Raw genomic sequence first — 57,671 nt, forward strand, 5'->3', positions numbered from 1 at the left:
AGTTTTTGTATTTCATACCAATGCGCTTAATAAAGTGGTCTATTTTGAGGCAGCAAAACCTCGTTGATAACAAGGCAAAAATTTCGTTATTTAGTTGTGCTCGGCAATTGATCCTGCATTGCTCTACCTTCTGCATCCATGCCGTCGTAAATCAGAAATTTTTAACCCAGGTAGCGACAGGTTTAATCCCTCAAAATGATTAAGTATTATTGCGGATTGGTACTACTTAAAATCTACTCTTTAAAGAATGAGTCGTCATTTTTGGCGAGCATGGCTTCAATATCTTCAATCATATCTTGGCTAAGCTCATTAGCGTTGCTAATAGGTGTTGAAATTCGATTATTTTCGAATGACCACTCACCTAAATCAATAAGTTGACATCGTTTTGAACAGAATGGACGGAACGGACTTTGTTCTGACCACTCCACTTTTTCTTTACAAGTTGGACAATTTACAACAGTTGGCATTGCTGCTTCTCAATAATTCATTTAGGCTGATCTTACTGAACTGGAGTGAGAGAATCCAGTAACGAGTTAGAAACTCGTTACTCGGTTGATTTCTGCAAGTGAGGTGACACCCGCTGCGGCTTTTTTGAGTCCAGATAATCGTAAGTTATTGAATCCTGATCTTAATGCTACTTCTGCAATCTCTAAGGAATTACCACCCCGCATAATAATTTGCGCAATTTCAGGTGTGATCTGCATTACTTCATAGACACCAACACGTCCTTTATAACCCTCAGTGCAACTATCACAACCTTTAGGTGCAAATAGTTGTATTTCACTAAGCTTGTCTTTATCAAAACCTTGGCGAATCAGTTCTTCATCAGGTAGTGTTTCTGGTGTTTTACACTTAGGGCAAAGTCGTCTTGCTAGACGCTGTGCAATAATAAGACTAATTGAACTTGCTACGTTATAAGCAGGCACCCCCATATTTAAAAGACGAGTTAGGGTTTCTGGCGCTGAGTTTGTGTGTAGAGTTGATAAAACTAAGTGACCCGTTTGTGCTGCTTTAATCGCGATTTCAGCGGTTTCAAGATCACGGATCTCACCAACCATGACAACATCAGGATCTTGTCGCAAGAATGCTTTTAATGCGTTAGCAAAGGTCATTTCAGCTTTTGGATTAATTTGTACTTGGTTTATCCCTTCAAGGTTTATCTCTACAGGATCTTCGGCGGTACTAATATTACGCTCTGGCTGGTTGAGAATGTTTAAACCGGTATAAAGTGATACGGTTTTACCAGACCCTGTAGGACCTGTCACCAAGATCATCCCTTGTGGCTGCTCAAGTGCATCCATGTAAAGCTTCTTCTGCTCAGGCTCATAGCCAAGGACATCGATACCGAGCATGGCACTTGATGAGTCGAGAATACGCATTACGATTTTCTCGCCCCATAATGTAGGCAATGTACTTACACGAAAATCGATACTTTTACGTTCGGTTATTTTAAGCTTAATACGACCATCTTGAGGTTTACGTTTTTCTGCGATATCTAGTCGCGACATAACCTTGATACGTGCAGATAAGCGGCTAGCCAAGCTATTTGGCGGGCTTGCCATCTCATGCAAAATACCATCGATCCGAAAACGCACACGATATCGGTGTTCATAAGGTTCAAAGTGTAAATCCGACGCGCCTTTTTTAATTGCATCCATTAAAATTTTATTGATGTAGACAATAATCGGTGCATCGTCTTTGTCTTCATCTTTTGTTGTCAGATCTTTTGTTGGGTTACTGTCTAGGTCACCAAGTTCTTTAAATTCGTCTTCACTTAAATGCAAACCACTTGCTGCATCAAATAATTGCTCAATTTTCTTTTCGAGTTGATTGTAATCAACAACCACGACTTCGCATGAGAGACCTGTACTAAACTCAAAGTTTTCAAATGCGCCATAGTCGGTCGGATCCGATGCTGCTATATAAAGTTTACTGCCTTTTTTTACAAGTGGCAGAATGTGATGCTCGCGAATGAGTTTTTCTTTGATCAGTTCTTCAGATACTTTTGTGACATCAAAGTCTTTAATATCAAAATAGGGAACACGAAATAGATCGGTGCATTGCTCGGCAAGTTCATGGCCATTCATACCACAGCTTTTGGCGATAAGCTCTGCGGTAGAGCTATACTCTTTTTGTTTTAACTTTACTGTCTCGGCATCAATACGACCAAGAGTAATATACTTTCTAAGAAGCGGTGAGTTTATATTCATTGCGCACCTAAGTTGAGCCTATCTTTGCCACAATCTACCAGAAAAAATTAGGGTGTAACATCAGTCTTGTCTGATTTAGTCAAAATTGCAAAGTAAAATCATCATAAACTCATGTGTTTATATTTTTCGGTAATTCTTTTGTACTGGTTTTGGCGTGCTATTTAATATTAGCATTCTATTTTTAATTAGCTATTGTTGTGCAGATGCTAAATATGAGAGATGTAACTCTTTAACTGTTAGAAAAACCTCCCTAAGAGGGCGATTGTTATCTAAAATATCATCCGCTTTTAGTAGTTTATCGTCTCTAGACATTTGTGAGGCTATGATTTGCTCAGCTAATTCAGTGGAAACATCATCGCGTGCTGTGGTTCTCGTTATTTGCACCTCAACCGGAACGTCAACGAGCAAAGTGCGGTTACAAAATTTCTCTAAGCCATTTTCGAATAGTAGTGGTGCAACTAATATTACATAGGAGCTGGTGGCCTTTTGTAATTGCCTCAGCATTGATTCTCTAATAAGCGGGTGCAATAAGCTATTTAGCCATTGTTTTTTAGATTCATCAGCAAAGATTATTGTTCTTAGTTTTGCGCGATCGAGTGTGCTGCTACTCGTGAGTATTTCATCACCAAAATATTCAGTAATTTTTTTAAGACCCGTTGAGCCTGGCTCGACAACTTCTCTGGCAACAACATCAGCGTCGACTACTTTAATTCCAAGTTCTTCAAACATTGCGCTTACCGCGCTTTTTCCAGAGCCAATACCGCCAGTAATTCCTAAAATCCACTTTGCCACAATCAATAACCTAAAAAGTTAAAGTAATAGGCTTGAATTTGCTCACGCCATAGCAAAGTGACCCAACCAGCAATCGCCAGGTAGGGCCCAAATGGGATTGGCGTGGTTTTATCTTTACCTTGAATGATTATTTGTGTAATGCCAATGATGGCACCAACGACACTTGATAATAGCACGATAGTTAAAATATCTTGCCAGCCTAGTAGCGCACCAAACACGGCTAACAGTTTAAAGTCGCCATAACCCATGCCTTCTTTACCAGTAGCAAGCTTAAATAACCAGTAGACACTCCATAAGCTCAGGTAGCCAACTGCGGCGCCGATAATAGCATCGCTCGGCGCAATGGTAATATCCAAAGTTGCAGCAATTAATGCTAACCAAACCAATGGCAATGTGAGCTGATCAGGCAGTAACATATGATCTATATCTATGAAGGTTAAAGCGACCAAAACCCAAGTAATTAATATATAAAGTAGAGCTAATTTAGTTGGACCAAACACAGCTGCAACTATTAAACTTAAAACAGCTGTTAAAATTTCAACAATAGGATAACGCACCGAAATCGGTGTTTTGCAACTGGCACAACGACCTTTGAGTAATAACCAACTTATAACAGGAATATTCTGCCAAGCTTTTATCGCTGCTTTGCATGTAGGGCAAGTTGAATTAGGTTTTACTAAGTTAAAGGGGTCTTGTACTGTTTGCTGTTTTGAATTGAGCTCATCGGCCAATACAATACGGCATTCCGTTTGCCATTCTCGTTTCATCATCAGTGGCAAACGATAAATCACCACATTTAAAAAGCTACCAATACACAGGCTAACTAAGCCCACAGTCAAAAAATAAAACCACTGCTGACTTTGCATTGCAGTGGTTATATCAAGAAAAAAGTTTTCCATTAAATTACCTAACTTCTGGCCATTTATAGGCCGATTTTATTTCGCTGTGTTGAACCGTTTTTATTATTTATTTTTTTATTGCAAGCTATCTATTAAGGTTTAGTGTGTTGCTTACAGCTTACAGCTTACAGCTTACAGCTTACAGCTTACACTACAGACCCTAGTTGGAATATAGGTAAATACATTGCAACAATCAAACCGCCTACAAGTACACCTAAAACAACCATAATGAGAGGCTCAAGTAGGCTTGATAAGCCATCAACGGCATCATCCACTTCTTGCTCATAAATAGTTGCCACTTTTGCAAGCATACCATCTAGTGAACCTGACTCTTCACCAATAGCAACCATTTGCACTACCATATCAGGGAAAATTTTTGTGTTGCGCATTGCCCAGTTCATTTGATTACCTGAACTTACCTCGGCTTTTATTTCTAAAATCGCATAACGGTATACTGCATTACCAGAAGCCCCAGCAGCTGAATCGAGTGCATCCACTAAAGGTACACCTGCAGCAAAGGTTGTTGATAAGGTACGTGCATAACGCGCAACTGCGGCTTTATTTAAAATCATACCAACAACTGGGAGTTTTAAAATAGCTCTATCATTAGCATCTCTGAGCTTCTTACTTTTAAAAAGAGCTTCTTTATAAATAAAACCTATTGCTATAAGTGCAATCAAAATCACCCACCAATATTCTTGCATAAACTCCGAAATACCAATTACCATAAGAGTAAAGGCTGGTAGCTCTGCGCCAAAACCATTAAAAATATCTTGAAACTGCGGTACAACAAAAATTAATAGAATTGATGTTACGATAATAGCAACTACAAGGACCGCAACAGGATAAAACATGGCCTTTTTGATTTTTGATTTTAAGGCTTCTGCTTTTTCTTTATAAAGCGCAACACGGTCATAAATTTTATCAAGTGCGCCCGATTGTTCACCAGATGCGACTAAGTCACAATATAGATCATCAAAATAGCGAGGGTGCTTACGTAAAGCTTGCGATAAAGGCATACCTGCTTTTACATCATCGCCAATACTTTCCATTAATTTTGCGACGCTTTTGTTTTTTGAGCCACTGCCAATCATTTCAATAGATTGTATTAAAGGGACGCCAGCCATCAACATTGTTGCGATTTGTCTGGTCACAAGAGCAATATCTTTAGACGTTATTTTCTGCGTACTTTGAATGCCAAATAGGGGTTTAGGCTTACGCTTAACCTTTAAGGGAGTTATACCTTGTTTACGTAGTTGTGCTTTTATGAGTGCTACACTGCTACCTGAAAGTTCTCCTTCCAGTTTTTTCCCTCGAGCACTTACACCTGCCCATAAGAAAGTGTCATGGCTTTTATTATCAGTTTTTTGAGTCATATATTAACCATTGGGATTCTTCTACCCCGCAAACGAATGAACTAATAGCGAAAAAATAACTTTAACACTCTCTAGTTTAGCGTAAATGTTACACTTAATACCAAGTATATCAAAGATGCTGTAGTGGTTTTTATTTTATTATATTCTAATGTATTATTTTGCTCTTTACGAAATTTAGCATGGTTTTTAGTGAATGAAATTATAAATAATAACGCTATTTTATGAACTTTCTTTGTATATTTATTGTTTTAATTGAATGTGTTATGGAGGTTGGCGAGATATAAATTAATAAGCATGCCATATGTTTTTTAATATATTCTAGTTACTAAAAAATAATTTTTATTTCACTTTTTTATATTAGGATTTTATGATGGTAAGATGTTTTAAATTAAATTTAGTAGGTTAGAGTATATTGTTATTTAGTAATATTTTAAAAAATTAAAACACAAAAGGCAGCAATCGAGCTACCCTTTGTGTGATAGATATAAATATTAGCTACAGTTACCTGGCTTAAATTTATTCTCTAAACCATTACCAGAAGCACAAGACCATACTCCCTCAGCATTTCTATTTAAAGTAAGAGTTTTACCGTTAATCTTACCCGCATTACCATTTTTCATAGTACAAGTGATAGATGTAATGCCCGTTATAGCTAGTGTACAGTATGTACCGCCATTAACTGTCTGACCAATATAGCCTACATCAGTATTAGTTAAGGAAGGAGTTTTACCTTGGTTTACAGCAACTTCAAATTGAGTTTTTAAAGCTGAAACTTCAGCATAAGCTGAACCAGCTTGAGATTTAGCTGTGTAATCTTGATACTGTGGTAGTGCAATAGCTGCTAGAATACCGATGATTGCAACTACAATCATTAATTCAATTAGGGTGAAACCCTGTTGCTTTTGTTGTGTCATTTGTTCCTCTCCTAAAGGATATGATGATTTAGTAAGTTTAGCTATAACTTCAGCGTTGTAAAACCAAGGCTCAACTTACAGGTTAAATCTTACAGTTTTAATTTAAATGTCTTCAAATATAGCGTGATTGATAACAAAGTTTTCAAAAAACATCCCATGTTCAAAGCATATAAAATTACTTTAGCATTATTCAATGCATTTGAAAGCTATTTTACTGTAAGACAAGCAGTTTTTCTGAACTTTCCGGCCTTACTTTGAGACAGGTCAAGCCTCTAAAATAGGGGGAACCCATTAGTAAAGTCTATACGCCTGTTGTAAATCATTGAAATGTTTGTAGTTTAAATGTTAGTTATGAGTAGTTTAGTACAAAAGGTTGATCTGCATCAAACAAATGTATGTTTTTTGTTACTCACCTAAGCTTTTTACGTATTTAATGCTTTTTTTATTTTCTTGTCAATAAATTAGGTAAGTCACTAAATACGTATAAAGGGGAAGTTAGCCGTTAAATCGCATGGATAGATCGATTGATTGTAAATTTTTTGTAAGTGCACCGCTCGAGATAAAATCTATACCCGCTTGCGAGTAAGTTTTAAGAGTTTCGAGTGTCATATTGCCAGACACTTCAAGTTTTGCGCGCTTATCTGTTATTGTGACTGCTTGCTGAATTTGCTCAACGGTGAAGTTGTCGAGCATAATGATATCAGCACCCGCAGTGATTGCTTGCTCAAGCTCATTAAGTGATTCAACTTCTACTTCAACTGGCTTTGTAGGGTGGTTGCTTTTTGCTTGTGCTACTGCTTTATCAATACCGCCACATGCAGCGATGTGGTTTTCTTTAATAAGAAATGCATCAAATAGCCCGATGCGGTGATTCGCGCCACCACCACATTTAACTGCGTATTTTTGTAACGCCCGTAAGCCAGGAATTGTTTTGCGTGTATCGAGTAGCTGTGTGGTTGTACCTTCTAGCTCTTTTACATAACGAGCAGTTGTTGTTGCTGTGCCAGAAAGTGTTTGTACAAAGTTAAGGGCCGTGCGCTCTGCAGTTAAAATAGCGCGAGCTGAACCAGATGCTGTAAACAAAGTGGCATTCGCTGCGACTTTATCGCCATCATTTACCAGTACATCAACTTTCACTGTTGGATCGACTTGGTTAAATACTTCTAAAATAATCTCTTTTCCACAAAATACACAGTCTTCACGAGTTATTACCTTGGCATTCGCTTGCTCGTTTTCAGGTATCAGCTGTGCGGTGATATCACCGTCACCGGCGCTTTGGTAATTCAAATCTTCATCAAGGGCAAGTTTAACCAATTGGCTAATTAAAGAGTGAGGGACTGACATGTAGAAAGCTCATTGTTTATGAATAAATTGGCGAAATTTTACTATGTTTAACCCCTTATTAGAAGTTAAAGATCGACCGCCAGTAGAGGAGGCTTAATCGCATCCTCCTTAGCGAAAATGAATCTAACTAGACCCTAAGTTTTTAACCATTTACACTATTTAACTTTACTGTCATTGTTAGTTTTTAAAATGCATATAAATGAACTTGGTCAATTAAACAATGTGTTACAACGTCCATGTGCACATTATGATGAACGCCCTGATAATGAAGTCTCATTATTGGTCATTCATAATATTTCTTTGCCGGCAGGGCAGTTTGCAACACCTTATGTTGATGATTTATTTATGGGATGTATTGATTGTTCTGCGCATGAGAGCTTTGCTGATTTAGAGGGTTTGCGGGTTTCCGCCCATTGCTTTATTCGTCGTACAGGAGAGATAATTCAGTATGTTCCTTTTACCAAACGAGCTTGGCATGCAGGCGTATCAACATTTGAAGGCAGAGAACGCTGTAATGACTTTAGTATTGGTATTGAGCTTGAAGGCACCGACACGCAAGCGTATACCCAAGCACAATATAATGCATTACACTTGGTGACATCGGCATTAATCGAAAAGTACCCAGATATTAATCGTTCGCGTATCGTTGGTCATTGTGACATTGCACCGGGCCGAAAAACGGATCCAGGTAGAAGTTTCGATTGGCAATACTATTTTGATTTAGTGTTTTAGTTAAAGGATATAGGTAAAAGCATGATCTTAATTTCAATAATTATTGCTTTGGTGATTGAGCGTTTAGGGGCGCGGGCTGATTATTGGCAAATCGGTTTTTATGCCAACTCCTATCTTAAGCACTCGCAAAAACACCTTTCAGAAAAAGGCTTATTCAATTCCCCAATAGGCTTTTTGATTTGGTTAATGTTACCAGTGGTTGCCGTTGGACTAGTTTATCAATTCTCAGATTTTATAATTTGGCAGTTAGCTGTGAATGTTGCTGTACTGTTGGTTTGCTTTGGCTGTGCTAAGCAGCGTGCTTTATATAAGTCATACTTAAATGCATTAACACGTAACGATCAAGAAGCTGCTTCTTTATTTGCATTACAGATGGGGCAAAAGAAAACAGAAGATCAGCCCCATGGTGAGACATTTGGGCAAACGCTAGCATGGCTAAATTTTCGTTTTTATTGTGCAGTGATTTTTTGGTTTGTGGTTTTAGGTGTACCAGGCGCGGTGCTTTATGCACTAGTTCGAACCTTTGCAGACAAGGTAAGGGACGATCACAGTGTTGTCTATGCTAAACGTTTTAAACTGATTCATAGCTTACTGTTTTGGCTCGATTGGTTACCAGCACGTGTTGCTAGCTTTGGTTATTTAGTGATTGGTAACTTTAATAAAGGCACCAGTTGTTGGTTGAAGTATGTGCTCGACTTTTCAGTTAGTAACCGAAAAGTCGTTACGCAAACCGCACTTGCTGCTGAGCAAATAGAGCAACAACATTTTGGCTGTACTTACGAAGCCACCTGCATGATGAAACTTGTAAAAAGAAATGTATTGTTCTTTTTAGTGATTATTGCAGCACTTACTTTATTTGGTGGTTTGGCGTAGTAGATTGTAGGAATGACTTTATTCATAAATTGCTCTGTTAGTGCACTTCTATTGAGTTCTGATTTTTCAGCACTGAAGTGCATCCTACCTGTACTTGCTTCCAAGTCATTCAAATAGACTAACATCTACTATCTGATGACTAAATGCTTAGATGTAATACCTAGTGCTTACCTATCTGGTCTGACCATTTATTTTTTATTGTTTTTTCCTTCAGAAAAAGTCACTTTAATCCATACTGTTTAATCTTTAAGCGAATTGCGTTAGGGTGTTATTAGTCTTAAATCGCACTGAAATTGACAGAAATACGGGTTTTTGATAACGTATGCCTCAATTTGGTATGACCAATTTACCTTTTTGGTCAAGGCACAAAGTTAAGTACCCGATATTTATAGGGTTAATGCATAACAATGCGGACGTTAATAAATGTCTTTAAAGATTAAAGCAGCAAAATTATCTGATGTTATTTTACAGCAACTTGAGAATATGATTCTCGAGGGATCGTTAGCGCCAGGTGAAAAGCTGCCTCCGGAACGTGAGCTTGCGAAACAATTTGAAGTGTCGCGACCTTCACTGCGTGAGGCAATCCAAAAGCTAGAAGCAAAAGGCTTGGTGACACGTCGCCAAGGCGGCGGAACCTTTGTAAAAAATCAACTTGAAGAGGGGCTCACTGATCCGCTTTTTGATTTGATCAGTAAGCATCCAGAATCACAATTTGATTTACTTGAATTTCGTCATGCCCTTGAGGGGATCGCGGCTTATTACGCGGCTATGCGTGGTACCACCAATGACTTTAAAAAAGTAAAACAAAGCTTTGATAATATCGCGCTTGTTAACGATGACATTGTGCAAAAAGCAAAAGCCATTAATGCATTCCATTTTAGTGTGGCTGAAGCATCTCATAACGTGGTGTTACTACATCTAGTCAGAGGGATGCAGGCTTTACTAGAGCAAAATGTATTACAGAATTTAACTGTACTGTTAAAAAAACCACAGATCAGCCAACAGCTTGCAGAGCATAGGCGACTGTTGATGGATGCGGTTATTGAAGGAAACCCAGAGCAAGCACGTCTTGCTAGTAATGCTCATTTAGCCTTTATCGAAGAAGCCTTACTTGAGGCTGGCAAAGAGCATTCGCGGATTGAACGTAGTTTAAGACGCACCAAACAACATTAAGCAAGTGATTAGCTAAGTTTAGTTAACTACTTAATTTAAGATTTATTAAAATAATTAGTATTTTAAACATAAGGAAACCTCCATATGTCTGAAGTCAATAAAATTGACGTAGACGCGCTAGAAACACAAGAGTGGTTACAAGCCCTTGAATCTGTTGTGCGCGAAGAAGGTGTAGAACGAGCTCAATATTTACTTGAGCAAGTGTTAGAGCAAGCCCGTTTAGACGGTGTTGATATGCCTACTGGCACGACTACTAACTACGTTAATACCATTCCGGTAGATCAAGAGCCTGCTTACCCAGGTGACGTAAACATTGAACGTCGTATTCGTTCAATCATCCGTTGGAATGCGATCATGATCGTATTACGTGCGTCGAAAAAAGATCTAGACTTAGGCGGCCATATGGCGTCTTACCAGTCTTCTGCTGCATTCTATGAAGTGTGTTTTAACCACTTCTTCAAAGCACCAAACGATGTAGACGGCGGTGACTTAGTGTATTACCAAGGCCATATTTCTCCTGGTATCTATGCACGTGCATTTGTTGAAGGTCGTTTAACAGCTGAGCAGCTTGATAACTTCCGTCAAGAAGTTGATGGTAAAGGTCTTCCTTCATACCCACACCCTAAATTAATGCCTGAATTCTGGCAGTTCCCTACAGTATCTATGGGTCTTGGTCCGATTGCATCAATCTACCAAGCGCGTTTCCTAAAATACCTAGATGGTCGTGGTTTAAAAGACACTAAAAACCAACGTGTATACGCTTTCTTAGGCGATGGTGAGATGGATGAGCCAGAATCACGTGGTGCAATCTCATTTGCTGCGCGTGAGAAGCTAGATAACCTATGTTACCTAATCAACTGTAACTTACAGCGTTTAGATGGCCCAGTAATGGGTAACGGCAAGATCATTCAAGAGCTTGAAGGTCTATTCAAAGGCGCTGGCTGGAACGTGATTAAAGTTGTATGGGGTAGCGGTTGGGATATCCTACTAGCCAAAGATACAACAGGTAAATTACTGCAGTTAATGAACGAAACCATTGACGGTGATTACCAAACATATAAAGCGAAAGATGGTGCATACGTTCGTGAGCACTTCTTTGGTCGTTACCCAGAAACAGCAGCACTTGTTGCTGATATGACTGATGAAGAAATTTTCGCACTTAAGCGTGGTGGTCATGAGCCATCAAAACTTTACGCTGCATTCAAAAAAGCGGAAGAAACCAAAGATCGTCCAACAGTAATCCTAGCTAAAACTGTAAAAGGTTATGGCATGGGTGATGCAGCTGAAGGTAAAAACATCGCGCACCAAGTTAAGAAAATGGACATGACACACGTTGAGCACTTACGCTCACGTTTAGGTCTTCAAGATTTGGTTTCTGATGAAGAAATTAAAGACCTTCCATATCTTACACTTGAAGAAGGTTCTGAAGAGTACAAGTATCTTCACGCACGTCGTGAAGCACTGCAAGGTTACACGCCTAAGCGTATTGCTAAGTTCTCTGAAAAGTTAACATTACCTGAAGTTGACGCGTTCAAGCCGCTACTTGAAGAGCAAAAACGTGACATCTCAACAACAATGGGCTTTGTACGTGCACTTAACGTGTTACTAAAAGACAAAGGCATTGGTAAAAACATCGTTCCTATCATCGCTGATGAAGCGCGTACGTTTGGTATGGAAGGTTTATTCCGTCAAATCGGTATTTACAACCCGCATGGCCAAAACTATACGCCGCAAGACCGTGACATTGTTTCTTACTACAAAGAAGCGACATCAGGTCAGGTACTACAAGAAGGTATCAACGAGTTAGGTGCAATGTCATCATGGGTTGCTGCTGCAACATCTTACAGCACTAACGACTTACCGATGATCCCATTCTACATCTACTACTCAATGTTCGGTTTCCAACGTGTAGGTGATATGGCGTGGATGGCTGGTGACCAACAAGCACGTGGTTTCTTACTAGGTGCGACAGCTGGTCGTACTACACTTAACGGCGAAGGTTTACAGCACGAAGATGGTCATAGCCACATTCTTGCCAACACTGTACCTAACTGTATTTCTTATGATCCGACATTCGCATACGAAGTAGCAGTAATCATGCAAGACGGTATCCGTCGCATGTACGGTGAAGACCAAGAAAACGTGTTCTACTACCTAACGCTAATGAACGAAAACTACCATCAACCAGCAATGCCTGAAGGCGCTGAAGAAGGTATTCGTAAAGGTATCTACAAACTTGAAACTGTGGCTGGCGAGAAAGCAAAAGTACAGTTACTAGGTTCAGGTACAATCATGATGGAAGTGCGTAAAGCGGCACAAATCCTAAGCGAAGAATATGGCATTGGTTCAGATGTATTCTCTGTAACGTCATTCAACGAGTTAACACGTGATGGTCAAGATGTTGAGCGTTTCAACATGCTTAATCCTGAAGCAGAACAAAAGACTGCTTACATCACAAATGCATTAACAGATGCAGTAACTGTTGCAGCAACAGACTACATGAAGAACTACGCAGAACAAGTTCGTTCATTTGTTCCAAGCAGCAACTATAAAGTGTTGGGTACAGATGGTTACGGTCGTTCTGATAGCCGTGAAAACTTACGTCGTCACTTCGAAGTTAATGCGGGCTATGTTGTGGTTGCAACATTATCAGAGCTTGCTAAACGTGGTGAAGTTGAGAAGTCAGTGGTTGTTGAAGCAATCAAGAAGTTCGACATCGACACAAACAAAGTTAACCCGCTATACGCATAAGAGGTTCCAATGAGTATTGAAATTAAAGTACCAGATATCGGTGGCGATGAAGTTGAAGTAACCGAAATCCTTGTTAGCGTTGGTGATAAGGTTGAGGTTGATCAGTCGTTATTAACGGTTGAAGGCGACAAAGCATCAATGGAAGTACCTGCTGCACAAGCAGGTACGGTCAAAGAAATAAAAGTGGCTGAAGGTGATACGGTAACAACGGGTTCACTTATCATGATCTTCGAAGGTGAAGAACAAGCAGCTGCACCAGCACAAGCTAAAGAAGAAGCTAAAGAAGAGCCAACTAAACAATCTTCAGCTTCTGCAACGCAAGAAGTTAATGTACCAGATATCGGCGATGATGAAGTTGAAGTAACTGAAATCATGGTTGCGGTAGGTGACACGGTTGAAGAAGAGCAATCTTTATTAAGCGTTGAAGGCGATAAAGCATCAATGGAAGTACCTGCGCCATTTGCTGGTACTGTTAAAGAGATCAAAATCGCAACTGGCGATAAAGTAAAAACTGGCTCTTTAATCTTCGTTTTTGAAACGGCATCAAGCGGCTCTGAAGCACCTGCAGCAGAATCAACTCAAGCAGAATCAGCTTCAGCAGAAGCTGCTCCTGCTTCATCTGGCACTAAAGAAGTAAACGTGCCAGATATAGGTGGTGATGAAGTTGAAGTAACCGAAGTGATGGTTGCTGTTGGCGATAAGGTTGAAGAAGATCAATCAATCTTAAACGTTGAAGGCGATAAAGCATCAATGGAAGTACCAGCACCATTTGCCGGTACAGTTAAAGAAATCAAAGTAGCAGCTGGAGATAAAGTATCAACTGGCTCACTTATCTTTGTATTTGAAGTAGCCGGTAGTGCACCCGCTGCAGCTGAACCTGCTCCTGCAAAAGCTGAAGCCGCTCCTGCTGCAAAAGCACCAGCAGCTGAAAAGCCTGCATCAGCACCTGCAAGCAACGAAGGTTTTGCAGATAACAAAGCGTATGCACATGCATCACCAGTTGTTCGTCGTTTAGCGCGTGAGTTCGGTATTAACCTAGCAAACGTAAAAGGTACGGGTCGTAAGAATCGTGTTGTTAAAGAAGACGTACAAAACTACGTAAAAGACCTTGTGAAGAAAGTTGAGTCAGGTCAACTATCTGCAGGTAAAGGTAATGCGGGTGGCGGTGAGTTAGGTCTTATCCCTTGGCCTAAGGTTGATTTTGCTAAGTTTGGTGAAATCGAAGAGAAGAAACTTTCTCGTATTCAGAAGCTATCAGGTGCTAACTTACACCGTAACTGGGTGCAAATCCCGCATGTTACACAGTTTGACGAAGCGGATATCACAAGCCTTGAAGCATTCCGTAAAGAGCAAAACGCGCTTGCTGAGAAGAAAAAGCTGGGTGTTAAAATCACACCACTTGTGTTTGTGATGAAAGCGGCGGCGAAAGCACTTGCTGAATTCCCAACGTTTAACTCTTCACTGTCTGAAGACGGCGAAAGCTTAATCTTGAAGAAGTACATCAACATTGGTGTTGCGGTTGATACACCAAACGGCTTGGTTGTTCCAGTATTCAAAGATGTTGATAAAAAAGGCATCATTGAACTTTCTCGTGAATTAATGGAAATTTCAGCTAAAGCACGTGACGGCAAGCTAACTTCATCTGATATGCAAGGCGGTTGTTTCACAATCTCAAGCCTTGGTGGTATCGGTGGTACAGCGTTCACGCCAATTGTGAATGCGCCAGAAGTTGCTATCTTGGGTGTATCTAAGTCAGAAATGAAACCTAAGTGGAACGGCAAAGAGTTTGAACCTAAATTAATGGTTCCATTATCAATGTCATACGACCATAGGGTTATTGACGGTGCACTAGCAGCACGCTTTACTGTGACGCTAGCAAGCTACATGAGCGATATTCGTCAATTGGTGATGTAATCGTCTCATAATTTATAAGAATCAAATCCCAGCAAGGTGTTTTTTGCTGGGATTTTTACCATTGGCAATGATACAATCTTTGCCATAGAACAATCTTGGTATAGATATCTGCTCTCCCTTTCTGCCTTGCAGAAACATGGCAGTTAAACTTAGGGGCAGTGTCCCGTTCAAACATTTAAGGTAATAGCATGAGCAACGAATTAAAAACTCAAGTTGTTGTACTAGGCGGTGGTCCTGGTGGTTATTCTGCGGCTTTCCGTGCTGCTGACTTGGGCTTAGAAGTAACATTGGTAGAATCTCGCAACACATTAGGCGGTGTATGTCTAAATGTGGGTTGTATTCCTTCAAAAGCACTTTTACACGTAGCTAAAGTGATTGATGACGCTGCAGAAATGTCATCTCACGGCGTTACTTTTGGTAAGCCTGAAATCGACCTAGACAAAATCCGTGATTGGAAAGAGTCTGTAATCGGTCAATTAACTGGCGGCCTAGACGGCATGGCTAAAATGCGTAAAGTGAAAGTAGTTAATGGCTACGGTAAATTCACTGGTAGCAACACACTAGCTGTTGAAGGTGAAGACGGTACAACAACGATCACATTTGATAATGCTATTATCGCTGCAGGTTCTCAACCTGTTAATTTACCTTTCATCCCTGAAGATGACCGTGTAATTGACTCAACAGGTGCACTAGAGCTTAAAGACGTTCCTGAAAAACTACTAGTTTTAGGTGGTGGTATCATCGGTCTTGAGATGGGTACTGTATACCGTGCGCTAGGTTCTGAAATCGACGTAGTTGAATTTGCTGATCAATTAGTACCAGCAGCTGATAAAGACGTTATCAAGATCTACCAAAAATACGTTAAGAACAAGTTCAACGTAATGCTTTCTACTAAAGTAGTTGGCGTTGAAGCGAAAGAAGACGGTCTATACGTTTCATTCGAAGGCAAAAACGCACCAGCTGACGCAGTACGTTACGACAAAGTACTTGTAGCTGTAGGTCGTACACCTAACGGTAAATTACTTGACGCTGATAAAGCAGGCGTTAACGTTGATGAGCGTGGTTTCATCAATGTTGATAAGCAGCTTAAAACAAACGTTGATCACATCTTCGCTATCGGTGATATCGTTGGTCAGCCAATGCTTGCGCACAAAGCAGTTCACGAAGCTCACGTTGCTGCAGAAGTTATCTCAGGTCAGAAACACTTCTTCGATCCTAAGTGCATTCCTTCAATCGCATACACAGATCCAGAAATCGCATGGGTTGGTGTAACTGAGAAAGAAGCTAAAGAGCAAGGCTTAAACATCGAAACTGCGGTATTCCCATGGGCTGCTTCTGGCCGTGCAATCGCTTCAGCACGTACTGAAGGTCAAACTAAGCTAATCTTCGATAAAGACTCAGGTCGCGTTATCGGTGGTGCTATGGTTGGTATCAACGCAGGTGAAATGTTAGGTGAAATCGGCCTAGCAGTTGAAATGGGCGCAGACGGTGAAGACCTAGCGTTAACTATTCACGCTCACCCAACGCTAAACGAATCAATCGGTCTAGCTGCTGAAATCTTCGAAGGTTCAATCACTGACCTTCCAAACAAAAAAGCAGTTAAAAAGAAGTAAGTTCTTTTAATGAATAGCTTTAAAAAACCCAGCTTAGGCTGGGTTTTTTGTATTTAGATTGGAGCAACAAAAAACCGTGTTTGTTATTACAAGCACGGTTTTTGTTATTAAGAGCTCGGGTTACTTATGGTAGCTTAAGCAGGTTTCAACTTCATTTTTAGAGCCTAAGATCACCGCCACTCGCTGGTGGATGGCATCAGGTTGAATCTCCATGATGCGCTCAGTACCTGTAGAGGCAATACCGCCAGCTTGCTCAATTAGCATTGCCATTGGGTTTGCTTCGTATAATAAACGTAATTTGTTTGGTTTGTTTGGATCTTTCGTGTCTGTTGGGTACGTGAAGATACCACCACGGCATAATACACGATGAACATCCCCCACCATTGCAGCAATCCAGCGCATATTGAAGTTACGGTCGCGCGGGCCTGTGTCACCGGCTAGCAAATCGTTAATATAATTTTGCATCGCAGGTTGCCAATGGCGTTGATTTGAAGCATTGATAGCAAATTCGCTGGTCTCTTCTGGGATTTTTGCAAACTCTTGCGTTAATAAGAAGGTGCCGTGAGTTTTATCTAAAGTGAAAAAGCGCGTGCCTTTACCTGTGGTAAGAGCCAATACGGTTGATGGGCCATATAACACGTAACCTGCCGCAACTTGGTTCTTACCTGGTTGCATAAAGATACTAGGGTCAGCTGGATCAGAGCCTTCAGGCGCCGCCATAATTGAGAAAATCGTACCAACGAGCGAGTTGATATCAGTATTTGATGAACCGTCAAGTGGGTCGAATGCAACAATGTAGTTGGCATTTGGATTACCTGCAACAGTGAAGTCTTCTTCTTCAGAGGCAATGGCTTTTACGTAGCCCGATTCTAATAAAATATCTTTTAAAAGTTGGTTAGTTAGAACGTCGAGTTTTTTCTGTGTTTCACCCTGAATGTTTTCGTCTAGGGTTGAGCCTAATACGCCAGATAGGGCGCCTTGACCAACACGAAATGAAATCTCTTTACATGCCGCAAGTACCGTTCTGATCAATGAGATCAGTTCACGAGGGCAACCATCTTCTAACAATACCGGTGGGAGTCTACGCATTCTATTTTCCTGATAACGTTGTAGCCAGACATTTTTAGTGTGAGAGAGAATGTCTTAGCAAGCGCTGAATTTCGTCTTAAATAGCTGATTTTTATAAACGGTACTTTATACTGCTTAATACCTATACAGTATTTAAAACGCGAATAACAAAGATAAGATTATGCAAAAAATACCATTACTACGATATCTGCTCTTAACTGTGCTACTTACTATGATAACTCAAGCACACGCAGCAATTAAGTCTATAAATGATTTTACTGAAAAAATGACTCATTTTTCGGGCTATTTTTCATTTTATTACGATACAGAAAACGGCAAATTGTACCTTGAGGTGGATAAACTCGATCAGCAATTTTTATTACAACAAAGCCTACCTTACGGTGTTGGCTCAAACGATATTGGCTTAGATCGTGGTCAGTTAGGTGATACTCACTTGGTACAGTTTGAGCGTTTTGGTGATAAGGTGATGCTAAGAGCCATTAATACTTATTACCGCGCTAACACTAATAATCTTGCGGAACAACAAAGTATTAAAGAAGCATTCGCATCAAGTATTTTAGCGGGTTTTAGTGTTGTTGCTCAATCAGACACTGCTGTATTAGTTGATTATACACCTTACCTATTAAGCGATGTTCATGGTGTGAGCCGCCGTTTATCGGCAACCGGGCAAGGAAGTTTTAACTTAGATAGCAACCGCAGTGCAGTTTATTTAGCGCGTTCAAAAGCATTTGAAAAAAATACAGAATTAGAAGCCGTGCTTACTTTTCAAGGAAATAACCCGGGTAAGTATGTTCGCCAAGTGAGTGCCGACCCCTATGCGCTGACAGTGCATATGCATCATTCATTAATTGAGTTACCTGATGATAATTACACCCCGCGCAAATTCCATCCTCAAGCAGGTTTTTGGAGCATTGAGCATAAAGATTATGCGGCTGCGCTGGGTGAGTCTATGTATGTACGTTACATCCCACGTCATCGTTTAGCGAAAAAAGATCCGAGCTTACCAATCAGCGAACCCGTTGAACCGATTGTTTATTATTTAGATCCTGGCGTACCTGAGCCAGTTAAAACAGCGTTACTTGATGGTGCTAAATGGTGGAATGATGCATTTAGTGCAGCAGGCTACAAGAATGCTTTTATCGTTAAAGTATTACCTGATGATGCAGACCCTATGGATGTGCGCTATAACGTGATCCAATGGGTGCACCGTGCAACACGTGGCTGGTCGTATGGCAGCTCTGTGATTGACCCGCGAACAGGCGAAATTATCAAAGGTCATGTGACACTCGGGTCACTGCGTGTTCGTCAAGACATCCTAATTGCAGAAGCATTAGCTGCTCCATACTTTGAAGGCAATGAAGTGGCTAAGCGTTTACAAGCCATGGCACTTGATCGTATTCGTCAATTAAGCGCCCATGAAGTAGGGCATACTTTAGGTATTTCGCATAACTTTGCAGCGTCAGTGGCTGACAGAGCCTCTGTAATGGATTATCCACATCCGTTACTGAGCTTTAATGAGCAAGGTAAGTTAGATGTAAGCCGAGGCTATGCTGCTGGTATGGGCGTTTGGGATACTCAAGTGATTAAATACGGCTATAGTGATTTCACTAATCAAGATGAAGCACAGCAATTGGCCGCAATTTTAGCTGAAAACAAAAGTAAAGGGCTGGAGTTTATCTCAGACAGTGATGCCCGCGCTCAAGGTGGTGCTCACCCAACTGGCCATTTATGGGATAACGGTAGTTCACCGAGTGATGAGCTAATGCGTGTACTTGATGTTCGTAAACAAGCGCTGACGAGCTTTGGCATTGAGAACATCAAAACGGGCACTGCTTTATCGCAACTAGAAGAAATGCTGGTGCCACTTTATTTATTCCACCGTTACCAAGTAGAAGCTGCGGTTAAACTAATTGCTGGTGTGAATTACGAGTACGAAGTGCGCGATGGCTCACAGCCTAAAGGGGCGCAGGTTGTTGCAAAGCAAACACAACAAGCGGCAGCCGATGCAGTGCTTGCTACACTAAAAGCCGAGAACCTTGTTTTACCTGAGTCGGTATTAGCGCTTATTCCACCAAAAGCGTATGGTGAATCTAAGTCACGGGAGAGCATTGTTGGTCGCACAGGACTAACGCTTGATGCTATGGCACTGCCTGAGGTGGCTGCTGCACATAGTTTGAATCTACTTTTTAATAGCCAACGCATTAACCGCTTAGCGCAGCAGCAAGCAAGAAGCGATGCATTTTATGGTTTAGATGCGCTATTAGCGCAAACTTATCAGCAAGTTTTTGAGCAAAAAATTGCTTCAGGGATGGCAGGTAAAATTAGCCAGCGTGTGCAGCTTTTAACAGCGAAACAGTTTGCCGATTTAGTCGCAAGCAGCGAAGTCGCACCCGAGGTACAAGCCCAACTTCGTTACTACTTAGCTAAACTAGCAAAGAGTTATCAGCAAGAATCAATGCTAGGCAGCGCATCAGTTGGTAACAGTGCATTCAAGCAATATTTAAGCGAGCAAATCAGTCACTTTTTAGAAAGTGGTGAATGGCCTGCCAACTTTAAAGTGTTGCCAATGCCACCGGGTTCACCAATTTAACCCTCCTGTGTTTTAAGGCGCCTAGCACAGCTAGGCGTTTTACTTGCATAAAACTGGATATTTGCTAATCTAGCGGCCTTCCTTTTTTGTCTTATTGAGGTGTATATGGCGTTCTTTTCTCGCTCGTTGTTGGCAGCGGCCATTACATTCTCTAGTTTTTCCAGCTACGCTACCCTTGAAAAAAAACAATGTGATGTTGAGCTTAGTCATGGCTTAATTATTACTGACGATGTTATTCGTATCGTTGATAAAGGTCAGACACGGGTACAAATTAATAACGATAAGCAATTATTTATTCGTGGTTACTGGGTTGATTTGAGCCCCGAAGAAAGCAAAGTTGTTGAACAGTTTAGCCGTGGTATCAGACAAACCGTCCCAGAGCTAGTAGACCTTGCGACTGATGGTGTAAATCTCGGTTTAAGTGCGATTGAACAGGTCGTTGAAGGTATGTCAGATAAAGAGCCTGAAGTACTAAAAACTCAGCTGCAATATGTTGAACGTGCGCTGATGGATAAGTTTAAGCGTGGCGATGACTTTTTCTTTATTGCTCCGCAGTCGCTGTCGAAAATCGATGATTTCTTCACTAAGGAAATTAGCCAAAAAATTCACTCCGCAGTTCACGGTTCACTGGGGGCTATTTTAGTGTCGCTGGGGGATGCGTTTAAATCGCGCGAAGGGAATATCGAAGATCGTATCAACGATATGGGACAGCGAATGGATATCATCTCAAAAGAAATTGATAAATCACTGCAAAAAAAAGCAGAGCAGCTTGAGATGAAAGCTTCTGAGTACTGTGAATGTTTAAACTCTTTAGATGTAACTGAATCAAGGTTACAAAAAATAGTGCCTGGAATGGCAGATTTTGACTTAGTGCAAATTAAGTCATAGCCTTTTTTAAAGATAAAAAAACCGTGTTTTGAACACGGTTTTTTTGTTTGTGTTTATGCTTATTAAACTTTAAACGCATCGACCGATAATCGAAGCTCTTCTGCTAACTTAGCAACTTCTGAGCTTGAGATGTTAGTTTGGTTTGCGCCTTCAGCGGTTTGCTCTGCAATTGCCACGATAGACTCCAATCGTTCACTGATCTCTTGAGATACTTGTTGTTGCTCATGAGCCGCAGTGGAAATTTCTTCACTTACATTGTGCGCTTGAGCAACAGCTGCAGTAATTGAGTCTAGTGCAGTGTTGGCAAGATCTGATTGCTCAACGCATGATTCAGCTTGTTGTTTACCTTTAGACATTGCTGCTACAGCAGCTTCTGCGCCTACTTGCAGAGATTCAATCATTGCTTGAATTTCTTGGGTCGACTCTTGTGTTTTACTTGCTAGTGAACGTACTTCGTCTGCTACAACCGCAAAACCACGACCTTGTTCACCGGCACGTGCCGCTTCTATAGCCGCGTTGAGTGCAAGGAGGTTAGTTTGTTCAGCAATGCCACGAATTACATCTAAAATACCGCCAATTGACGCGCTGTCTTTGTGTAACTGATTAATAACGTGTGATGCATCATCAACTTCACGCGCAAGTTGTTCTATGGTTGCTTTGTTTTGCGAAGAAATACCTTTAACACGATCAGCTTCTTTATCCGCATTTTTTATTTCGCTAAGTGCTTGTTGTGCACTGCTGCTTACTGCTTGTGATGTGCTGCTCATTTCAGTGGTTGCAGTGGCTGCTTGTTCAACTTGTGCTTGCTGATTGCGAATTGCTTGGCTAGATTCCTCAGTGATCGCAGAAGTCTCTTCTGATGCGGCAGCAAGTTGCGTAGAACGAGAAATAATACCTTGAATAAGTGTTCGTAAACTTTCAATCAGGGTATTACAACTACGAGACAATTCACCGAATTCATCTTTTGCTGAATCATCTAAACGTTGCGTCATGTCGCCGCTGGCAACGATATCAAGAATACGATTCACCTCAAGCAGAGGTTTCGTGATACGGTTAACCGTAATGACTGCGACAACAATAGCAATTAAGGTCGCAATAGCCATCGCAATCCATGTCCAGATTGTCGCTGTCGATACATTACCACTCACATCTTGTTGTAGATCAAATGCTAAGACAGTTGCTTCGTTTACAAGATCTCTTAACTGCTTTAATGCTTCGGTGGTTGAGTTTTCCGCGTTAGCAAGTTCTGCTTGTGTTTGCGCTATGGCATCGATTAAGCGCTTTTTGTTGGCTGATAAACTGTTGTTACCACGCACATTGTTAGCCAAAGATTCAAAGTAATTATTTAAATCATTGTATAGTCCAGCGTTGTTATCAATAATTGCTGGGCGAATAAGACCAAGGCTTCGCTCAATCTCTTCTAGGTAATATACTTGCTCATTTTTAATGATATCGAGGGTATTTAGCGTTTTCACCGTAAGCATATCAGTGCTGTTTGTAACCACTGACTGGAAGTTGTTTTCCATGTTGTTGGCGGCTTGGTAGGCGCGAGAATGGTTTTCTTCAAGACCGTCAATATCAATGATATCAAGAACTACTGAGTTCGCATCTTCTGCGCTAATTTCTATATTCTCAAGCTGGCTTGCGAGTGTTTTGTTTAAATCGAGTTGTGTTTTCTTATCAGCAAATAAATTTTCGACAGATTTATTGAATCGCTTGTAGGTCTGCTCAACTTGTTGGCTGCTGCTTTTTAATTCAGGATCATCGCTGACAATGCGTTGTAACTCTTGATAAGAGCTATCATAACGTTTTTTCTGTTCATTAAAGCGATTACGTATTGTTGTTAGTTCTTCTTGTGATGATGTATAAAAACTGGCTTGTGCAGCTTTACTCATTAAAATAAATTCGACCTGCAGCTCGTAGCTTTTATCAAGCGCTGGTAGCGACAGCTGATTAACACGCTGCGTTGATTGATCAATATTGGTAATTCTGACCAACGAGTTACCACCAATAAAAAGCAGGAGCAAGGTAATGACAATAAAGCCACCCCAAATACGCTGTCTAACGGTCAAGTTCATATGTAATTCCACAAAATAGTACTAATCAACACTTATCGGCAAGGTTGCCAATTAGTTAAGTATTTAAATTTAAGTAGCTTTAATTTAAATTTACTTTAATTGTATAAATCTAACAGATGTTCAGTTATTTTTCAGTTTATTTAGATAAAAGAATGAGAACTTTCTGTGTGGTACTTATTTTTACTTAGTTCCATTAGTGTCATAGCACCTCCCCATACACAGCCTGTGTCGAGGGCATGAATATTTTTATATTCAACCTTTCCTTCTAGAGCAGCCCAGTGGCCAAATGTAATCTGTTGTTTTAATTTCAGAATATTTGGATGCTCAAACCAAGGAATAAATGAAGTATCGATACTTGTATTGGTTTTATTCTTTAAATCTAACTTGCCATCGTGGTCGACAAACCGCATCCGAGTAAAATAATTAACGATGTAGCGAAACTTTTCCTCATTGCTTAAAGATTTTAACCACTCAAGCGGGTGAGGATCATACATATGCGTAAAATAATGATGCGCATCGTCACCTTGGTAACAGGATTCGGCGAAGCGAGCACGTTTGAGGGCTTTTTTGACTGACCAGTTAGGGTTTAGCCCCGCATGACTGATAAACATATTATAGTTTTCAAGCCAAATAGCTAAAGGTTGTTGCTGTAAAAATTGAATATAATCAGCGCGTTTTGAGCTATTAAAAAGCGGTTCTAATTTATCTTTAGGATTGGCTGGCTTATTCAAATGGTGACAGGCAATCAGATGCAGATCATGATTGCCTAATGTAATGCTAACACTACCTTGCATGCTATATAGCCGCTCAAGACACGCAAGTGAATCAGGACCTCTTGCGACTATATCACCCACTAAATATAAATGATCTTGGCTAGGGTTGAAGTTAACACGTTTTAGTAACGCATCAAACTCAGTAAAACAGCCTTGTAGATCACCTATTGCGTAGTCAGCCATGCTTACCTAATGCAGTATATTTGGACGTGCTAAACGAAACACTTCGATAGGCGCTTCGAACTCAGTGCCAAACTCATTGCGCATTGTGTAGTGGCCCTGCATCGTGCCCACAGGAGTATCGAGAACTGCTCCGCTGGTGTATTTATAGCTTTCTCCAGGGGCAATTGTTGGCGTTTCACCAACAACCCCTTCACCTTGTACTTCGACTTCTTTGCCGTTGGCATCGGTAATTAACCAATAGCGACTTAAAAGTTTTGCACTGCATAAGCTGTGGTTTTTAATGGTGATTGAGTAAGCAAAAACGTATTTATCTTGTTCAGGCTCTGATTGGCCTTCAACATAGAAGGTCTCAACAGAGACCTTAATTGGCGAACCTAAATTACTGCTTGTTGTCATAAATCCAATTAGCTATATCAATAAATTGTTGTAAAGACAGGCTTTCTGCGCGAAGCGTAATATCAATACCTATGCCAGTTAACTCTTCAGCTGTAAGTAAGTTAGATAAACTATTACGCAGTGTTTTACGGCGTTGGTTAAACGCTTCTAAACAGACTGTATTTAAAAGTTTGGTACTCTTTGCTGTACGTTGCTCAGGTTTTTTAGGGATCAAGCGGATCACTGCTGAGTCAACTTTTGGTGCGGGCTTAAAGCACTCAGGTGGCACATCAATCACTGGCATCGCATGACAGTAATATTGTGTCATCACACTTAAACGGCCAAAAGCTTTGCTGCCCGGGCCTGCGACCATACGTTTGACCACTTCTTTTTGCAGCATAAAGTGCATGTGCTCAACGTTGTCTGCAAATTCAAATAAGTGGAATAACAACGGAGTTGAAACGTTGTAAGGTAAGTTACCAAATATTTTTAGTTTTTCATCCGCTTTGATTAAGGTACTAAAATCAAACTTCATTGCATCACCTTGATGCACTGTAAGTTTTGGACCTAAAAATGGATGGCTTGTTAAACGCTCTGCTAAGTCTTTGTCTAACTCAACAACAGTTAAATGGCCACTTAAATCTGCAACAGGCTCAGTGATTGCACCAAGACCCGGGCCGATTTCTACTAAATTGTCTTCAGGTTTAGGATCGATAGCCGTGACGATTTTATCGATAATCATGTCATCGTTTAAAAAGTTTTGACCAAAACGCTTACGGGCGCGGTGTCCTAAATGTACTTTATCTGTCATTGATTCTGTGCTTTTTCATGGGCGAGCTTAATTGCTTCGCGGATCGCTAATTCAAAACTACCCACATCAGCAGTGCCTGTACCGGCTAAATCAAGTGCTGTGCCATGATCTACTGATGTGCGAATAAATGGCAAGCCAAGAGTGATATTGACTGATTTGCCGAAACCCTTGTATTTTAGCACAGGTAAGCCCTGATCGTGATACATTGCCAGCACTGCATCTGCTTGCGATAAATACTTATCTTGGAAAAGAGTATCAGCTGGTAAAGGGCCAATTAAATTCATACCTTGGTTATTTAAAAGCTCAAGGGTAGGTGTAATTGTGTCAATCTCTTCAGTGCCTAAGTGACCGTCTTCACCTGCATGTGGGTTTAATCCGCACACTAAAATACGCGGCTTCTCGATACCAAACTTTGTCTGTAAGTCATGGTTTAATATCGAGATAACTTTACTTAATCGTTCAACTGTAATGGCACGTGATACATACGCCAGTGGAATATGCGTTGTAACAAGTGCAACGCGTAAGCCTTCGGTTGCAAGAAGCATGACGACATCGGCAGTATTTGATTGCTGAGCAAAATATTCGGTGTGACCACTGAATGAAATACCTGCTTTATTGATAATGCCTTTATGTACTGGACCCGTCACAACAGCAGCAAAGGTTCCATCCATATTCTTTTCACTGGCGATACGTAAGGTATCAAGTACATATTGGCCATTAGCGTCATTTAAAACGCCAACTTCAACGTCTTCACCTAAATCGACTTGATGAAGGTAAACACTTCCAGCTGGTGTGTCGGTGGGAGCTTGCGTTTCGTCAAACTTAATTAGATTTAATTCTAACCCTAATAATTTTGCGCGCTGCTTTAACAGCGCACCATCAGCAATCACAACAAGCTGGGCATCCCAGTGATGTTGAGCTAATTTTATTAGTAAATCAGGGCCTATACCGGCCGGCTCACCGGGTGTTATTGCAATTCGTATAGTCATGATCGTTATTCTGCTGGGAAAATATCAACATGGGCTTGTTCGCGCATTTCTTGCTGCCAGTTGAAACTTTCTTCTTTAAATTTACGATTAAACAGCAGTTGATGCGCGCGGTTACGTTTAGCTTGCTCTGTTTTGTCTGCTACACGCTTATCAAGTAACTGCACAATGTGCCAACCGAATTGCGTTCTGAAAGGCTCACTGATTTCATTTTTATCAAGTGAAAGCAGAGTATTTTTAAACTCAGGTACATAAGTACTTGGATCAGTCCAATCGTACTCACCGCCTTTTAATGCAGAACCCGGGTCTTCAGAGTATTCTTTTGCTAGTTCAGCAAAGTCTGCCTTTCCTTCACGTAAGTCTTTAGCAAAGCCTTTTAGCATGTCACGCGCTTTTTCTTCGCTTAAGATAATTGATGGCTTGATTAAAATGTGACGTGAGCGAACTTCTGTTGTTTCAACCACTTGACGACCACGAACATCCTGAACTTTGATGATGTGGAAACCAGCACCTGAACGAAGCGGGCCAACAATATCGTCTTTCTTATGACCTTTCACTGCTTCAGCAAACAACGATGGCATTTCATTGATGCTCATCCAACCTAGTTGACCACCTTCAAGGGCTTTTGAGCCACTTGATGATGAGATAGCAATACGTTTGAATTCTTTACCTTCATTTAAAAATTCGATTACTTTGTCTGCACGTGTTTTTGCACTTGCGATTTCATCAGCTGTTGCATCGCTTGGGATATCAATCAGGATGTGACCAATGTCATACTCTTCGGCATTTTTACCTTGAGTTTCCATGATTTTTAATAAGTTATCGATTTCTTGTGGGCTAATGTAAATTCGACGATCAACATTGGCGCGAGTCACTTGCTGAGTCGTTATTTCTTTACGGATCTCTTCACGATACGCGGTGTAACTTTCACCTGCAGCCTCAATCGTACGACGTAAATCTGCAATCGTACCGCCTTGCTCACGGGCCATGTTTTCAAGTGTTTGGTCTAATTGAGAATCTGAGATTTCTAGACCCATACGCTCTGCAAGTTGCATCATAAGCGTTTGGTTTACTAAACGTTCAATCGCTTGAATACGTAGCGTGTCATCAGAAGGCAGTTGCTGGCCTTGCTCCGCTGCTTGAGTTTTAACACGGTTAATGATGGTGTCAACTTCACTTTGTAAAATAACACCTTGGTTAACAACCCCGACGACTTTGTCGATTTCGACAGGTTTTGCGAAAACATTTTGGCATAGGCCAACTGTTAATAATGCTGATGCAAATAGTTTTTTTAAATTCATACTTTTTCTAATACTCTTGCTAATAGTACTGCGGTACTAGTTATTAAGAAAATACGGTCTACGATAGCCAAAAATACCTTGTTGTAATAATTTTTGTGCATCATAACGGCTTTTACTTCCAAGCCCTTTTAATACGATATTGAAACCAATACTGGTATCAAAAGTAGCTTGCTCTTGACCAATCGCTTGATTCAAATCAGTTTCGATTTGACGACGGCCTGTGATTTGAAACGCCCAGCAGCAAGATTCATACTGAAGACCACTGAAAACCTCAATGCTACGACCACTTTCTAAATCGCGGTGGTAGCTACCAACAAACTGCCAATCTTGTGTTAGCGGAATGCTGGTGAATAGACCAACTTGCTCGATTGTATTGCCTGAGACATCATTTGCATAGCGATGGTTCAATTGTACGAGCTGTTTATCGTCACCTTTATAATCTAAGGTTATGTTTGATTGAATAATTTCTTTACCGTCAGTGTCATATTGAATACCACCCGATAAATACCAGCGACGGTGCCAATGTAACATGGTTTGCGCTGCAAACAAGGCATTGTAGTTAGTATCTGACTGAAGCCCTTGTGATGTTGGTTTAGCATCATTACTTAAATAAAATATTTGGCCGGCACTAAAATTAAACACTTCTTCGTTTTCATTACTGAATAAGCGAGTTGTGGCACCCAATGTGAATTGGTTTGCAGTGGCAATACGGTCGATACTTGAGAAACGACGGTCTCTAAATAAACCAAAAAAATCATCTTGTAATTTAGCTGTATCGTAAAGGCCAATGTTCGACTGGTCTTTATTTGGCGTATACAAGTACTGAATTTGTGGCTCAAGCGTTTGAATGCCATCTTTAAAGAAAAAGGCAGTTTCTCGCTCGAAGTTTAACTGGCTGTACAAGCGTACTTTAGGCATAGTACGTGTCACTCTCTCGTCGAAGTCGGTGCCTGTTAAATCACCATGCTGGTTATACTCAGTGTGGAGTAAGCTGAATTCAGATAAAAACGACCAAGCATATTCTTGATAGCCAAAACTTGCTTTTGGTTCAATGTGTAGTCTACTCGCTTCATCAATGATGGCTTTATCATTGGTAAAATAACTGAGCTCACCGTCAAGCGTTAAATCGATACCGTAGAAATCATAGGCATCCATTTGTGAAAAAGTAATTTGTGGTAACGCTGCATAGGATTCTTTGTGATCACCAAGTACTTCAAAACTCTGTAGTTTAATGTTTGTATGCCAAGTATCTCCCAAGTAAGTCAGTGAACCAGTACGGTATAACTGAGTGTCTGTGCGAGTTGCATAATTAGAGTTTAAGTCTGTTAGGTAGTTATCATCACTAACGTTAGTAATATCGATATTGCCGCGCCAGCTCTCACCAAAGTAACTTTGCTGTTGCCAGTGAAATAAATAACGTGAGTCAACATTGGGTTCTTCGTCATCTTTATCAAGATACTCGACCGCAACGAGGCCATTGTTTTGCTCAGTTAAATAACGAAACTCCCCAATCATTTGTAAGCCTCGTTTAGACATATAACGCGGCGTGATGGTGGCATCGTAATTTGGTGCAATGTTCCAGTAGTATGGCGTGATTGTTTCAATACCGTAACGACCAGAACTTGAGAAGTTAGGCGTTAATAAACCTGATTTACGGCGGTCGTCTAACGGAAACGTAAAATAGGGAATATAAAGAACCGGTGTGTCAAATACACGTAATACAGTATTGTGGGTTTCGCCCCAGCCATCTTCACTTGATAAGTCAATTTCGTCAGCTTCGATTGCCCATACGGGTGTTTCGCCAGGGCAAGTAGTAAAGCTTGCGTTCATCAGGTTTAAGCCAGACTCGTTGACTGTTAGTTTTTCTGCGCCACCATGACCAAGTTGGTCGGTGAGCTTATAATCAGCACCAAGCAAGCTTAATTCAGAATTATTTAAATCCGCATTGAGCCCAGAACTGTTAATTTGGCTTACTTTATCGCGATACACGATAGGGCCGGTTGCATTAAGTAACCCACGTTGTTTGTCAATCAGTGCACTTTGTGCGGACAAATTCATCGTTAGGGTGTTAATATCTACATTACCGGTAAATTCTGCGCTTTGGGTACCCAATAGTTCAATATCATCGGATTTGATATCGATCATATTAAGTTCAAGGCCAGGGAGCGGTTGCCAAGCTCTGGTTTGCATTGAAGTGCCACAAAAATTGTGTGCCAGTTCAGTTTCGGCGAACGATGGTGCGCTAAGTACGCTTAGCATCATTATGCCCCAGGTTTTGCTCATTTAATGACCTTAATGCTCTTTGGTTGGATATAAGCTAGACATAATAAAGGAAAACAATGGCAAATACAGTAATTGACTTAGTGAAAAATAGATATCTTACTAAATGAATCGTTATAAAAGTTTACAGCAGTTTTTAAATCCTCACTTTAAAGAGGATGAATATCAATTAGCCGCCATCACTGGAGATGCGAGCTTTCGCCGTTATTTCCGCGTAAATACAAGTGATCAGAGCTATATTGTCATGGACTCAGACCCCAACAAATTAGACAACACGCCTTACATAGAGCTCAACAAGGTATTTTCTAAGCACGGTTTTAAATTACCTAAAATTCTTCAGGCTGATGAAAAACAAGGTTTCTTTTTACTTAGTGATTTAGGCAATACACACTTGGCTGATTTACTCGGCGATGAAGATCGCACTTTACACTACAAACACCTAATAAAGTTAAGTGCGCAGTGGGCACAAATACCGCCAGCTCAATACATGAAAGTATTTGATGGTGAGTTTTTACAGTTTGAACTGAGTATTTTTAAAGAGTGGTTAGTTGATAACTTTATTGGTGAGCAACTTTCTGTTGCTGAGCAGCACATGTGGCAACAAGCTTGTGAGTTATTAGTTAACAATGCGCTTGAGCAACCGATTGTGACGGTGCATCGAGACTTCCATAGCCGCAATATAATGCGCACAGGGCAGCAATGGGCGATCATTGATTATCAAGATGCCGTACAAGGGCCTGTGTGCTATGACCTTGTTTCGTTATTAAGAGATTGCTACTTCAAGTTACCTGAGCAAGAGCTCGACTATCTTTTGCATTACGCATATGACGAGTTTAATCAGCAACAGTTATTGCAAGACACCTCATTTGCCATGTTTAAACGTTGGTTTGATTTAACCGGTGTACAGCGTCATTTAAAAGCTGCAGGCATATTTTGCCGCTTAAAACTTCGTGACGATAAGTCTGGTTATTTGAATAATGTACTGCCAACCCTTAAATACATTAGTAATGTAAGCAAAGAATACCCAGAGTTAACAGCACTTGGTCAGTGGATAGAACACACTGTTATTCCACGTACCAAGCTGCGCTTAACAAAAGAGATGAAATGAAAGCAATGATCCTAGCGGCTGGGCGCGGTAAGCGCATGATGCCGCTAACAGAAACAATGCCAAAGCCGATGCTTAGGATTAATGGTAAGCCATTATTAGAGCATCATATTAATAATTTACGTCAAGCAGGTATTACCGACATTGTCATTAACCTTGCATGGCAGGGCGACAAAATAACAGAGTATTTTGCTGATGGCTCGCAGTTTGGTGTATCGATCACTTACAGCCAAGAACAGGCGGGGGGGCTTGAAACCGCAGGTGGTATTATTCAAGCATTGCCGTTATTGGGTGAGCAATTTATTGTCATAAATGGTGATGTGTATACTGATTACGATGTGACTTCGTTGATGCAGCTTCATTTGCAAGCGGGAGAGGCGCACATTGTACTTGTTGAAAATCCTGCTCATAATCCTGATGGTGATTTTGCCCTTAGTCATTTAAGTCCTGATAGCCAAAAGTATACTTTTTCAGGTATAAGTCGTTACCACGTTGATTTTTTTAATGGTTTAACCGAAGGTGTTCGTCCACTTGGACCAATTTTGCGTGAAAAGCTCAGTGCACATCAAGTATCAACGGAGCTTTACTTAGGTCAGTGGGATGACATTGGCACACCAGCCAGATTAGACGAAATCAATCAGCGTTTCGCTTTGCAATAACAACAGAGGTTTGCCAATTATGTGGGGAAAAGTACTTGGTTTTTGTTTTGGCTTTATGTTTGGCAAGTTTATCGGTGCCTTACTAGGCTTATACTTAGGCCATATGTTCGATCGCAGCTTAAAACAAGACTTTGATAAAGCCGGTGGGTTTTCTGGTTTGTTTAAAGGCGATGATATTAACGAACGTCAAGCGCTTTTCTTTTCTAGTTGTTTTGCGGTGATGGGGCATATTGCCAAATCAAATGGTCGTGTTAGTGAAACTCATATTCGAGCTGCCAGTGTCTTTATGGACGAAATGAGGCTGTCGGGTGATGAGCGTCGTGAAGCACAAGATGCCTTTCGTAGTGGTAAAGAAACAGATTTTTCATTAAAAGAAACCGTTCATGACTTTAAAGAGCGCTTTGCTCGACGCCATGATTTATTGCAATTATTCCTCGAAATCCAAATTCAAATGGCCTTTTCTGATGGCCACCTTGCAGAGCAAGAAAAGCAGCTATTGCAAGAGGTGAGCAAGCAGTTAGGTATTTCGCGCACCCAGTTCGCATTTTTGTTAAAGCGCTACCAAGCCGAGTTTGCATTTCGCCAGCAACAACAGCGCTTTTATGAGCAGCAACGCCAACAAGGCCAGCAAAGTCGCAGCAGTTATAGTGAACAAAGAGGGCACAGTGTGCCACCTAATAATGGCATGAATCGCGCGCAAGCATTGGCTCTTTTAGGCTTAAACAGTGATGCTTCTGCACGAGATATTAAAGTTGCCTATCGAAAGCTCATGGCTCAGCATCACCCCGATAAATTAGTATCGCAAGGTTTACCAAAACACATGATGGAAGTAGCGGTAAAGAAAAGCCAAGATATTCAAGCGGCTTATGAGTATTTAAAAAAGGCGGCGTAAAAAGCCATCAATTTCTTTGAGTAGCCTTTCGTGCTGCTCTGGCTCTGAAGGCAAACCAAATAACTCTCTTTGTCGGTAGTCATATTTTGCGTGCTTTCTAACCCAACGTTTTCTATCTTTTACGCTTTGCAGTGTGTCAGGGTTACCTTCACTGTAAAAAATATCCAGTAATGGTGGGCTGATAGTTGAAAGCGTGGCATTAAGATGCTGGTTACGAATACTGTTAGGTAAATAGCTTCCTAAGCTAATAAAGGCATTTAGTTCGTTATTTGGAAAGCTAGCATAATGCTCAATCAATAGCCCCGCACTGGCACCTTGTGCCACCACAATAATATTGCCGCCTTCATCCATGGCACTGTTATACAAGGCATTGAATCTAGCAATTAACTTTAGTTTGTAATCATCAAGCACTGCTTCGCTAATATTTGGTTCACCAGTTACAAAATGAGGTGCTTGTTGTGTTTTAGCTGGTGGAGCTGAGTCAGCTTGCTGGTCATTTTGTGTTGTTGACTCAGTTTCAGAATTCTCAATGGGCTCTGGCATCGTTATATCAGCAGGGTGCCAGTCAATGTCAGGCATGGTCATGGCAAGGGTCGCATAGCCAATTTCATTTAACTGCTTACGTAAAAAGTTGATTCCGGCATTATTAGTTGGAACATGCTGCCAATCAGGAATAATGAGTACAATTCCGCGTTGACTCGCTGCCATAGATTGGCGATATAAACTAATAAACTCATCTTCACCGGCAAGCAGAGTCCGTACTTCATCACTTGGTAAAAAGCGTTGAATATCGTTAGTGACCAAACTTGACCAAGGGGTGGGTTTAATAAAATCGGCAGCATTCACATTACCCATCAACGCAAAACAGGCTGCGTAAACTAAGCAATGTGCGGGTTTTAACTTCATGCCGAAATTTCCTGAGTCTTAAATTAAATCAGTGATTAAATTAACTATCGGCAGTGTTGGTAAAATATTTAGCTAATTGTCTTAAAACTCAGGAGCTGCCTCAAAAACAAGCGTTTCACCACTGGCAGGGTGAGCTAAGGTTAGCATTTCGGCATGCAGTTGTAAGCGAGAAGCCATGGCGAATGCTTCGGGGTGCGCATACAACTTATCGCCTAAAATAGGGTGACCTAAAGACAACATGTGCACACGTAGTTGGTGAGAGCGCCCTGTAATAGGGGTCAGCTCGACGCGAGTTGCATTCTGTTCATACTCAAGCACTTTAAAGTGGGTTAATGACGGTTTGCCATTGTCGTGATCAACCATTTGCTTTGGGCGGTTTGGCCAATCACAAATAAGTGGTAAATCTACCGAACCAGTTTCTTGCTCAAGCTTACCAAATACACGAGCAATGTAGCGTTTCGCGGTTTTTCTATCTTGAAATTGAATGCTTAAATTACGATGCGCCTCTTTGTGCATAGCTAAACAAATAATGCCTGAGGTTGCCATATCAAGGCGGTGAACAATTTTCGCCGTTGGAAAAACGCGATTAATGCGAGCAATAAGACAATCGGCGTGTTTTGGATCTTTTCCCGGCACAGTAAGTAAACCACTTGGTTTATTTACAATAAGCAAGTCATCGTCTTGATAAACAATACTTAAATAAGGTGTCATTGGGGGATTATAATTGAGTAACACAGCCAGCCTCGATGATATGCAAGGGCGCTATTTTAAAGGAGTATGAGCACATACACAATGGCAGTGCTGGTTTTCGAGTATATGCTAACAAGTAGGACTCTGATTATTTCCCCTTGTTTTGTTTGGCATAAAAAACGCGATGTGAAAGCACATCGCGTTTGTAGTTTTGAGTTTAGCTATTTAACGTTAGTGTGAAACGACAATTAAACGAATAGCATCCAGTTTAACTTGGGCTTTTTCGATGTAAGTCGTGAGTTCACTGCGTTGCTTATCAAAGAAGCTAAGCTCTTCGTCACGAATATTCGGGTTGATTTGCTTAAGTGCTGTTAAACGAGCTTGTTCTTCACCAAGGGCTGTTTGCATTTTCTCTAGTGATTCCGCACGGAGTGTTTCAAGCTTAGTTTGTGCCATGCCTTGTGCACTGGTGATCATTGGGTGAATGGCACTTTGTAACGCACTGGCTAACTTACTTGCAGTTTGGCGACCAACCGCAGACAGCTGCTGGTTGAAGGCATCAAAGGCAACATTGTCGGCTAAGTTATTGCTGCTCTTATCTAATAAGATACGAATAGGCGTTGGTGGCAAGAAGCGGCCAACTTGAAGTGCTTTAGGCGCCATCGCCTCCGCAATGAAAATAAGCTCAACAAAGAAGGTACCAGCAGGAAGCTTTTTGTTTTTCAGTAACGCCACAGAGGCAGTACCAAAGTCATCATCACAAATCATGTCTAAGCTGCCTTGCACCATTGGGTGATCCCAACTGATGAAATGCGCGTCTTCTTGCGAAAGCGAGGTGCTGCGATCAAACGTTACTGTGATGCCATCATCTTTTAAGCATGGGAAAGATGGGTTTAGCATGTGCTCAGTTGGCTTTAAGATGATGGTATTTTCACCTTTATCCTCTTGGCTTACACCAAAGGTGTCGAACACATTGATCATATAACTTGGTAGCGTGAATTGATCATCTAACTCTTCGATATCAGCAACAAGACTTTCGGCTCGTCCTTGGCCACTTGAGTGCAGCTCTAATAAACGGTCACGACCACTTTCCATTTGTTTACGAAGTTTAGCATTTTGGCTGGCAACTTGTTCTAGTAGTGGGTCTAGCTTTTCTTCGTCACAGTTGTGTGCACCAATAAACTCAAGTAGTTCTTCGCCATACTCTTTATACAGCATTTGTCCTGTTGTCGATGTTGTTTCAAACGCATCTAAACCTTCGTTGTACCATCGAAGTAATACTTCTTGTGCGGTGTTTTCGAAATACGGTACGTGAATGTTTACGTCTTGCGTTTGACCAATACGGTCAAGACGACCAATGCGTTGCTCGAGTAAGTCTGGATTAAGTGGTAAATCAAACAGTACTAAGTGATGCGAGAATTGGAAGTTACGACCTTCAGAACCAATTTCAGAACAAAGTAGAATTTGTGCGCTGTCGTACTCATCGGCAAAGTAAGCCGCTGCACGGTCACGTTCAACAATCGACATGCCTTCGTGGAACACCGAGGCTTTAATTGCTTCACGCTCACGTAAAATTTGTTCTAGGCTAAGTGCGGTTTCGGCTTTAGCACAAATAAGCAGTACTTTTTCGTGCTTAAGGGTTTTAAGTGTTTCAATTAACCAATCAACACGTGGGTCAAATGCACCCCAGCTGGCATTTTCACCTTCAAACTCTTGGAAGATTTTTTCAGGGAATAAAGCACGAAGTGCAGTTAGCTCAGCATTTTGAATGCCGCCCATATTACCTAGTACCGACATTGCCGTTTTATATTGTTTAGGCATTGCCATTGGATAAGCATGAAGCTTACGGCTTGGGTAACCATCAATACCGCTGCGGCTATTTCTAAATAAAATACGGCCTGTACCATGGCGGTCTAGCAGCATTGATAGAATTTCGTTACGCGCCGTTTCATCACCTTGCTCTGCGTTAGCTAAAAGGTCAGTGATGTCGGTTTCTTTTAATAGCTCTTTTAATGTTGCTCTAGATGTATCATCAAGGCCTTTTTCACCCAGTAATTGGTTGGCTGCTTCGGCAACCTCTTTGTAGTTACTTTCTTCTTCTACAAACGCATCGTAGTCGTAGAAACGATCTGGGTCGAGTAATTGCAAACGTGCAAAGTGACTACGGTGACCAAGTTGATCTGGCGTTGCAGTTAATAAGATAAGGCCCGGAATGTCTTGGCTTAACTCTGCCATACGTTGATATTCTGTGCTTGGCTTACCATTATTGATACTTAAATGGTGTGCTTCATCGACAACTAATAAATCCCAATCAGCCAGAGTTGCTTGCTCAAACCAGCGTTTTTTCTTACTTAAAAACTCAAGGCTAGTAAGTACTAACTGTTCTGTTTCGAATACGTTTGGTGAGTCTGCAAATGCTTCATCACAACGTTCTTCATCAAAAATAGAAAAACGTAAGTTAAAGCGGCGTAGCATTTCTACTAACCACTGATGCTGAAGATTTTCAGGCACAACAATCAATACGCGGCTAGCACGGCCACTGATGATTTGTTGATGTAAAATCATACCCGCTTCAATGGTTTTACCTAAACCCACCTCATCAGAAAGTAGTACGCGTGGCGCAAAACGTTTCCCCACTTCTTGGGCGATATAAAGCTGATGCGGAATAAGGTTTGCACGCTGGCCAATTAAGCCTTTTAAAGGTGATTGTTGGCGCTCAAATTGATGCTGCCAAGTTTGGTAGCGAAGCGTATAGCGGTCAAAACGGTCTACTTGACCTGCAAATAAACGGTCTTGTGGTTTATTGAATTTGATAAAGTGATCTAAAAAGGTTTCTTTTAACTGGGCTTTTTCGCCATTATCAACGCGAGTGCCGTGATAGCATAGTAACTCGCCCTGCTGTTCAACAGACTCGACTTCTAATTCCCATTCTTCAACGCTGCGAATAATATCACCTGGATTAAATGCGACACGAGTAACAGGTGCTTCAGTTAAAGAATAAACTCTGTTTTCTCCACTGGCTGGAAATAAAATGCTGACCTGACGGCCTTCAAGGGCAACAACGGTGCCTAATCCTAAATCTGACTCTGTATCACTGATCCAACGCTGACCTAAGGAAAAATTCATGTATGTCTCGTCTATGAAGAAAAAAGGCGGCTATGTTACCTGTAACGCCATGCTACTTCAAGGTAGTAAACTCGCCGCACACAATTAAATTTAGTCAACCTTTTTAAGTCATTTTTACGGGTGAAAATATTAGTGAAATCTGTATATATTTTAACCAGTTAAATAATTGTATATTTGTTTGTCATAAAAAGGACTTTTGTCGTAAATAGACTAAACTGAGTATATACCTAACGAATAAATCATAGCTTCATCCGCCGCTTGTTTAGTTTATTGGGTATAGCATAAAAATCATAAAACGTAAGGAAAGTGCTATGGAAAAAGCTTCGAACCTTGATAGTAAAATGTATGTGCTCGATACCAATGTATTACTCCACGAACCCCTCGCTTATTTATCTTTCCAAGAGCATGATGTTGTTATCCCCATGACAGTATTAGAAGAGCTTGACCATATTAAAGATAGAAAACACGATGTTAGTCGTGACGCCCGTGTTGCTATTCGTGGGTTAGATGAAGTGTTAAAAGACGCGTCTCCTGAGCAGATGTTGCAAGGAGTGGCACTGCCGAGTAATAAAAAGGCGAAAACAGAGTCTCGTGGCCGCTTAATTATCGTTAATGATCACTTATTTGCAGACAGTATTTCGGGTTTACCAGGCAACGAGAATGACCATCGTATTATCAATTGTGCAGTGCATTTGCAAAAGCAGCACAGCGATAGCAAAGTGGTGCTTGTAACTAAAGACATCAATATGCGCCTCAAGGCGAAGGGAGCCGGCCTTAAATTTGTTGAAGACTACAGAACAGACCAATTAATTGACGACATAGCGTTACTGACCAGCGGCTATAAAAAAATTGACGGAGACTTTTGGCAACAGGTTGGTGAGTGTGAAACTGAGCAGCAAGGCCGAGATACTTATCACCACGTGGCAAAAAATACGATTAGTGATGTGTTCTGCAATGAATATATTTTAGATGATAGCGATCACTTTGCGGCTCGAGTAACAAGCTACGATGATAAACAAATTACTTTAAAAGATATTAGTGTTGAGCGTTTGATGAGCCATACCGCTTGGGGCGTTAAGCCAAAAAATGTTTATCAAGGGATGGCACTTGATGCGCTACTTGACCCAAGTATAGAACTAGTGATTTTAACGGGCCCAGCAGGCTGTGGTAAAACTTTGCTTGCTCTTGCCAGTGCCCTTGAAATGATCATTGAAAAAGGCATTTACGATAAAGTTATAGTCACCCGTAACACGCCAGAAATTGCTGAATCAATTGGCTTTTTACCCGGTACTGAAGAAGAGAAAATGGCCCCTTGGTTAGCAGCAATTACCGATACTTTAGAGGTCTTGCATAAAGGAGATGAAAACCCGATTTCGAGCCGTAATTACATTATGGAAAAAGCCAACGTACAGTTTAAATCGGTGAACTTTATGCGCGGCCGCAGCATTCAAAACGCCGTTGTTATATTACAACCCCGAATTGGGGATATTTTAAAGTTTTTACCCCCTTGTTTTTATTGGCCTGTAGAAAAAGTAAAAAGAATTTCCAAAAAAATTGATTACCTTAGCTACTCTGAGCAGTCTCTCAACAATAAACCTTTACTCAAAATTTGTAATTTACAAGAAAAGTACAACACAAAGCCTAGCAACGATTCAATCTTTTGGGAGGCTGCGTAATGAAAAGCTCTATTGATAATCGAAATCCTCGTGTACTAGACACATCTGCATTAGTACATGATCCAAAATCTATTTTTAGCTACAAAGATGATATTTACATCTGTCTAACTGTCCTTGAAGAGCTTGATAACCTGAAAGAAAGAACTAATAAATCGGTAAGTGCCGATGCCCGTATGTGCATTAGAATGCTTGAAGACATTATAAATGGACATACAGCCGAGGAAATGGAAATAGGTATTCCTTTACCATCTACCGAAACAGCCCAGAGAGGAAAGCTTTTCATTGGAATTGACACTCAATTGGATCTGGCTAAGGAGTTAAAGCACGGGATAGGAAGTGATGCTGATAACAGAATAATTAATTATGCTTTATATCTTCAAAAAGAACTCAATAAAGACGTAATAATTGTTAGCCGTGACATTAATATGCGCTTGAAAGCTCGAACCGTAGGGGTCATGGCAGAAGACGTTGCCGTAGATAATCAAATATCAGATATTGATCTTTTATACACAGGGGTACAAGCCTTTAAAGGAGATCTTTTTGATCGAATTAAATCAGACAAAGACTTCAAGGTTTCAGGAGAAGTTTATACTTTCCCAATAAGTCTATTTAATGATGAAGTTCAGCCAAACATGTATTGGTACGATGAAGCTGGACACATTGGGCGAATTTCAGAAGTAACAGATACTGAGGTATTCACAAAGCTATTGCCTCGTAAACAAGAAAAAGTATGGGGCATTTTGCCTAAAAATCAGCGTCAGTCGGTAGCTTTAAGCCAATTAACAGACCCTTACTATGATTTAAATATCATCCTTGGTCCTGCTGGCTCCGGAAAAACTTTTTTGGCAGTTGCTTCGGCGCTGCATCAAGTATTGGAGTTGAAAAAGTACAAAAAAATCGTTGTGGTGCGCTCCAGAGACTTTATGGACGACGATCCGGGATTCTTACCGGGGGATTTAACTGAAAAATCAATGCCTCTTCTGGCAGGTATTACTGACGCATTAATTTCGATGCACTCGGATGATAATCATGAAGGAAATGTCTACGCTACAGTCGAGCATGTGATTGAAAAAGCCAATATAGAATTTACTAGCATGGCTTATTTTCGTGGCCGTTCAATAGACGATGCTGTTTTAATCATTGATGAAGCTCAAAACATGACTAGAGCGCAAATCAAGGGCATGTTAAGCCGTGGTGGGAAAAATTGTCGGACAATCGTATTGGGCAACCTAGCCCAGATTGACGATAAGTTTGTAACACCTGCTTCTTCTGGTGCAAGTGCGGCTGTTAATGTGTTTCGTCATTATGAAAAAGGATCAGTGCTGATTTTTGATGAAGTAGAGCGTAGTAGCTTGGCTGAATTCACTGAAAAGAATATGTAGGCATCAAACTACCATTCACATTTCCTTATAATATTGCGACAATGGCCACTGCTTTTTGCAGTGGCTTTTCAGAGAAGCCCGTTCCCACGAAAACAGGACGAAATGGATTTACTCTGAACTAAAAGATTAAATATTCACATAAAAACTGAGTGACATAGGTGCGTGGCCTAGCGTTGCCGTTTTTTGGTGTATTGATGTCTTTTAATAAAGAAGACCTGCTAGTAAATATAAAAAGGCAGGCAAAACGATTATCTAAATTATTAACTATTCCCCTTGGACAAGCCCAAGAAGGGGCAGCTATTTGTCTATATGGCTGTGACAGTTACAGCGATTTACTAGTAAAAATAAAAGCTGAATCCTTTGATAACCCATTGATAGCACTGTCTGCACTCTCACCAAACTCGGAAATATTTTTAGTAAAAATATTAGCTAGCCACCTAGATAGCATTATTGGAAATTTTGAAAAAAAATTTCCCGGCTCCAATATAAATGAAGAGATGGTCGTATCCTTGTTTGGGCTTAGCTTTTCAGAGTTCAAACTCAAAATATCTACCTAAAGTTGTACAAATACGTAAGTTGTCATTTTGTTTTTTGGCGATATTATAATAAGAAGGCTGAACGGACAGCCTACGCCTACACATGTTTTTCGCCTTGAAAACGTGAACAGTGAAGCGGAGCATCCGTAAAAATTTGGTTATTTGAACAATAAATAAAGCAATGTGTTGGTAGGCCATTGTTTATTAAAAAGTTGTTTGGAGAACTAAATGATCTCACTTTATCAATTAAAGAATAAACTCAATAAACAAGCAAAAGAGTTTGCTGAGTTATTAGAGTTTCCTGATCTTTACGCCCAAGGCCTGTGGGCTAGAGGTGTTTATAACTGCCCTCATTTTTCTGATACCCATAATAGCCTCACTGAAGCATTTGAACAGAAAAAACTGGATTCAATTCTAAAGCACGATTCCCTGAAATATTTAATGATCAACGAACACGATGATCAAGAAATTATTGAATCGCTTCATAAAGAAATTGAGTCAATGGCAAACCGTATTGAAAGCCTGATGCTGGTAGATATTGAAACTTTAGATTTAGTTTCATTGATATACCAAGTTTTAGGGTTACCTGAAGATGCCAAGTTTATTGTTAATACAGGCGCAGACTTCCGCTTAGAGTGGCGACCATACTTTGATGCCTTTGATGATCCGTTGATAGTTCAATATGCAGATTTAAAAGTTCATGGTTGTTATTTCAGGCTCATAGCTTCAAAGTTTCCGGTTGAAAAGCTTTCCTTGGATGACATTAAAAAATACATGTACATCAATCATGTAAACCATAATGGTGAGTTCGAAGGCTGTATTTCTGAAGGAAATACATTTTCTAAGCATGTGCACTGGCTGGTGTTGACACTTGAATTATTCAGTAGCGGCAAAGTAAATAAGGCTCAGTTCAATCCAACAACCTTCAAAATCGAAGGTATGCGCTATTTGGTATACGGCTTCCCTCTGATTCCTTCCTTTGTATCTGATTGGCACAAACCTAATTTGTGTTTACGTGTTAAAAATCTAGATGGCGATCAGAAGTTCATTGTTCGTATCGATCAGCAAGATCTTGTTTTTTATGCGAGGCGCGTTGATACCAATTTTTTTAACACCATCGATTATGAAAAATACATTTCGTTGTATCAATCTAGTGTTCTGTCACATTTTGATGCTGACAACAATTTACTTAAAGTTGATGGGGTTAAATATCTAAGTTTCTTTCGTCCTTTTTCTGTAGAAGATATGAAAGGAGTTCAAGCATGAGACCTAGAGTAAAACTAACCAACGCAAAACTTATCTCAATTCAATCTGATACAGAGGAAAAAGTTGAACGGGTGCTTTACGGCACATTTGCTGACGAAAATGAAAATGGTAAAGAAGGAGATGCTTTATTCACGATAAAGGTTCTGGAAATCAATGGTCAAGAAAGTAAGTGCTTTGGTGTTGACTTTTATATCTTAGATGCTGTACCAAAAGAGTTTGATGTAAATGCATTTGAGTTTAATTTAATGCATGAGTGTATGTATTCTCCTAATAAGTTATTAGAGCTGCGAAATATGCTCCCGGCTAGTTATTAGTAAGGGAATACGTTGGATAGAATATATTTAAAGGATGCCTACATAGTATCTGTTTACGACTATAAAGAATTTGAAAAAATATTTCTTGGCGAGTTTTTATCAGGGGTGGTTATTGAAGATGAAACATTCAGGTTCCGGCCATTTCAGCAAATCGTGACTTCAAAGGTTGTTAGCAAATCTGCTGATGAGGATAAGTTAGAAATATACACACATAGTGAGAGTTGTTATGTGATTGATGCTGACCATAAGTTAATTGATATTTCGTTTGTTGAACTGGTTGTTATGAGGGCGGGAGCTTATTCGGTAGATCGAGTTTTAGAAATGAGAGAGCAACTTAAGTCTCAAAATAAAAGCCATTGAATAACGAAGATAAAAAGTCTGATGAGATTATTATTTGTCACTTACCTCTTTGAAAAAATTGACGTTAGTCAAATATTCATAAATGTTTACATGACATCAATTTACTTATTCGAAAATTTGTATTAGCATAGACAATGTATATTTTTATGAGAATTTTATGTCTAAAGCATTTTCAAAAGTCTTAGTAATAACGCTTATGCTGTTTGCCTTTGTAGGGCAAGCATTTGCGTATTCTGCTATGCCGTGCGAAATGTCATCAGGTTCTCACGAATCACACATGAACATGAACATGAACATGAACATGGATCATGGTGATATGAATAAAAGCAGTAATGGTCAATCAGAAGATTGTTGTGACGTTGAATGTGTTTGTCCTGCAAATGCTTGCTCATCTACGACAGTCCTAAATTCCAGTATTGATTCGACAGATATTCAAATATTGAGTGAATCTGTAGCTGCTCTGCAATCTAAACAACCTCATTCAATTTCCACTTCCCTTTATCGTCCACCAATTTTTGCCTAATACAGGATTAGTGCGTCTAAATTTCGCGCACATGTAATTAATTTTTCTGTTAGTCAATATAGCGTCGTAGCGCTATAGCTATTTTCCAGCGATGTCTGGGGGCAAAAATGATCAATAAGTATTTAAAAATAGCAGTTGTAATGCTGCTTTCACCTGCGTTTGCAAACGCCAATGAACATAAGCATGCACACAATAACGACGTAACACCTTTGGAGTTAATCGTTTATAAAACCCCTACTTGTGGGTGTTGTAAAAAATGGATAACTCATATTGAAGACAAAGGGATCGTTGCGCATTCCAAAGATTTCCGAAACATCGGCAATATCAAAACTAAGTATGGTATTAAACCTAATTACCGTTCATGCCACACGGCAGTGAGTAGAAATGGATTTGCCTTTGAAGGCCATGTACCCGCTAAGTTTATTCAGCAGTTCTTGTCAGAAGAGCACCCCAATGCGATTGGATTATCTGTCCCAGCAATGCCTGTTGGCTCTCCGGGTATGGAAGTCGGCGACCGCTTTATGTCATATAACGTATTAATTTTATTTAAAGATGGAACGAGTAAAGTATATGCAGAAGTTAAGGCTTATGAGGAGCAATTCTAATGAGATTAAATGTTTCAAGCCTTACTCTACTTTCAACTTCGCTAATGCTCGGCTTGTCTGTATTCTCAGCTCAAGCTGAGAAAGTAGTGTCACTTGAACAAGCTATCACCTTGGCTCAGCAAAATGATCCTTGGCTTCATGGGAGTCGGTTAAAACAAAGCGCGGTTGAAAATAGAAGTATCGCTTCAGGTACTTTGCCTGACCCCAAAGTATCACTAGGGATAATGAATTTACCAACAGATACTTGGGACTTAGATCAGGAAGGAATGACTCAACTAAAGGTTGGTGTTTCTCAAATGTTTCCTAGAGGTGATAGTTTAAAGATTAAACAAGAGCAATTAAAAATTGAGTCAACGAAATTTCCACTGCTACGAGAGGATCGTAAGGCTAAACTGATAAGCCAAGTATCACAGTTATGGTTAGATGCTTACTTAGCCCAACAAACCATTAAATTGATTGAAGCGGATTGGGCGCTCTTTGAGCAGATGGCGGAAGTTACTAAAGCTAGCTACTCAAATGTTGTTGGTAAAACCAGACAACAAGATGTTATTCGTGCTCAATTGGAAATCGTGCAGTTAGATGACCGATTAACTTCGCAAAAGCAGAAACTAGAAACAACAATCGCTCGCCTTAATGAGTGGCTTCATATCTACGATGCTGCTGGCTTGAATGAATCATTCAACTTTGATACGCAACCATTAGAGTTTAGGGTTTCTAAAAAGTTGCCTACAATTCATTTGAACAATTCAACAGTCCTAAAAGCATCTAATTACTCAAGAAATCTATTGGCTCAGGAGCTTTCGAATCACCCAGCCATACTTGCAATTGATATAAAACGCAAAGCTTCAGAAAAAGCAGTTGAGTTAGCTAAACAGCAATATGAGCCGCAATGGGGTGTTAATGCTAGTTATGCCTATCGTGACAATATGCCCTCTGGTGATAGCCGAGCTGATTTATTTTCTGTTGGAGTAACGTTTGATTTACCCTTGTTCACCGAGAACAGACAAGATAAGCAAGTTGCAGCTTCTATTGCAGATTCAGAGACTATTAAAACCGAGAAACTATTACTGACAAAGCAAATGATCAGTATGGTGGAAAAGGAGCTTAGACAGCTTAAGCGTTTATCTGATAGGCAATCTATCTATCAAGAACAACTCCTTAAACAAACTCATGACCAAGCAGAAGCGTCATTGACAGCTTACACAAATGATGATGGCGATTTTGCCGAAGTTGTTCGAGCAAGAATCGCAGAATTAAATGCCAGAATATCAGCCTTAAGAATTGATGTTGACGCACTTAAAACAGTTGCTCGTATCAACTATTTCTTTGCGCGTTCTCAATCTAACTCAAATGCTGAACATAAGTCGATGCAAACTTCACACAAAACTAATCAGCACTTATCCAATCAGCAATTTGGAGAAAAATAATGTCAACGAATACTAAAACAATTATTGCCATCATCATTGGTGCTGCACTAGGCGCAGGAGTATTGAGCTTATATCAAGGTGCAGGTTCAAACAGTAATAGAGATGAAACAACATCAGCAGAGAAAAAGCCTCTGTATTGGGTTGCACCGATGGATTCTAATTACCGCCGGGACAAGCCCGGTAAGTCGCCTATGGGGATGGATTTAATTCCTGTGTATGAGGAAGAATCATCTGGTGATGATTTTGGTCCCGGAGCAGTAAAAATTGCGCCTCATGTAGTGAATAACCTAGGGGTTCGCACTGCACCTGTTGAGCTGAAAAATATGCATACTGAAATATCAACGGTTGGTTACGTTCAATATGATGAAGATAAGCTAATTCATATCCACCCACGTGTTGATGGTTGGATTGAAAAACTCTATGTCAAAGCGGCAGGTAACCCTGTAGAGAAAGGGCAGCCTCTTTATACACTGTATTCTCCTCAGTTAGTTAACGCGCAAGAAGAACTTTTAATAGCTTTAAAGCGCGACAATAGTTCCTTAATTTCGGCGGCGAAAGATCGCCTTAAAGCGTTACAGCTTTCAGCAGATTTCATTCAAAAGCTAGAAAAGACTAGAAAAGTTCAGCAAACCATCACCTTTTATTCACCACAAGCAGGTGTTGTTGACGGTTTGAAGATTAGAGAAGGCTTTTATGTCAAGCCGGGAAACACCTTATTAAGCATTGGTCAACTAGAGCAAGTTTGGGTTGAAGCAGAAGTGTTTGAACGTGACGCAGCCTTAATTAAAGAAGGACTGCCTGTATCAATCACACTTGACTATTTACCCGGTGAGGACTGGGCTGGTGTCGTTGATTATGTTTATCCAACATTGAATAGTAAAACACGCACACTCAGAGTGAGACTGAAGTTTGACAACCCAGACTATCAATTAAAACCAAACATGTTTGCACAAGTCTCTATTCACGCTAATCAAGCTGATAGCACGATACTCGTACCTAAAGAAGCCGTCATTCGCACAGGTAAACAAGACAGAGTTGTACTTGCCTTGGGGGATGGGCAATTTAAGTCTATCGAAGTGACAATTGGCCGGGTTGATATCGATAGTATCGAAATCTTAGAGGGTCTTAATGAAGATGATGTTGTGGTGACATCTGCTCAATTCTTGATTGATTCTGAATCAAGTAAAAACTCTGATTTTAAACGAATGACTCATGACGAAGTGCCTAGCTCTGTTTGGATGGAAGGCGAAATCAACAGCGTCATGGCGGGACATCGTATGGTTAATATTACTCATGGGCCTGCTGAGGCTTGGGATTGGCCTGAAATGACAATGGACTTCGATGTGGGTGCAAAGGTAGATATTGATTCACTGAAGTCTGGTCAATCTTTGCACTTTGAAGTGAGCAAAACCGAAGACGGTGGATATGAAGTTACTGGAATTCATATCATGAGTGAGCCTGCTGATATGAGTGAAGAAGTATCATCAGCAACAGTATCAGGTTTAATTAATGCGATTGATATTGATACACGGATTCTAAATATTAGTAGAGGCCCAATAGATAAATGGGATAGGCCTGCTGCGACGATGGATTTTATCGTCGCGGACAATATAGAAATGGTTGATTTCAATGTCGGTGATAATCTCACTTTCACCTTTGAGGTAAGAGATGACTTAGTGATAACTGAAATTTCCCTTGAATCTGATGATCAACACGAGCATGAACAAAAAAGTGCTGTTGACCATTCGAATCATTAAGTGGGAGAAAAATAATGATTGAATCAATTATTAGGTGGTCTATCGGCAATCGTTTCTTTGTTTTGTTGATTACCTTAATTATCGCGTTTGGTGGTTTGTATTCATTACAAAAAACGCCAGTAGATGCACTCCCAGATCTTTCTGATGTGCAGGTGATAATTAAGACGAGTTATCCGGGACAGGCACCACAAGTTGTGCAGGATCAAGTGACATTTCCTCTTACTACAGCGATGTTATCAGTGCCGGGGGCGCAAACTGTTCGTGGTTACTCATTCTTTGGTGATTCCTACGTCTACATTATTTTTGATGATGATACTGATTTGTATTGGGCTAGAAGCAGAGTACTTGAATACTTAAGCCAAGTAGCATCAAGCCTGCCTGATTCGGCAAAACCTCAATTAGGACCTGATGCAACAGGTGTGGGTTGGGTATACATTTACGCTTTAACAGATAAGTCTGGAAACCATGATCTAAGCCAATTAAGAAGCATTCAAGACTGGTTCTTAAAGTATGAACTACAAACTGTTCCGGGCGTGTCCGAAGTTGCCGCCGTTGGTGGTATGGTTAAGCAGTATCAAGTGCAAGTAGATCCTGACAAATTGAGAGCTTACGATATTCCTCTAAGTTTAATACAAATAGCCTTACAAAAAGGGAACAAAGAAACTGGCGCATCCGTTGTGGAAATGGCTGAAGCTGAATATATGGTTACCGCAACGGGGTATATTCAATCAGTTAGTGATATAGAGAAAATTCCACTTGGTATTAACGAACAAGGCACGCCGTTGCGTATTGGTGATGTTGCCAACGTTAACCTTGGTCCTCAAATGCGCCGTGGTATCGCAGAACTTAATGGCGAAGGCGAAGTTGTTGGTGGCGTTGTCGTTATGCGCTTTGGTGAAAACGCTCAACAAACCATAAATGGGGTAAAAGAAAAGCTTGAGTCGCTCAAATCTTCTTTACCAGAGGGGGTGGAGGTTGTCCCTGTCTATGACAGATCGAAGTTAATAGATCGTGCTGTTGATAACCTTTGGAGCAAGTTGCTAGAGGAGCTTGCAGTCGTGGCTATTGTCTGTGTTGCTTTCCTATTTCATCTTCGCTCATCAATTGTGGCAGTTGTTACTCTACCATTAGGTATATTGGTGTCATTCATCATCATGTATATGCAAGGCATCAATGCCAATATTATGTCTTTAGGCGGTATCGCTATTGCTATTGGTGCGATGACTGATGGTGCAATAGTGATGATTGAAAATATGCATAAACATATGGAGAAAACACCACTAACAGATGAAAACCGTTGGCAAATTGTAGCTAAGGCTGCGAGTGAGGTAGGCCCTGCATTATTTTTTAGCTTGCTGATCATAACTGTCTCATTCTTACCTGTGTTTATCTTAGAAGCGCAAGAAGGAAGAATGTTTTCACCGCTCGCCTATACAAAAACCTATGCAATGGCTGCATCAGCAGGCTTGGCAATAACATTGGTGCCTGTTTTGATGGGCTACTTTATTCGAGGCAAAGTCGTCTCTGAAAAGAAAAACCCGTTAAACCGATTATTGATTGCTATCTACATGCCTGTTTTAAAGCAAGTCATGAAGTTTCCAAAATCGACAATAGTCGCAGCAGTATTAGTGACTATCGTTGGTTTTTGGCCTGTCGATAAAATTGGTAGTGAATTCATTCCGCCATTGGATGAAGGCGACCTTATGTATATGCCTACTACATATCCCGGCATTTCAATCGGTAAAGCAAGAGAGTTATTGCAGCAAACGGACAAGCTTATTCGCACTGTGCCAGAAGTTGAAAATGTATTCGGTAAAGTAGGACGAGCTGAAACCGCAACTGACCCTGCGCCTCTAACCATGATTGAAACCTTTATTCAATTGAAGCCACGGGAGGAGTGGCGAGAAGGCGTGACAACTGAGTCGTTAAAAGCTGAGTTTGATAAGTTGGTTAAATTTCCGGGCTTAACCAATGCTTGGGTCATGCCAATCAAGACCCGCATTGACATGTTAGCTACAGGTATAAAAACGCCTGTCGGTATTAAAGTCGCCGGACCAGAACTTGATGTAATTCAGGATATCGGCCAACAAATAGAACAACTCTTGCCAGAAGTGACAGGCACAGCGTCAGTTTACTCTGAACGAGTTGCAGGTGGACGATATATCAAGGTTGATATTTCACGAGATAAATCAAGTCGCTTTGGGTTAAATATCGAAGATGTCCAACAAGTAGTTTCTACTGCGATTGGCGGTATGAATGTGACACAAACGATAGAAGGTCAAGAGCGTTACCCTGTTAATCTGCGCTATCCGCAAGATTATCGAGATTCTCCTGAGCAGCTAGCACGATTACCTGTTGTAACACCAAGTGGTCAACGCATTGCACTAGGTGATGTTGCTGATATTCGAATAGAGAATGGCCCACCGGGTATTAAAAGTGAGAATGCCAGAATCAATGGTTGGACTTTCATTGATATTGATAGCGTTGATGTAGGTACTTATGTTGAAAATGCTAAAGAACACTTAGCAAATAACCTGACATTACCAGCAGGCTATTCAATTACTTGGGCCGGACAATACGAATATATGGAAAGAGCGAAAGAAAAGCTCACCTATGTATTGCCTTTAACACTCGCCATTATTGTTATTCTGCTTTACCTGAATTTCAGAGCGTTTAGTGAAGTGGCTATCATTATCGTTACCTTGCCGATGGCAATGATCGGTGGCTTATGGTTGATGTATCTAGAAGGGTTTAATTTCTCAGTAGCTGTTGGTGTGGGCTTTATCGCTCTAGCTGGTGTTGCGGTTGAGATTGGCGTGATAATGCTGGTTTATCTTAATCAAGCACTTGCTGAGCTTAAGGAAAAAGCGGTGGAGCGAGCAGAACTCATCTCAGATGATGCATATCAAGATGCATTATTGCACGGTGCTGGCTTACGAGTTCGTCCAGTAATGATGACGGTAGCTACAATCATTATAGGTTTAATGCCTATTTTATATGGTACTGGTACAGGTTCTGAGGTCATGAGCCGCATTGCTGCTCCTATGGTAGGCGGAATGACAAGTGCTGTGCTGCTCACGCTTATTGTACTCCCTGCAATTTACTCAATCATTAAAAAGCCTGAAGTAAATGCCTTTAACAAAGAGCTTTCTAACGTGGAGCCTGAGAATAATGCTTAGCACGGCTAGAAAATATCACAAATGGCTAATGGCATTTGTCGGAATACAATTCCTCTTCTGGTCTATTACAGGCGTGTATATGGTGACTATGGATATTCACTATATACACGGCGAAACCTTGGCTAAGAGTGAGGAACCCAAAATAGATTTAGCAAGTATGGATTACTCCATTGTAAAGCTAGCTGCGGATTATCCTAAAGCTAGCCAAGTTACACTTACTCAAAGTATGGGCCGCCCTTTGTATTCTTTTATTAATGGAGAAAATGGAAAAGTAGCAATAGATGCTAAAACTGGAGCTGTTCAGGCCCTTGTAGATGAAACCAAGGCTAAAGAAATCGCACAATACCATTATGCGCTGAATCATCAAATCGACAGCATAAGGTTGATTAAGTCAGCGACAAACTTGCCTGCTGAGTTGTCCCCAAGGCATTTACCTGTTTGGAGAGTGACGTTTGAGCAATTCTCCACACCGACATTTTATATAAGTCAACAAACAGGATCACTTGTTGCCAAGCGTCATGATTACTGGCGATTGTTTGATTGGATGTGGCGGTTCCACATTATGGATTACTATGATGGAGAAAACGTATCTAACTGGTTTTTGTTCTTGGTCGCAACTCTAGGTCTAATGGGAGCAATTACTGGCGCAGTATTGACTTATTACCGAGTGCTTTCCCCAAATAAAAAGGGAGTCATTTGATGCGACTATTTAAGTTAAATACAACGATACACAAGTGGCTTTCTTTATTTGTTGGTTTACAACTGCTTATTTGGTTGGGAACGGGCCTTTACTTCAATTTGATGGATCACAGTAAAGCCAGTGGTAATGAACTTAGAGTTCATTCTCATCATGAAGGTAGCATTACAGGCTTTGACCTATTCCCTATTAAAGACATTACTAGTAATGCTCCGCAGGAAGTAAACCTTATATGGGTTTTACATCAGCCTTACTATCATTTTGTGTTCGATAAGGGGCAGCATAGCTATCAAGAACGCCACTCAAAGCTATTTGATGCTGTAACAGGAAAGCCATTTAATTTGTCTGAAGAACAAGTACTAACTTTGGCAAAAAACTCCTACTCAGGACAGGGTAAGTTAACTACTCCAGTGTTATCTCAACCTCCGTTTTCTGATCACGTAAGGCAGCAAAATCCTATGTGGCAAGTTGCCGTTGAGGATGAGAACAATACAACTATTTATTTAGATAGTATTACAGGCCAAGTACTTCGCCATGCCAATGATGATTTCAGATTGAAAGATCTGATGATGAAGCTTCACTTTATGGACTATGGCAATTCTGGAGGATTTAACCATTGGTTGATCATTGCATTTGCTTTTGCAACGCTATTCCTTTCAATTACTGGTGTTACTTGGCTGATACAACAGTATCGAAGTGGTTTACTGAAGCTAGGTTGGGGCACTAACAGGCAAAAAGTGGCAGTGACGTTTTCCAATGAAAATACTATTACTGACATCTCAGCAGTTGGTCGCTCAACTGTATTAGAAGGGCTAGCTAGTTCACATGTATACCTTCCTTCAGGTTGCGGTGGTGGCGGTACTTGTGGCAAATGCGTGTTCTTAAGTTCAACTAAATTACCTATCACACTATCTGAACAGGAACATTTATCTCAGGAGCAACTTAAGGAAGGTTATCGGCTTGGATGTCAGCATAGGTTCTCTGAAATTAGTTCGATTGAAGTTAATACTGATCGCAATATTGAAAATCATGAGCTAGTTGTGGTTGCGACTAACTTCATTACTCCTTTTATCAAGGAAGTGAAGTTTAAGGTGAAATCAGGCAAACAGTTGGCATTTAAAGCTGGTGCATATATGCAATTTGATGTGCCAGCAGGGATGAATAGCTTACGTCCAGATGATATGCCAGAGTGCTATGAAAAATACTGGGATAGCTACTATCATGGAAAATTTTCTCATAACGGTGTAACTCGCCACTACTCATTAGTTAACTTTGACGAGGAGTCTGATGAGTTAATGTTTAATATCCGTTGGCAGACCGCAAAGAATGGTTTTAAAGCAGGAATAGGTTCAAGTTATTTAGGTTCACTCCAAGTAGGTGAAACGATAACTGCAAGAGGCCCTTTTTCTGATTTTTATGCCACTTCAAATAAAAAAGTTAGTCGCGTGTTTATAGGTGCGGGTTCAGGACTTGCACCACTGAGGTCTATTATTTTTGAACAGTTGAAAAAGCATAAAGATAAAAGTGGTTTGACTCTTATCTATGGTGCGCGAACTGAAGATGACTTGCTATACCATAATGAATTGAAGTCACTGAGTGAGAAGCATAAAAACTTCTCTTATATTCCTACTCTTTCTAATCCTTCAGAAGAATGGCAAGGGCACTCAGGCTATGTTCAAAAAGTACTTCTGCCGTATATGAACCAAAAATCAGAACTGCATTTGGCTGAGTTTTACTTGTGCGGTCCAGAAGCAATGATGAGTGAAGTGGAAAAAATAATTACAAATGCTGGGATTCCAAGTAATCAAATTTTCAAAGATAAATTTAGTCGTTAATCCATTAAATAAATAGAGGTATATATGAAAACATTAATTAAACTTTTAACCATAATCAGTGTTGTTTTTAGTAGTGCAGTATTTGCACATGTGCATCTTGAAAAAAGCGTGCCTGCTGATAATGCAATGCTAATGAATACTCCAGAAAAATTGACATTGGGATTTAGCAAAGAGGTACGTGTAGTTAAAGTTACGTTGAAAAATAAAAAAGGTGAAAATATTAAATTTGACTTTAAACCATCAAAAGAAGCTTCCAGAGAGTTTTCATGGGAACTACCTAAATTAGCTCCAACAAACTATATCGTTGATGTGACCTATTTAGGTAAAGATGGACATAAAATGAAAGATAGCTTCGGCTTTATGGTTCATTAGTAAGGCTGTGTGATTGATATGGAAATGTATATCTGGAATACAGTCATTGTACTGTCAAAAATTGTATTTTACGTCGGCTTTGCCTGTATTGCCGGCTATACATTTTTCAGACAAATTTTTGAGCATAATGAATCTCATAGTAATGCTGTAATAGCGAATTTAACGTGGACAAGAACTTATATAGTTATGGCTTTGATCGCTAATATTACTTGGTTCTTTGCCAGTACTGGTGCAATGGCAGAAGAGGGAATTCAGGGGGCGATAGACGCTGATATATTGGCTATTATGTGGGACTCCTCTGTCGGCACTGGAGCTTTGCTTCGAGCGCTTGGGCTAGTTACCGCAATAATCGCTTTAGCTTTAAGGTTCAAACTCGCTGTGAACTCGTACTTAAAACAAAGCGCTTTAATGTTGAGTTTATTAATCCTTGCATACTCATTCACGTTACTGGGTCATATTTCTGAGTTAGGCACAATTGAAAAAGGCTTGCTTATTTTGCATGTGCTCGTTATGGCATGGTGGTTTGGGGCGTTATTGCCACTAAAACAGGCTTGCCATCAGCTAAGTTATGCAGAACTTCATTTGCTGATGGAAAGCTTTGGCAAACAAGCAAGTTTTACATTGAGCCTATTGTTGGTAGCAGGCCTCTGGCTCGTGATTCAATTGGTCGGAAGTCTTGATGCACTAATAAGCTCAAGTTACGGACAAACAATGTTGTTTAAATTGGCCCTTGTAGTGTCTATTTTGGCACTTGCTGCTAAACATAAACTAATACTCGTTCCACAACTTAAAAATAGTCAAGGCAGAGAGGCTTTATCTAAATCTATCTCGATAGAAATGGTAGTAGCTTTTGCCATTTTATCTGTAACGGCTGGGCTTACTAGTGTTGTTGGCCCTGCAAATTAAAACCTAAAAGAGAGAATGAAAATGAAAACAATAAATATATTACTCGTTTTATTAATGACGTTTAGTTTCGCAGCAAACGCTCATGGTGATAAGAACAAAGACAAAGGTTTGTTTAAAGGTATAGATACCCCAGCCGCAAAAGTTGTTTTGGCATTTCATCAAGCACTTGAAACTGGCAATCAAAAACAGGCTAGAGCGCAGTTAGCGGATGATGTCACCATCTTCGAGGGAGGCCGCGTTGAAAGGAGCGCTGATGAATATGCTCATCATCATATGTTGTCGGATATGAAGTATTTAGCAGCGATGAAGAGCGACACACTTGAACATCAAGTGACGATACTTGGAAATACCGCTATCTCTGCGTCGCGCAGTCAAACTACAGGTACTCATAAAGGTGTTGAACGCGATTATCAAGGCATGGAAACGATGGTGCTGGAAAAACAAAATGGTGAATGGAAGATTAAGCACATTCATTGGTCACATTAATTTATTGGTCAAACAACGGAGAGTAAAATGAGAAATAACAATCCATTACATCAAGTTTCTACGCCACGTAGACGCTTTGTACAAGGATTAGCTGCTGGCGGTGTATTAGCTGCTTTTCCAAGTGTTCTTCATGCAGCTTCATCTTTGCTTGCTGGAACTTCAACAGGTACTGCGCCCGAACTAAGTGGGGAAGTCATAGATCTGGTGATAGATGAGTCACCAGTAAACTTCACAGGTGTTGTAAGAATGGCTACAACAATCAATGGCTCAATACCAGCTCCTACCTTGCGCCTCAGAGAAGGTGATGACGTTACTATCAGGGTAACGAATAAATTATCAGTGCCGAGTTCAATTCATTGGCATGGGATCATTCTTCCGTATCAAATGGATGGCGTACCGGGTATTAGCTTTAAAGGTATAATGCCGGGTGAAACCTTTGTTTATAAATTTAAGCTGCAACAAAGCGGCACATATTGGTATCACTCACACAGTGGTTTTCAAGAAATGACAGGTATGTACGGCGCATTAATTATTGAGCCAAGAGAAAAGGATATTATTAGTGCTGACAATGAGCATGTCATCCAATTGTCTGATTGGACTGATGATGACCCAATGGATTTGTTTCGCAAGTTAAAAGTACAGAGCGATGTATTTAACTTTAATCAACCTACTGTTCCAGAGTTTTTTGATGACATTTCAAATAGCAGCGTTTCAAATGCGCTACAACGCCGGGAAATGTGGAATAAAATGAGAATGAACCCTACAGATCTTGCAGACTTATCAGCATCTGCAATGACTTTTTTAATGAATGGTTGTGCGCCTTTGACAAATTGGCGTGGAATGTTTAAAGCTGGCGAAAAGGTTAGGCTTAGATTTATTAACGGTTCTAGCAATACGTTTTTTGATGTAAGAATACCTGAGCTGAAGTTAACAGTTGTACAAGCTGATGGACAAAATGTTGAACCTGTGACAGTAGATGAATTTAGATTTGGTCCCGGTGAAACTTATGATGTACTTGTCGAGCCAAAAAATGATGCATATACGATTTTTGCACAAAGCATGGATCGCTCAGGTTATGCTAAAGGTACTTTATCAATGGCACCTAACGTTGATGCACCAGTACCTTCTTTAGACCCCGTTGAGTGGTTAACGATGACAGATATGATGGGCAATATGACCCATGATAGTGTGCATTCTACAATGGCTGATACGGCAGGTATGTCGGGCATGAATTCTAATAAAATGGATCATAGTGCAATGGGTCATGGAGCGATGGCAATGGATCATAGTAAACATGGAATGACTAAAAACCCATTAGCTGTTGCTAGCACTAAAGTGCGTCATGCAAAAACAGAGTATGGAGCTTCTGTTGATATGCGTGTTGATATGCCTAGAACAAACCTTGATGATCCCGGTATAGGTTTACGTAAAAATGGACGCCGTGTTTTAACACTTGCAGATTTACATTCTCTTGAGGGAATTACAAACCAGCAAGAGCCAGAGGCTGAAATTGAATTACATTTAACTGGAAACATGGAGCGTTATAGCTGGTCATTTGATGGTTTGGAATTTGGAAAAAGCACGCCAGTTCACATGAAGCATAATCAACGTTTAAGAGTTATTTTACAAAACGATACAATGATGACACATCCAATGCACCTGCATGGTATGTGGAGCGATTTGGAGAATGAAAAAGGTGATGTACAGGTTCGTCGCCATACTATCCCTGTACAACCAGCGCAAAGAATTAGTTTTTTAACAACACCTCATGACGTAGGTCGCTGGGCATGGCATTGCCATTTATTATTCCACATGGATGCAGGTATGTTTAGAGAGGTAGTTGTATCATGAGAAAATTAATACTAACCAATACGTTAAAACTATTATTAATAGGTTTGCCCCTTATAAGTGTATCTGTATCTGCAAAAGATGAGATGGCTGATTCTAAAATGCAAGCACAAGGTGGAGATGCACCTAAAGATGCTAGAGACCCTCATGCTTATGCCGCAGGTACAACATTGACTGAAGGTCCTTATGCACTCAATAGCGACAAACGACTGACTTTGGCAGATGAGCATTCATTTTACGCGCTACTAGGGGATCGTCTTGAATATAATGAGCAAACAAACGCAGGTGTTTTTGACTTTCAGGCATGGTATGGCACTACTTTTGATAGATTAGTCATCAAAACTGAGGGAGATTTTAGCGAAGGTAATTTAGAGGAGAACCAAACAGATTTTCTATGGGGCCACGCAATATCTGCTTATTGGGATACACAAGTCGGTATTCGACTTGATTACAATAACGAAGGTGAAAACCGCAAATGGCTAGCTTTTGGTTTACAAGGTCTAGCCCCCTACTGGTTTGAAATTGATATGACTGCGTATTTAGGAGAGCAAGGTAATAGTGCATTTTCGATCGAAGCTGAGTATGAGCTATTACTTACTCAAAAGTTAATTGTTCAACCACGAGCAGAGTTGACGCTTTACGGTAAGGATGACGTCCAAAATAACCTTGGTAGTGGCTTATCTAGCAGTGCTATTGGTTTTCGGGTTCGTTATGAGTTTACCCGCCAGTTTGCTCCCTATGTTGGCGTTGAGTGGACAAATAAATTTGGTAATACAGCCGACTTTGCGAAGTTAAATGGGCAAAGTACTCGTGATACTGCTTTTGTTGCAGGTATCAAGTTCTGGCTCTGATGTGAAGAAATACTATATTGACTTGATGAGAGCTACCGCAACTATATTGATGGTAGCTTTTGTTTTTTTGGGATTTAAACCATTTTAGTTATGTTAGGAAAGGCCTAGCTAATAGTTTTTTGGAAAGAACTAAGAGCAGTAATAGTAAGCTACTTCTTGTTTTCAGTCGGTGCCAGTCTGGTGTATACCTATCAAGGTGGAATATCAGCTAAGAAGTAAAGTTGGCGAATGGTTAAGGTTAAAGAGTCAAGCCAAAAAACATCGCCATTGAAAGACGTACAATAGGCCATTTTATCACTTTTGATGAACGGGAATTGGGTGTGCTCGG

48 protein-coding genes are annotated in these 57,671 nt (G+C 40.4%); 30 read left to right on the forward strand and 18 right to left on the reverse strand.

All coding sequences use genetic code 11. From position 1 onward, the window contains the following. On the forward strand, positions 1-203 hold a 203-nt coding region (locus L1264_RS10975), incomplete at its 5' end, for a hypothetical protein (protein WP_235403997.1). Positions 204-233: 30 nt separating this feature from the next. Here L1264_RS10975 and yacG read toward each other — a convergent pair. The 7 genes from yacG to nadC all read right to left on the reverse strand — a co-directional run bounded on the left by yacG (position 234) and on the right by nadC (position 7,535). Next, entirely contained in the window at positions 234-467 is a 234-nt protein-coding gene (yacG, locus tag L1264_RS10980; RefSeq protein ID WP_135923543.1) for a DNA gyrase inhibitor YacG, read from the reverse strand. Between the two features lie 66 nt (positions 468-533). Next, positions 534-2,210 carry a type IV-A pilus assembly ATPase PilB gene (gene pilB / locus L1264_RS10985; RefSeq protein ID WP_199526194.1) on the reverse strand — a complete coding sequence of 559 codons (1,677 nt, stop codon included), beginning with the start codon at positions 2,208-2,210 and terminating at the stop codon, positions 534-536. 189 nt (positions 2,211-2,399) lie between these two features. Beyond that, positions 2,400-3,002, reverse strand: coding sequence for a dephospho-CoA kinase (gene coaE, locus L1264_RS10990; RefSeq protein ID WP_199526193.1), 603 nt, complete (start codon positions 3,000-3,002; stop codon positions 2,400-2,402). A 2-nt stretch (positions 3,003-3,004) separates the two neighbouring features. Further along, a complete protein-coding gene (locus L1264_RS10995) occupies positions 3,005-3,901 on the reverse strand; it encodes a prepilin peptidase (protein WP_199526192.1) in 897 nt (298 codons plus the stop codon). Positions 3,902-4,047: 146 nt separating this feature from the next. After that, a complete protein-coding gene (locus tag L1264_RS11000; protein WP_199526055.1) occupies positions 4,048-5,277 on the reverse strand; it encodes a type II secretion system F family protein in 1,230 nt (409 codons plus the stop codon). Positions 5,278-5,768: 491 nt separating this feature from the next. Then, complete coding sequence (locus tag L1264_RS11005; protein WP_199526057.1) at positions 5,769-6,191, reverse strand: pilin; 423 nt, start codon at positions 6,189-6,191, stop codon at positions 5,769-5,771. Between the two features lie 495 nt (positions 6,192-6,686). Beyond that, positions 6,687-7,535, reverse strand: a complete 849-nt coding sequence (nadC, locus tag L1264_RS11010; RefSeq protein WP_199526059.1) for a carboxylating nicotinate-nucleotide diphosphorylase — start codon at positions 7,533-7,535, stop codon at positions 6,687-6,689. 189 nt (positions 7,536-7,724) lie between these two features. On the opposite strand from nadC, the gene ampD reads away from it, so the two are divergent. The 6 genes from ampD (at position 7,725) to lpdA (ending at position 16,591) form a co-directional block, all read left to right on the forward strand. After that, on the forward strand, positions 7,725-8,267 hold the full coding sequence (gene ampD, locus L1264_RS11015) for a 1,6-anhydro-N-acetylmuramyl-L-alanine amidase AmpD (protein ID WP_135923551.1): 543 nt from the start codon (positions 7,725-7,727) through the stop codon (positions 8,265-8,267). 21 nt (positions 8,268-8,288) lie between these two features. Then, positions 8,289-9,140: a beta-lactamase regulator AmpE gene (gene ampE, locus L1264_RS11020; protein WP_138558586.1), complete on the forward strand. Its 852-nt coding sequence runs from the start codon at positions 8,289-8,291 to the stop codon at positions 9,138-9,140. Between the two features lie 423 nt (positions 9,141-9,563). Continuing rightward, complete coding sequence (gene pdhR / locus L1264_RS11025) at positions 9,564-10,313, forward strand: pyruvate dehydrogenase complex transcriptional repressor PdhR (RefSeq protein ID WP_036965924.1); 750 nt, start codon at positions 9,564-9,566, stop codon at positions 10,311-10,313. An 84-nt stretch (positions 10,314-10,397) separates the two neighbouring features. After that, the gene (gene aceE, locus L1264_RS11030) at positions 10,398-13,064 is read left to right on the forward strand and encodes a pyruvate dehydrogenase (acetyl-transferring), homodimeric type (protein ID WP_135923553.1); all 2,667 of its coding nucleotides are present in this window, start codon (positions 10,398-10,400) and stop codon (positions 13,062-13,064) included. Positions 13,065-13,073: 9 nt separating this feature from the next. Continuing rightward, complete coding sequence (gene aceF / locus L1264_RS11035; protein ID WP_199526061.1) at positions 13,074-14,978, forward strand: pyruvate dehydrogenase complex dihydrolipoyllysine-residue acetyltransferase; 1,905 nt, start codon at positions 13,074-13,076, stop codon at positions 14,976-14,978. A gap of 188 nt (positions 14,979-15,166) precedes the next feature. Next, positions 15,167-16,591, forward strand: a complete 1,425-nt coding sequence (gene lpdA / locus L1264_RS11040; protein WP_138557162.1) for a dihydrolipoyl dehydrogenase — start codon at positions 15,167-15,169, stop codon at positions 16,589-16,591. 120 nt (positions 16,592-16,711) lie between these two features. Here lpdA and L1264_RS11045 read toward each other — a convergent pair whose 3' ends face one another. Continuing rightward, on the reverse strand, positions 16,712-17,680 hold the full coding sequence (locus tag L1264_RS11045; RefSeq protein WP_199526062.1) for a class 1 fructose-bisphosphatase: 969 nt from the start codon (positions 17,678-17,680) through the stop codon (positions 16,712-16,714). A gap of 160 nt (positions 17,681-17,840) precedes the next feature. On the opposite strand from L1264_RS11045, the gene L1264_RS11050 reads away from it, so the two are divergent. Then, complete coding sequence (locus L1264_RS11050) at positions 17,841-20,270, forward strand: zinc-dependent metalloprotease (RefSeq protein ID WP_199526064.1); 2,430 nt, start codon at positions 17,841-17,843, stop codon at positions 20,268-20,270. 105 nt (positions 20,271-20,375) lie between these two features. Further along, entirely contained in the window at positions 20,376-21,158 is a 783-nt protein-coding gene (locus L1264_RS11055) for a YggN family protein (protein ID WP_135923558.1), read from the forward strand. A gap of 62 nt (positions 21,159-21,220) precedes the next feature. Here the strand turns inward: L1264_RS11055 and L1264_RS11060 are convergent, their stop codons facing one another. The 7 genes from L1264_RS11060 to lptD form a co-directional block, all read right to left on the reverse strand. Continuing rightward, positions 21,221-23,236: a methyl-accepting chemotaxis protein gene (locus L1264_RS11060; RefSeq protein ID WP_135923559.1), complete on the reverse strand. Its 2,016-nt coding sequence runs from the start codon at positions 23,234-23,236 to the stop codon at positions 21,221-21,223. A 140-nt stretch (positions 23,237-23,376) separates the two neighbouring features. Next, positions 23,377-24,192 carry a symmetrical bis(5'-nucleosyl)-tetraphosphatase gene (locus L1264_RS11065; protein WP_199526066.1) on the reverse strand — a complete coding sequence of 272 codons (816 nt, stop codon included), beginning with the start codon at positions 24,190-24,192 and terminating at the stop codon, positions 23,377-23,379. Between the two features lie 6 nt (positions 24,193-24,198). Then, positions 24,199-24,588 carry a Co2+/Mg2+ efflux protein ApaG gene (gene apaG, locus L1264_RS11070; protein ID WP_054550996.1) on the reverse strand — a complete coding sequence of 130 codons (390 nt, stop codon included), beginning with the start codon at positions 24,586-24,588 and terminating at the stop codon, positions 24,199-24,201. Continuing rightward, a complete protein-coding gene (gene rsmA, locus L1264_RS11075) occupies positions 24,572-25,378 on the reverse strand; it encodes a 16S rRNA (adenine(1518)-N(6)/adenine(1519)-N(6))-dimethyltransferase RsmA (RefSeq protein WP_135923561.1) in 807 nt (268 codons plus the stop codon). Before rsmA ends, apaG begins: the two co-directional genes overlap by 17 nt. After that, the gene (pdxA, locus tag L1264_RS11080; protein ID WP_135923562.1) at positions 25,375-26,367 is read right to left on the reverse strand and encodes a 4-hydroxythreonine-4-phosphate dehydrogenase PdxA; all 993 of its coding nucleotides are present in this window, start codon (positions 26,365-26,367) and stop codon (positions 25,375-25,377) included. Before pdxA ends, rsmA begins: the two co-directional genes overlap by 4 nt. A gap of 5 nt (positions 26,368-26,372) precedes the next feature. Continuing rightward, positions 26,373-27,665, reverse strand: a complete 1,293-nt coding sequence (surA, locus tag L1264_RS11085; RefSeq protein WP_138557165.1) for a peptidylprolyl isomerase SurA — start codon at positions 27,663-27,665, stop codon at positions 26,373-26,375. 36 nt (positions 27,666-27,701) lie between these two features. Next, positions 27,702-29,948 (reverse strand): LPS assembly protein LptD, encoded by a 2,247-nt coding sequence (lptD, locus tag L1264_RS11090; protein WP_135923564.1) that lies wholly within the window; start codon positions 29,946-29,948, stop codon positions 27,702-27,704. A gap of 103 nt (positions 29,949-30,051) precedes the next feature. Between lptD and L1264_RS11095 the strand changes: the two genes are divergently transcribed. The 3 genes from L1264_RS11095 to djlA are packed head-to-tail and all read left to right on the forward strand — an operon-like array spanning position 30,052 to position 32,601. After that, a complete protein-coding gene (locus L1264_RS11095; protein ID WP_199526068.1) occupies positions 30,052-31,053 on the forward strand; it encodes an aminoglycoside phosphotransferase family protein in 1,002 nt (333 codons plus the stop codon). Continuing rightward, positions 31,050-31,709, forward strand: coding sequence for an N-acetylmuramate alpha-1-phosphate uridylyltransferase MurU (gene murU / locus L1264_RS11100; RefSeq protein WP_138557166.1), 660 nt, complete (start codon positions 31,050-31,052; stop codon positions 31,707-31,709). The genes L1264_RS11095 and murU overlap by 4 nt, the downstream gene beginning before the upstream one ends. A gap of 19 nt (positions 31,710-31,728) precedes the next feature. After that, a complete protein-coding gene (gene djlA / locus L1264_RS11105; protein WP_135923567.1) occupies positions 31,729-32,601 on the forward strand; it encodes a co-chaperone DjlA in 873 nt (290 codons plus the stop codon). Here the strand turns inward: djlA and L1264_RS11110 are convergent. From L1264_RS11110 to rapA, 3 genes are all read right to left on the reverse strand, one after another. Beyond that, a complete protein-coding gene (locus tag L1264_RS11110) occupies positions 32,584-33,507 on the reverse strand; it encodes a DUF3530 family protein (RefSeq protein ID WP_199526070.1) in 924 nt (307 codons plus the stop codon). The genes djlA and L1264_RS11110 overlap by 18 nt on opposite strands. Positions 33,508-33,588: 81 nt before the next feature. Further along, positions 33,589-34,242 (reverse strand): bifunctional tRNA pseudouridine(32) synthase/23S rRNA pseudouridine(746) synthase RluA, encoded by a 654-nt coding sequence (gene rluA, locus L1264_RS11115; RefSeq protein ID WP_135923569.1) that lies wholly within the window; start codon positions 34,240-34,242, stop codon positions 33,589-33,591. A 186-nt stretch (positions 34,243-34,428) separates the two neighbouring features. Further along, on the reverse strand, positions 34,429-37,323 hold the full coding sequence (rapA, locus tag L1264_RS11120) for an RNA polymerase-associated protein RapA (protein ID WP_199526072.1): 2,895 nt from the start codon (positions 37,321-37,323) through the stop codon (positions 34,429-34,431). A gap of 311 nt (positions 37,324-37,634) precedes the next feature. Between rapA and L1264_RS11125 the strand changes: the two genes are divergently transcribed. The 18 genes from L1264_RS11125 (at position 37,635) to L1264_RS11210 (ending at position 57,343) form a co-directional block, all read left to right on the forward strand. After that, entirely contained in the window at positions 37,635-38,999 is a 1,365-nt protein-coding gene (locus L1264_RS11125; RefSeq protein ID WP_135923571.1) for a PhoH family protein, read from the forward strand. Continuing rightward, positions 38,999-40,381 (forward strand): PhoH family protein, encoded by a 1,383-nt coding sequence (locus L1264_RS11130; protein ID WP_062566157.1) that lies wholly within the window; start codon positions 38,999-39,001, stop codon positions 40,379-40,381. The genes L1264_RS11125 and L1264_RS11130 overlap by 1 nt, the downstream gene beginning before the upstream one ends. 194 nt (positions 40,382-40,575) lie before the next feature. Continuing rightward, on the forward strand, positions 40,576-40,938 hold the full coding sequence (locus L1264_RS11135) for a hypothetical protein (protein ID WP_076920056.1): 363 nt from the start codon (positions 40,576-40,578) through the stop codon (positions 40,936-40,938). Between the two features lie 207 nt (positions 40,939-41,145). Then, positions 41,146-42,183 carry a hypothetical protein gene (locus L1264_RS11140; protein WP_135923573.1) on the forward strand — a complete coding sequence of 346 codons (1,038 nt, stop codon included), beginning with the start codon at positions 41,146-41,148 and terminating at the stop codon, positions 42,181-42,183. Then, complete coding sequence (locus tag L1264_RS11145) at positions 42,180-42,497, forward strand: hypothetical protein (protein ID WP_135923574.1); 318 nt, start codon at positions 42,180-42,182, stop codon at positions 42,495-42,497. The genes L1264_RS11140 and L1264_RS11145 overlap by 4 nt, the downstream gene beginning before the upstream one ends. A gap of 12 nt (positions 42,498-42,509) precedes the next feature. Next, the gene (locus tag L1264_RS11150; protein WP_135923575.1) at positions 42,510-42,857 is read left to right on the forward strand and encodes a hypothetical protein; all 348 of its coding nucleotides are present in this window, start codon (positions 42,510-42,512) and stop codon (positions 42,855-42,857) included. A 157-nt stretch (positions 42,858-43,014) separates the two neighbouring features. Next, the gene (locus tag L1264_RS11155) at positions 43,015-43,380 is read left to right on the forward strand and encodes a hypothetical protein (protein WP_235403999.1); all 366 of its coding nucleotides are present in this window, start codon (positions 43,015-43,017) and stop codon (positions 43,378-43,380) included. 107 nt (positions 43,381-43,487) lie between these two features. Beyond that, positions 43,488-43,985, forward strand: a complete 498-nt coding sequence (locus L1264_RS11160; protein ID WP_016708256.1) for a DUF411 domain-containing protein — start codon at positions 43,488-43,490, stop codon at positions 43,983-43,985. Continuing rightward, complete coding sequence (locus L1264_RS11165) at positions 43,985-45,412, forward strand: TolC family protein (protein ID WP_135923577.1); 1,428 nt, start codon at positions 43,985-43,987, stop codon at positions 45,410-45,412. Before L1264_RS11160 ends, L1264_RS11165 begins: the two co-directional genes overlap by 1 nt. After that, complete coding sequence (locus L1264_RS11170; protein ID WP_135923578.1) at positions 45,412-47,169, forward strand: efflux RND transporter periplasmic adaptor subunit; 1,758 nt, start codon at positions 45,412-45,414, stop codon at positions 47,167-47,169. Before L1264_RS11165 ends, L1264_RS11170 begins: the two co-directional genes overlap by 1 nt. 14 nt (positions 47,170-47,183) lie before the next feature. Further along, entirely contained in the window at positions 47,184-50,348 is a 3,165-nt protein-coding gene (locus L1264_RS11175) for an efflux RND transporter permease subunit (protein WP_135923579.1), read from the forward strand. Between the two features lie 79 nt (positions 50,349-50,427). Next, positions 50,428-51,048 (forward strand): PepSY domain-containing protein, encoded by a 621-nt coding sequence (locus tag L1264_RS11180; protein WP_235404001.1) that lies wholly within the window; start codon positions 50,428-50,430, stop codon positions 51,046-51,048. Then, entirely contained in the window at positions 51,048-52,880 is a 1,833-nt protein-coding gene (locus tag L1264_RS11185; protein ID WP_135923581.1) for a 2Fe-2S iron-sulfur cluster-binding protein, read from the forward strand. Before L1264_RS11180 ends, L1264_RS11185 begins: the two co-directional genes overlap by 1 nt. A 24-nt stretch (positions 52,881-52,904) precedes the next feature. Then, positions 52,905-53,252 (forward strand): copper resistance CopC family protein, encoded by a 348-nt coding sequence (locus L1264_RS11190; protein WP_016708251.1) that lies wholly within the window; start codon positions 52,905-52,907, stop codon positions 53,250-53,252. Between the two features lie 18 nt (positions 53,253-53,270). Beyond that, a complete protein-coding gene (locus tag L1264_RS11195; RefSeq protein ID WP_135923582.1) occupies positions 53,271-54,158 on the forward strand; it encodes a copper resistance D family protein in 888 nt (295 codons plus the stop codon). Positions 54,159-54,173: 15 nt separating this feature from the next. Then, positions 54,174-54,644, forward strand: coding sequence for a YybH family protein (locus tag L1264_RS11200; protein WP_008467847.1), 471 nt, complete (start codon positions 54,174-54,176; stop codon positions 54,642-54,644). 27 nt (positions 54,645-54,671) lie between these two features. Beyond that, the gene (locus L1264_RS11205) at positions 54,672-56,495 is read left to right on the forward strand and encodes a copper resistance system multicopper oxidase (protein ID WP_135923583.1); all 1,824 of its coding nucleotides are present in this window, start codon (positions 54,672-54,674) and stop codon (positions 56,493-56,495) included. Further along, entirely contained in the window at positions 56,492-57,343 is an 852-nt protein-coding gene (locus tag L1264_RS11210) for a copper resistance protein B (protein WP_135923584.1), read from the forward strand. Before L1264_RS11205 ends, L1264_RS11210 begins: the two co-directional genes overlap by 4 nt. The last annotated feature ends 328 nt before the right edge of the window (positions 57,344-57,671 follow it).

It is taken from the genome of Pseudoalteromonas sp. APAL1, assembly GCF_021532475.1.
In the GTDB taxonomy this organism is placed as follows: Bacteria; Pseudomonadota; Gammaproteobacteria; order Enterobacterales; family Alteromonadaceae; genus Pseudoalteromonas; species Pseudoalteromonas lipolytica_C.

Excerpts from the sequence above, each read along its gene's own strand:
- L1264_RS11045 (WP_199526062.1), bottom strand. The coding sequence starts at position 17,680 with ATGCGTAGACTCCCACCGGTATTGTTAGAAGATGGTTGCCCTCGTGAA.
- L1264_RS11110 (WP_199526070.1), bottom strand. The coding sequence starts at position 33,507 with ATGAAGTTAAAACCCGCACATTGCTTAGTTTACGCAGCCTGTTTTGCG.
- L1264_RS11055 (WP_135923558.1), top strand. The coding sequence starts at position 20,376 with ATGGCGTTCTTTTCTCGCTCGTTGTTGGCAGCGGCCATTACATTCTCT.
- L1264_RS11145 (WP_135923574.1), top strand. The coding sequence starts at position 42,180 with ATGAGACCTAGAGTAAAACTAACCAACGCAAAACTTATCTCAATTCAA.
- L1264_RS11130 (WP_062566157.1), top strand. The coding sequence starts at position 38,999 with ATGAAAAGCTCTATTGATAATCGAAATCCTCGTGTACTAGACACATCT.
- L1264_RS11160 (WP_016708256.1), top strand. The coding sequence starts at position 43,488 with ATGATCAATAAGTATTTAAAAATAGCAGTTGTAATGCTGCTTTCACCT.
- L1264_RS11000 (WP_199526055.1), bottom strand. The coding sequence starts at position 5,277 with ATGACTCAAAAAACTGATAATAAAAGCCATGACACTTTCTTATGGGCA.
- surA (WP_138557165.1), bottom strand. The coding sequence starts at position 27,665 with ATGAATTTAAAAAAACTATTTGCATCAGCATTATTAACAGTTGGCCTA.
- L1264_RS11180 (WP_235404001.1), top strand. The coding sequence starts at position 50,428 with ATGGTGACTATGGATATTCACTATATACACGGCGAAACCTTGGCTAAG.
- L1264_RS11140 (WP_135923573.1), top strand. The coding sequence starts at position 41,146 with ATGATCTCACTTTATCAATTAAAGAATAAACTCAATAAACAAGCAAAA.
- L1264_RS11200 (WP_008467847.1), top strand. The coding sequence starts at position 54,174 with ATGAAAATGAAAACAATAAATATATTACTCGTTTTATTAATGACGTTT.
- L1264_RS11135 (WP_076920056.1), top strand. The coding sequence starts at position 40,576 with ATGTCTTTTAATAAAGAAGACCTGCTAGTAAATATAAAAAGGCAGGCA.
- L1264_RS11050 (WP_199526064.1), top strand. The coding sequence starts at position 17,841 with ATGCAAAAAATACCATTACTACGATATCTGCTCTTAACTGTGCTACTT.
- L1264_RS10995 (WP_199526192.1), bottom strand. The coding sequence starts at position 3,901 with ATGGAAAACTTTTTTCTTGATATAACCACTGCAATGCAAAGTCAGCAG.
- rapA (WP_199526072.1), bottom strand. The coding sequence starts at position 37,323 with ATGAATTTTTCCTTAGGTCAGCGTTGGATCAGTGATACAGAGTCAGAT.
- aceE (WP_135923553.1), top strand. The coding sequence starts at position 10,398 with ATGTCTGAAGTCAATAAAATTGACGTAGACGCGCTAGAAACACAAGAG.
- L1264_RS11205 (WP_135923583.1), top strand. The coding sequence starts at position 54,672 with ATGAGAAATAACAATCCATTACATCAAGTTTCTACGCCACGTAGACGC.
- L1264_RS11195 (WP_135923582.1), top strand. The coding sequence starts at position 53,271 with ATGGAAATGTATATCTGGAATACAGTCATTGTACTGTCAAAAATTGTA.
- nadC (WP_199526059.1), bottom strand. The coding sequence starts at position 7,535 with ATGTCAGTCCCTCACTCTTTAATTAGCCAATTGGTTAAACTTGCCCTT.
- pilB (WP_199526194.1), bottom strand. The coding sequence starts at position 2,210 with ATGAATATAAACTCACCGCTTCTTAGAAAGTATATTACTCTTGGTCGT.
- pdhR (WP_036965924.1), top strand. The coding sequence starts at position 9,564 with ATGTCTTTAAAGATTAAAGCAGCAAAATTATCTGATGTTATTTTACAG.
- L1264_RS11095 (WP_199526068.1), top strand. The coding sequence starts at position 30,052 with ATGAATCGTTATAAAAGTTTACAGCAGTTTTTAAATCCTCACTTTAAA.
- ampE (WP_138558586.1), top strand. The coding sequence starts at position 8,289 with ATGATCTTAATTTCAATAATTATTGCTTTGGTGATTGAGCGTTTAGGG.
- ampD (WP_135923551.1), top strand. The coding sequence starts at position 7,725 with ATGCATATAAATGAACTTGGTCAATTAAACAATGTGTTACAACGTCCA.
- L1264_RS11005 (WP_199526057.1), bottom strand. The coding sequence starts at position 6,191 with ATGACACAACAAAAGCAACAGGGTTTCACCCTAATTGAATTAATGATT.
- lpdA (WP_138557162.1), top strand. The coding sequence starts at position 15,167 with ATGAGCAACGAATTAAAAACTCAAGTTGTTGTACTAGGCGGTGGTCCT.
- L1264_RS11065 (WP_199526066.1), bottom strand. The coding sequence starts at position 24,192 with ATGGCTGACTACGCAATAGGTGATCTACAAGGCTGTTTTACTGAGTTT.
- L1264_RS11210 (WP_135923584.1), top strand. The coding sequence starts at position 56,492 with ATGAGAAAATTAATACTAACCAATACGTTAAAACTATTATTAATAGGT.
- L1264_RS11175 (WP_135923579.1), top strand. The coding sequence starts at position 47,184 with ATGATTGAATCAATTATTAGGTGGTCTATCGGCAATCGTTTCTTTGTT.
- L1264_RS11125 (WP_135923571.1), top strand. The coding sequence starts at position 37,635 with ATGGAAAAAGCTTCGAACCTTGATAGTAAAATGTATGTGCTCGATACC.
- L1264_RS11170 (WP_135923578.1), top strand. The coding sequence starts at position 45,412 with ATGTCAACGAATACTAAAACAATTATTGCCATCATCATTGGTGCTGCA.
- L1264_RS11060 (WP_135923559.1), bottom strand. The coding sequence starts at position 23,236 with ATGAACTTGACCGTTAGACAGCGTATTTGGGGTGGCTTTATTGTCATT.
- murU (WP_138557166.1), top strand. The coding sequence starts at position 31,050 with ATGAAAGCAATGATCCTAGCGGCTGGGCGCGGTAAGCGCATGATGCCG.
- aceF (WP_199526061.1), top strand. The coding sequence starts at position 13,074 with ATGAGTATTGAAATTAAAGTACCAGATATCGGTGGCGATGAAGTTGAA.
- apaG (WP_054550996.1), bottom strand. The coding sequence starts at position 24,588 with ATGACAACAAGCAGTAATTTAGGTTCGCCAATTAAGGTCTCTGTTGAG.
- L1264_RS11190 (WP_016708251.1), top strand. The coding sequence starts at position 52,905 with ATGAAAACATTAATTAAACTTTTAACCATAATCAGTGTTGTTTTTAGT.
- yacG (WP_135923543.1), bottom strand. The coding sequence starts at position 467 with ATGCCAACTGTTGTAAATTGTCCAACTTGTAAAGAAAAAGTGGAGTGG.
- djlA (WP_135923567.1), top strand. The coding sequence starts at position 31,729 with ATGTGGGGAAAAGTACTTGGTTTTTGTTTTGGCTTTATGTTTGGCAAG.
- L1264_RS11165 (WP_135923577.1), top strand. The coding sequence starts at position 43,985 with ATGAGATTAAATGTTTCAAGCCTTACTCTACTTTCAACTTCGCTAATG.
- lptD (WP_135923564.1), bottom strand. The coding sequence starts at position 29,948 with ATGAGCAAAACCTGGGGCATAATGATGCTAAGCGTACTTAGCGCACCA.
- rsmA (WP_135923561.1), bottom strand. The coding sequence starts at position 25,378 with ATGACAGATAAAGTACATTTAGGACACCGCGCCCGTAAGCGTTTTGGT.
- pdxA (WP_135923562.1), bottom strand. The coding sequence starts at position 26,367 with ATGACTATACGAATTGCAATAACACCCGGTGAGCCGGCCGGTATAGGC.
- L1264_RS11155 (WP_235403999.1), top strand. The coding sequence starts at position 43,015 with ATGTCTAAAGCATTTTCAAAAGTCTTAGTAATAACGCTTATGCTGTTT.
- L1264_RS11185 (WP_135923581.1), top strand. The coding sequence starts at position 51,048 with ATGCGACTATTTAAGTTAAATACAACGATACACAAGTGGCTTTCTTTA.